Annotated in this window: 42 protein-coding genes, 1 pseudogene and 1 riboswitch (1 of these 44 running past the window's edge); of the genes and pseudogenes, 12 read left to right on the top strand and 31 right to left on the bottom strand. The window is 35.3% G+C overall.

Annotation, left to right across the window (positions count from 1 at the left end; genetic code table 11):
- Positions 1–479 precede the first annotated feature (479 nt).
- From CRO45_RS16245 to CRO45_RS16230, 4 genes are all read left to right on the top strand, one after another.
- A complete protein-coding gene (locus CRO45_RS16245; protein ID WP_097150670.1) occupies positions 480–1136 on the top strand; it encodes a helix-turn-helix transcriptional regulator in 657 nt (218 codons plus the stop codon).
- Between the two features lie 88 nt (positions 1137–1224).
- Positions 1225–1611: a RidA family protein gene (locus CRO45_RS16240; protein ID WP_097150669.1), complete on the top strand. Its 387-nt coding sequence runs from the start codon at positions 1225–1227 to the stop codon at positions 1609–1611.
- On the top strand, positions 1611–2723 hold the full coding sequence (locus tag CRO45_RS16235; protein WP_097150679.1) for a threonine synthase: 1113 nt from the start codon (positions 1611–1613) through the stop codon (positions 2721–2723). Before CRO45_RS16240 ends, CRO45_RS16235 begins: the two co-directional genes overlap by 1 nt.
- Before the next feature lie 36 nt (positions 2724–2759).
- Positions 2760–3866: a D-TA family PLP-dependent enzyme gene (locus CRO45_RS16230; RefSeq protein ID WP_170949526.1), complete on the top strand. Its 1107-nt coding sequence runs from the start codon at positions 2760–2762 to the stop codon at positions 3864–3866.
- Positions 3867–3976: 110 nt separating this feature from the next.
- On the opposite strand, the pseudogene CRO45_RS16225 reads toward CRO45_RS16230, so the two are convergent.
- From CRO45_RS16225 to CRO45_RS16180, 10 genes and pseudogenes are all read right to left on the bottom strand, one after another.
- A pseudogene (locus CRO45_RS16225) lies at positions 3977–5005 on the bottom strand (MFS transporter); the annotation flags it as partial.
- Between the two features lie 366 nt (positions 5006–5371).
- Positions 5372–6223: a MurR/RpiR family transcriptional regulator gene (locus tag CRO45_RS16220; RefSeq protein WP_097150668.1), complete on the bottom strand. Its 852-nt coding sequence runs from the start codon at positions 6221–6223 to the stop codon at positions 5372–5374.
- 189 nt (positions 6224–6412) lie between these two features.
- Positions 6413–8701 (bottom strand): helicase C-terminal domain-containing protein, encoded by a 2289-nt coding sequence (locus tag CRO45_RS16215; RefSeq protein WP_097150667.1) that lies wholly within the window; start codon positions 8699–8701, stop codon positions 6413–6415.
- A gap of 133 nt (positions 8702–8834) precedes the next feature.
- Positions 8835–9191, bottom strand: a complete 357-nt coding sequence (locus CRO45_RS16210) for a YybH family protein (RefSeq protein WP_097150666.1) — start codon at positions 9189–9191, stop codon at positions 8835–8837.
- Positions 9192–9218: 27 nt separating this feature from the next.
- Positions 9219–10271, bottom strand: a complete 1053-nt coding sequence (locus CRO45_RS16205) for a zinc-dependent alcohol dehydrogenase family protein (RefSeq protein WP_097150665.1) — start codon at positions 10269–10271, stop codon at positions 9219–9221.
- A gap of 58 nt (positions 10272–10329) precedes the next feature.
- On the bottom strand, positions 10330–11823 hold the full coding sequence (locus tag CRO45_RS16200) for an aldehyde dehydrogenase family protein (RefSeq protein ID WP_212613435.1): 1494 nt from the start codon (positions 11821–11823) through the stop codon (positions 10330–10332).
- A 187-nt stretch (positions 11824–12010) separates the two neighbouring features.
- Complete coding sequence (locus CRO45_RS16195) at positions 12011–12418, bottom strand: Zn-ribbon domain-containing OB-fold protein (RefSeq protein ID WP_097150663.1); 408 nt, start codon at positions 12416–12418, stop codon at positions 12011–12013.
- Positions 12415–13584 (bottom strand): thiolase C-terminal domain-containing protein, encoded by a 1170-nt coding sequence (locus tag CRO45_RS16190; RefSeq protein ID WP_097150662.1) that lies wholly within the window; start codon positions 13582–13584, stop codon positions 12415–12417. The genes CRO45_RS16195 and CRO45_RS16190 overlap by 4 nt, the downstream gene beginning before the upstream one ends.
- Before the next feature lie 107 nt (positions 13585–13691).
- Positions 13692–15260 (bottom strand): AMP-binding protein, encoded by a 1569-nt coding sequence (locus CRO45_RS16185; RefSeq protein WP_097150661.1) that lies wholly within the window; start codon positions 15258–15260, stop codon positions 13692–13694.
- Between the two features lie 11 nt (positions 15261–15271).
- Complete coding sequence (locus CRO45_RS16180) at positions 15272–16858, bottom strand: AMP-binding protein (RefSeq protein WP_170949525.1); 1587 nt, start codon at positions 16856–16858, stop codon at positions 15272–15274.
- Positions 16859–17051: 193 nt separating this feature from the next.
- On the opposite strand from CRO45_RS16180, the gene CRO45_RS16175 reads away from it, so the two are divergent.
- Positions 17052–17636: a TetR/AcrR family transcriptional regulator gene (locus CRO45_RS16175; protein WP_097150659.1), complete on the top strand. Its 585-nt coding sequence runs from the start codon at positions 17052–17054 to the stop codon at positions 17634–17636.
- A gap of 58 nt (positions 17637–17694) precedes the next feature.
- Here the strand turns inward: CRO45_RS16175 and CRO45_RS16170 are convergent, their stop codons facing one another.
- Positions 17695–18945, bottom strand: a complete 1251-nt coding sequence (locus CRO45_RS16170) for an MFS transporter (RefSeq protein ID WP_097150658.1) — start codon at positions 18943–18945, stop codon at positions 17695–17697.
- 228 nt (positions 18946–19173) lie between these two features.
- Positions 19174–19911: a glucosamine-6-phosphate deaminase gene (gene nagB, locus CRO45_RS16165; RefSeq protein ID WP_097150657.1), complete on the bottom strand. Its 738-nt coding sequence runs from the start codon at positions 19909–19911 to the stop codon at positions 19174–19176.
- 364 nt (positions 19912–20275) lie between these two features.
- On the opposite strand from nagB, the gene CRO45_RS16160 reads away from it, so the two are divergent.
- Positions 20276–20914: a hypothetical protein gene (locus CRO45_RS16160; RefSeq protein WP_097150656.1), complete on the top strand. Its 639-nt coding sequence runs from the start codon at positions 20276–20278 to the stop codon at positions 20912–20914.
- Positions 20915–20970: 56 nt separating this feature from the next.
- Here CRO45_RS16160 and CRO45_RS16155 read toward each other — a convergent pair whose 3' ends face one another.
- The 6 genes from CRO45_RS16155 to CRO45_RS16130 form a co-directional block, all read right to left on the bottom strand.
- Positions 20971–21714: an ABC transporter permease gene (locus tag CRO45_RS16155; RefSeq protein ID WP_097150655.1), complete on the bottom strand. Its 744-nt coding sequence runs from the start codon at positions 21712–21714 to the stop codon at positions 20971–20973.
- A 14-nt stretch (positions 21715–21728) separates the two neighbouring features.
- Positions 21729–22448, bottom strand: coding sequence for an ABC transporter ATP-binding protein (locus tag CRO45_RS16150; protein WP_097150654.1), 720 nt, complete (start codon positions 22446–22448; stop codon positions 21729–21731).
- A 1148-nt stretch (positions 22449–23596) separates the two neighbouring features.
- Positions 23597–24811, bottom strand: coding sequence for a sensor histidine kinase (locus tag CRO45_RS16145; protein WP_235864622.1), 1215 nt, complete (start codon positions 24809–24811; stop codon positions 23597–23599).
- Positions 24812–24914: 103 nt separating this feature from the next.
- Positions 24915–25643 carry a response regulator transcription factor gene (locus CRO45_RS16140; protein WP_097150652.1) on the bottom strand — a complete coding sequence of 243 codons (729 nt, stop codon included), beginning with the start codon at positions 25641–25643 and terminating at the stop codon, positions 24915–24917.
- Positions 25644–25792: 149 nt separating this feature from the next.
- Entirely contained in the window at positions 25793–27139 is a 1347-nt protein-coding gene (locus CRO45_RS16135; RefSeq protein WP_097150651.1) for a GntP family permease, read from the bottom strand.
- A 13-nt stretch (positions 27140–27152) separates the two neighbouring features.
- Complete coding sequence (locus CRO45_RS16130) at positions 27153–28280, bottom strand: glycerate kinase (protein WP_097150650.1); 1128 nt, start codon at positions 28278–28280, stop codon at positions 27153–27155.
- Between the two features lie 125 nt (positions 28281–28405).
- Between CRO45_RS16130 and CRO45_RS16125 the strand changes: the two genes are divergently transcribed.
- Together CRO45_RS16125 and CRO45_RS16120 are read left to right on the top strand one after the other, a co-directional pair.
- Entirely contained in the window at positions 28406–29479 is a 1074-nt protein-coding gene (locus CRO45_RS16125) for a CdaR family transcriptional regulator (protein WP_097150649.1), read from the top strand.
- Positions 29480–29656: 177 nt separating this feature from the next.
- Entirely contained in the window at positions 29657–30637 is a 981-nt protein-coding gene (locus CRO45_RS16120) for a diaminopimelate dehydrogenase (protein ID WP_097150648.1), read from the top strand.
- Between the two features lie 104 nt (positions 30638–30741).
- Here CRO45_RS16120 and CRO45_RS16115 read toward each other — a convergent pair whose 3' ends face one another.
- A complete protein-coding gene (locus tag CRO45_RS16115; protein ID WP_097150647.1) occupies positions 30742–31998 on the bottom strand; it encodes a cation:dicarboxylate symporter family transporter in 1257 nt (418 codons plus the stop codon).
- Between the two features lie 135 nt (positions 31999–32133).
- A riboswitch (cyclic di-AMP (ydaO/yuaA leader) is annotated at positions 32134–32282 on the bottom strand.
- A 552-nt stretch (positions 32283–32834) separates the two neighbouring features.
- Here CRO45_RS16115 and CRO45_RS16110 point away from each other — a divergent pair.
- The 4 genes from CRO45_RS16110 to CRO45_RS16095 all read left to right on the top strand — a co-directional run bounded on the left by CRO45_RS16110 (position 32835) and on the right by CRO45_RS16095 (position 42486).
- Positions 32835–35531 (top strand): PD-(D/E)XK nuclease family protein, encoded by a 2697-nt coding sequence (locus CRO45_RS16110; RefSeq protein WP_170949524.1) that lies wholly within the window; start codon positions 32835–32837, stop codon positions 35529–35531.
- A 6-nt stretch (positions 35532–35537) separates the two neighbouring features.
- Entirely contained in the window at positions 35538–38771 is a 3234-nt protein-coding gene (locus tag CRO45_RS16105; RefSeq protein ID WP_097150645.1) for a UvrD-helicase domain-containing protein, read from the top strand.
- A 274-nt stretch (positions 38772–39045) separates the two neighbouring features.
- Positions 39046–40299: an amidohydrolase family protein gene (locus CRO45_RS16100; RefSeq protein ID WP_097150644.1), complete on the top strand. Its 1254-nt coding sequence runs from the start codon at positions 39046–39048 to the stop codon at positions 40297–40299.
- A 213-nt stretch (positions 40300–40512) separates the two neighbouring features.
- Positions 40513–42486 (top strand): methyl-accepting chemotaxis protein, encoded by a 1974-nt coding sequence (locus CRO45_RS16095; protein WP_097150643.1) that lies wholly within the window; start codon positions 40513–40515, stop codon positions 42484–42486.
- Positions 42487–42618: 132 nt separating this feature from the next.
- Here the strand turns inward: CRO45_RS16095 and CRO45_RS16090 are convergent, their stop codons facing one another.
- From CRO45_RS16090 to CRO45_RS16035, 12 genes are all read right to left on the bottom strand, one after another.
- Positions 42619–43440, bottom strand: coding sequence for a cobalamin-binding protein (locus CRO45_RS16090; protein ID WP_097150642.1), 822 nt, complete (start codon positions 43438–43440; stop codon positions 42619–42621).
- Positions 43441–43478: 38 nt separating this feature from the next.
- Positions 43479–43907: a bifunctional adenosylcobinamide kinase/adenosylcobinamide-phosphate guanylyltransferase gene (locus CRO45_RS16085; RefSeq protein WP_097150641.1), complete on the bottom strand. Its 429-nt coding sequence runs from the start codon at positions 43905–43907 to the stop codon at positions 43479–43481.
- Positions 43862–44479, bottom strand: coding sequence for a histidine phosphatase family protein (locus CRO45_RS16080; protein ID WP_170949523.1), 618 nt, complete (start codon positions 44477–44479; stop codon positions 43862–43864). Before CRO45_RS16080 ends, CRO45_RS16085 begins: the two co-directional genes overlap by 46 nt.
- Entirely contained in the window at positions 44449–45207 is a 759-nt protein-coding gene (gene cobS, locus CRO45_RS16075; RefSeq protein ID WP_097150677.1) for an adenosylcobinamide-GDP ribazoletransferase, read from the bottom strand. Before cobS ends, CRO45_RS16080 begins: the two co-directional genes overlap by 31 nt.
- Positions 45204–45755, bottom strand: a complete 552-nt coding sequence (locus CRO45_RS16070) for a bifunctional adenosylcobinamide kinase/adenosylcobinamide-phosphate guanylyltransferase (protein WP_170949522.1) — start codon at positions 45753–45755, stop codon at positions 45204–45206. The genes cobS and CRO45_RS16070 overlap by 4 nt, the downstream gene beginning before the upstream one ends.
- On the bottom strand, positions 45752–46840 hold the full coding sequence (gene cobD, locus CRO45_RS16065) for a threonine-phosphate decarboxylase CobD (RefSeq protein ID WP_235864621.1): 1089 nt from the start codon (positions 46838–46840) through the stop codon (positions 45752–45754). The genes CRO45_RS16070 and cobD overlap by 4 nt, the downstream gene beginning before the upstream one ends.
- Positions 46841–46855: 15 nt before the next feature.
- On the bottom strand, positions 46856–47836 hold the full coding sequence (gene cbiB, locus CRO45_RS16060) for an adenosylcobinamide-phosphate synthase CbiB (RefSeq protein WP_097150637.1): 981 nt from the start codon (positions 47834–47836) through the stop codon (positions 46856–46858).
- Positions 47837–47863: 27 nt separating this feature from the next.
- A complete protein-coding gene (locus CRO45_RS16055) occupies positions 47864–49378 on the bottom strand; it encodes a cobyric acid synthase (RefSeq protein ID WP_097150636.1) in 1515 nt (504 codons plus the stop codon).
- Positions 49379–49430: 52 nt separating this feature from the next.
- Entirely contained in the window at positions 49431–49982 is a 552-nt protein-coding gene (locus tag CRO45_RS16050; RefSeq protein ID WP_097150635.1) for a cob(I)yrinic acid a,c-diamide adenosyltransferase, read from the bottom strand.
- Positions 49983–50072: 90 nt separating this feature from the next.
- Positions 50073–51116: a nicotinate-nucleotide--dimethylbenzimidazole phosphoribosyltransferase gene (gene cobT / locus CRO45_RS16045; protein ID WP_097150634.1), complete on the bottom strand. Its 1044-nt coding sequence runs from the start codon at positions 51114–51116 to the stop codon at positions 50073–50075.
- Positions 51109–52500, bottom strand: a complete 1392-nt coding sequence (locus tag CRO45_RS16040; protein WP_097150633.1) for a cobyrinate a,c-diamide synthase — start codon at positions 52498–52500, stop codon at positions 51109–51111. Before CRO45_RS16040 ends, cobT begins: the two co-directional genes overlap by 8 nt.
- Before the next feature lie 89 nt (positions 52501–52589).
- Positions 52590–52693: the final stretch of an adenosylcobinamide amidohydrolase gene (locus CRO45_RS16035; RefSeq protein WP_097150632.1), read on the bottom strand. It continues 1378 nt past the right edge of the window; only the last 104 of its 1482 coding nucleotides appear in the window; its start codon lies beyond the right edge, outside the window; it ends in the stop codon at positions 52590–52592.

The following is a 52693-nucleotide window of genomic DNA, read 5'->3' as shown; positions in this document are numbered from 1 at the left end:
TTTAAGTGCGCTTAAAAAAGGAAATTGAGATGTTGAATGCTTAATGAATTTCCAATTTTGATGTTTTTCTAGGTTGACATTTCACCACTGTGCTTTTTATGAAATAACATCTTAGCAACCCTTTAGTAATACAAATTTATAAGTTCTTTAACCTAGAAACTCACCAATGAATTGAGCAAAATGAAACTATTAATTTATGTAGTAATCAACCCCTTTCTTAATTTTGAAATACATGTGACAAATATAGTGGGTTTAAATGTTATATAATTTTTTATATGTCTGGGTCTTTTACAGTGGTGTAAATCTAGAAACCTATTACATTACAAATAATAGGTTTTTATAATACTATGCTGTAAGTTAGATCGATTATGATTAATGAGGGTTTTTATTGGCATAGAAAAAATTATTGGTTTATCGTATAAATTTTTATATAATAAAATAAGATAATAAAAAATTTTCTTTCTAGAAAGGAAAAATGTATGGATTCTATCGTACAACAGTACATTCCAATGGCAGATGTTATAGCAAAAACATTTGGATCAGATGTTGAGGTTGTTATTCACGATTTAACAATTCCACAAAACTCTGTCGTGTACACAGTTAACAATCATGTAACCGGCAGACAAGTTGGTCAAAGCTTTAATCACTTAATTACAGATGTATTACTTTCACAAAATTTCACAAATGATTATTCAGCAAATTATTATTTTCATACAGATGATGGCAGGTTGATTAAATCTTCTACTGTATTAATTCGTGATCATGATAAAAAAGTGAAGGGTGCTCTATGTATTAATGTTGATACAACGAAGATTACACAAAGTATTAATTACCTAACTAGTCTATTACCCCAGGTACCAAATAATGGACCAGATCCTACTCCACAATTTGAAGATACAAGTAAAATGGACCATATCAATGAAATCGCCAATGATTTAATTGATAAAACCATTGGAAATAAATCTGTCGACTCGCTAAGAAGAGAAGAAAAGATAGAAATGATTCGATTTATGGAACAAAAAGGGATTTTCCTTATTCGTGGCACTATCGAACGGGTAGCTGAAAAACTAAAAATTTCTAAAGTGACGGTTTATAGTTACATTGATGAAATAAAAGAGAAATACAATAAAGGATAGGTTTTAAATCTGTCCTATTTTTTTCAATCAAGCATATATTTTTTTATATATAATATAGAATTATTTATACAAAGAGGAGAAAATTTTAATGAAATTTATAACAATTGATGGGGCTAAGCCGAATGGCGGTCATTACTCACCAGCAACAGAAAAAGGGAATTTCGTCTTTATTTCAGGACAACTCCCTATTAACCCTTTTACAGGTAAAAAATGCCAAGGTGATATTGTGGCACAGACAAAACAAGTATTAGCAAATTTAAACACTGTATTAGAAAACGCAGGAACTTCAAAAGAGAGTATTATGAAAGTTACTCTATTTATCTCTGATATTTCTCATTGGGATACTGTAAATGAAGTGTATAAACAATATTTTGGTGATCATAAACCTGCTCGTTCAATTGTCCCAACGAAAGAATTACATTTTGGATTTGAAATTGAACTTGAAGCGATCGCATACAAAGATGAAAAGGAATGATGGTCATGAACTATATTTGCGTTGAATGTAAATCAACATTTCCTTTAGAAAGCCATAAATGGAAATGTGACTGTGGTGGGCTATTAAACTTAGAATATGAAAAAAAACTTATCGATTTTAACATAACTTCATCTTCTCGTAACCACTCACTTTGGAAATACATTGATGCATTGCCTTTTAATGAAGAAGATGTTTGGCAGGATGTAACTATGGGTGAAGGTGATACTCCACTTATAAAACTTGCTGAAAACCTTTATGCAAAAGCGGAATATTACATGCCAACTTTGTCTTTTAAAGACCGTGGAGTTGCTGTACTGATTGCCATGGCTAAAAAACTTGGAATTGACCGAGTTGTTGCTGATAGTAGTGGTAACGCAGGCTCGTCCATTGCAGCATTTGGAGCAAGAGCAGGCATCCAATGTGACATTTTCGTAGCTGATTCAACTTCTGATAAAAAAATTAAACAAATTGAAGCACATGGTGCAGTGATTCATAAGATCCCAGGAACTAGAGAAGATGTTGCAAATGCCGCGATTGCTATGGTTGAAGAGACAAATCTATTTTATGCGAGTCATATTTATAACCCACTTTTTTGGGAAGGTACTAAAACATATGTTTATGAAATCTATGAGCAGATGGATGGACAGTTACCTGAGGCGTTTATCATTCCAGTTGGTAATGGAACGTTATTAATGGGCGCTTACATTGCACTACAAGAACTATTAGAAAATGGACAAATTGATAAAATGCCTAAAATTTTAGCTGTTCAGGCTACAGCTTGCGCTCCAATTCAAAAAGCATTTGTTGATGGATCGACTGTGGTAGACTCTGTTGAAAACAAAGGTACTTTAGCTGAAGGGATTGCGATTGCAGCACCAGCAAGGGGTGCAGAGATCCTAAAAGCAGTACGTGCTACTGATGGTGACATTATTACAATCACAGATGAAGAAACGTCGGAAGCAAGAAAAGAATTGGCGCGAAAAGGAGTCTATGTCGAAATCACAGCTGCAGTGAATTACGCAGCATATTCACGCTACATAGAGAAATATCCTGATTTAAAAAATCAAAAAGTAGTATTGCCACTTTGTGGAGCGGGGATTAAGAGTAACTAATGAATTTAGTCTATTAATAGTAAGGAGAGATTGATAGTGAAAGTAAAAGATTTAGATACACCTAGCTTAATAATTGATCGTGAAATTATGATGGATAACATTCAATATATGCAATCCTTTGCAAATAAACAGAATGTGGCTCTTCGTCCGCATACAAAAACTCATAAAATGCCTGCCCTTGCTAAGTTACAAGAAGAAGCCGGTGCAAAAGGAATTACTGTCGCTAAAGTTGGCGAAGCAGAAGTAATGGCTGAACATGGACTAGATGATATTTTCATTGCAAACCAAGTCGTTGGAGAACAAAAACTGAACCGTATTAAAAAATTGGCGGAAACGATTGATATTTCTTTCGGTGTGGATAATATCGAACAAATTGAAATGATTGAAAAGGTATTTAGCGATAGCGATAAACCTGCACAAGTATTGATTGAGATTGAAGTTGGTGAAAATCGTTCAGGTGTTATTGAAGAGGAAGATTATATTAACTTAGTGAAGTATATAATGAACTGCTCTCATGTTAACCTAAAAGGGATCTTCTCCCACGATGGAAATACGTACAAAGCAAAAGACGTAGAGCATTGTCGTGAACTCTATAATTACGCGCAAAGTCGTACACTCCATTTTGCGAGATTGGCAGAGGAGCTAGGATGTAAGCTTGAAACTGTTAGTATCGGTTCAACTCCTCCATTCATGTTTGGATTTGACGTAATGGAAGGAGTTACTGAGCTTCGTGTTGGAACTTATATTCTTATGGATGTATCTCAAGGAAATGCCATTGGAACTTACGACAAATGCGCTGCAACTGTTCTAACAACAGTTATTAGCAAGCCTACTTCTGAACGTGTCATTACCGATGTCGGGGCAAAAGGTTTAACAATGCAATCTCGTAGTGAAGGAATTTGTGCTACGAAAGGTGTTGGTACATTAAAAGGTTTCGATCAAGTGCATATTAGTCAAATGTATGATGAGCACGCAATTATTTATAATGAAAAATTTAGAAATGAAGTGAAAATCGGTGATAAGGTTGAAGTCATCCCAAATCACATTTGTCCAGTATGTAACCTATATGATGTTGCTTACCTAGTTTCTGGAGATGATGTTGTGGAGGAGCTTCCAATATTAGCTCGTGGAAAACTACAATAAAATTTTAGGATCGAGAATGAAAATTCTCGATCCTTTCATTATTACAATATTACCTTGGTCGTACAATGTACTCGTCAATTAGATATATCACATTAAAAACTACTTTTATTCTATGAAACTAACTCTGTTTTTCTTAATCTGAGGGTAAAGACAAACATTGCAAGTAATACGATGCTAGCAGCACTTAAATAAACGATAAGATAGTTAAAAGTAACTGCGATAATGCCAAAAACCATTGATCCTAATGCAATTCCACTATCAAACAATGTGAAGAAAGTTGAGGTTGCATATGCACTTCTTGCCAGACTTGTAGCCTGTACACTTAAGGTTTGAAAGCTTGTAACAAGCGTACTATATCCCGCACCAATCAATAATGCTGAAATTAAAAATAGAATCGGACCTTCCATAAAACCTAGCATTACTAATCCTCCACTAAAAAGAAGAAAGGATGGAATAATAACATATTTCGGCCCTACTGTATCATAAAATCTCCCTGTTAATGGACGTATAGCAATCATAATTGCCGCAAATAAAATATAAAAATAACCAGTTACTGTTAACAAACCTTTTTGTTCCGAATAAATGGAAATAAACGATAAGACACTTGAATATGAAAAAGAGACAAACATACCTAACAAAGCAACTGGCAATGCCTTCATCTCTATTAAATCTGATAATGAAAATTTTAAACTTCTTTCTCCTTCAAGTTCAATATTTGATAATTTTATGGGTAATGCTAACAGAGCCCCTATTGTTAATAGAATCGCTAAAATAATAAACAGTAAATCAAAATTAGCAAGTTGTACTACTGTAATTCCAATAAAAGGACCAATAACGATTCCTAAATTTACAGAAATAGAGAAATAACCTAACCCTGTTCCTTTTCTACTCTCAGGTACAATATCTGCCGCAATTGAATTTGCTGCAGTTGTTACAACGCTAAACCAAATACCTTGAAAAAATCTCAGTATTAGAAGTAACAGAAAAGGTTTAACGACAATATATAAAATTGTACATAATAAAAAAAATAGTAGACTTACAATTAACATTTTCTTTTTCCCGAAGTAATCTAGCAACTTACCACAAAAAGGCCGAACAATAATAGCAGAAATAAAAAAAATCGTTACTAACAAACTAGAGTCGCTATCACTTCGTCCTTACACTCCAAACACATAAAGTGGGAGCGTTGCAATTAATCCATGATAGGCAATAAAAATAGATATATTCATAAAGAACAAACTACTAAAATATTTTGTGAAAATACGATTACCTGCCACCACTTAAAATCACCTCTTTCAATAGTAGCGCTAGTTTCTTTATGATAAATATATGTAAAGTTCACGAATAACTAGCCTGCTTGTAGTTTTCATTCAACACTCTTTGTCTTCATATTTTACGAGTGAGTAGATTTAACAACAACAGCCTTGTTTCTCTATATGAAACAAAGCTGTATTTATAAAATTAAAGTCCTATTTCAAATCATTTTTATTTTTAATAAAAATCTTTCACTTTTGGAATATTGTATCAATGGCTTCACGGGTTCTATCTAAATATTCAACAGATTGTTCATAGTTCATTGAGGCTAATCCAGTGTATAAAATATCGATAATATTTAATTGAGCAATACGTGAAGCAGTAGCACTACTTCGAATACTTTCTTCTTGAGATGAAGCGAACAAATTAATATCTGCCATTTTTTGAATAGAATTATTTCCAAAACTAGTTAGGGAGATTATTTTTGCATTGTTTTGTTTCGCTATTTTAATAGTATCCATTATTTCTTTCGTTTCCCCAGAATACGAGATTGCTAAAACTGTGTCGTTTGCGGTTAAGTGAACTGCAGAGGTGAGTTGAGAATGACTATCCCATAATGCATCACACCATCGATTAATTCGCTTACATTTTTGCTCAAAATCTAATGCAACAATAGCCGAAGCACCGACGCCAATAGCCAAAATCCTTCTAGAATGATTAAGTAAATTGACTGCTTTCTCCACTTCACGAACATCCAATACGGACAACGTATCCTCGATTGAAAGAAGGTTATTATGTGATACAAAATTGGTGATTTCTAAAATACTTAATTTTGTTGATAAGTCTTTATATCGATCAATTTCAAATTTTTTATTATATACAGAAGCTGATATGCTTAATTTCAAATCTCGAAAACCTTTAAATTGTAAAGATCTACACATTCTAATAATCGTTGGTTCACTCGTATTACATTCTTTAGCTAATTTTGCAATTGGCATCGTTAAAACTTTTTCATAGTTTTCGATTATGTATTGAGCAACCTTTTGTTCGGAAGGTTTTAAAGTTGAAATACCTTGTCTTATCTTTTCCATTCCATCATTCAATATATAGTCACCCTCTTTAATCTGTATTCAATTTGTAGTTTAACTACAATTTTATATAACTAATATGTAATTAAAATACATTTAATTCAATACTGGAGGTAAATAAAATTTTATGAATATCCAATTAATATTAAGCGCAAAAAGTGGTCAGTTCCTTTTATAGAACTAACCACTTCCAAAACCCTTACATTACCTTCCTATTACTTCAAAATCTCTCCACTCATCCGGCAAAAGTCGTTGATATTTAGGTGTAAGGAATCGATCATCTACTAAAACGATTACACCAGTATCAGTTTCAGATCGTATTAATCTTCCACCAGCTTGAAGCACTTTGTTCATTCCAGGATAGGTATACGCGTAATCATAGCCACTTTTTCCTGTTGATTGGAAATAATCTTTCATAATGTCACGTTCGAGACATAGCTGTGGTAGGCCAACACCAACAACGATAACACCATTTAAACGGTTTCCTATTAAATCTACACCTTCAGAGAAAATCCCGCCTAATACAGCAAAACCAATGAATGTATCCGCGCTCTCTTCCTTAAATTCTTCTAAAAACTGTTCCCTTTCCTCCTCATCCATATTGCTAGTTTGGATAATTGAACGAACATTTGGATAGGCGGTTGTGAAATCTTCATAAACAGTTTTCATATATTGATAGGATGGAAAGAAGATTAAAAAGTTACCTTGCCGTTCATTAATGAGTTTTGACAACATTTCAATTAATTGATTTTTTGTATGTTCCCTCGCACGATATCGAGTGGAAATTGGTTGAATGTATACTTCTGTTTGTTCCTTCGAAAAAGGTGATGGTATTGCTAATGTATAATCTTCTTTTGGGTCACCTAGCATATTCATGAAATACTCTAACGGTAGAAGCGTTGCCGAGAAATAAACCGTTGCTCTAAACCTTTTACGTATTTGCTGCAATAAATGGGAAGGATCCAAACAAAACATTTTTAGATGAACATCATTATTATCTGTTTCAACAAAGGTTACATAGCGTTCATCATATAATTTTGAAATTCGTACAAAACTCGTAGCAGCATAATAAGTATCTAATAACAATTGTTGATCTTCTAATTTCGTCGATTGTAATAACTCGATTTCTGCACATTGAGTGAACTCATCCAGTAAGTCGATTAGATCCTCTTGTAATTCCTTCATAACAAGGTGCCCACTCTCTGAACACCTTTTCTTTATTTCAATAAAATATTTATTAAGTTTCGTTGCAGAATTAGAAACTTGTGTGCCTTTATATTCACGTTTCAATGTAAGAAAAGGTTTTTTTGTAAGTTCTGCCGAAAACATTTCTCTAGCTCGATCTACGAGATTATGTGCCTCGTCAATTAATAAGACAGAATTTCTTTTATGTTCATCAAAAAAACGCTTTAAAGAAACTTTCGGATCAAAAATATAGTTATAGTCACAAATAATAGCATCCGCCACATAGGCTACATCTAAAGAAAATTCAAATGGACATAACGTATGCTTTCTTGCATATTCCTCAATCGTCGTTCTGTTAATAAAAGACTCATTCGATAAAATATCTAAAACAGCATCGTTCACCCGGTCATAATATCCATTTGCAAACTCACAGTAATCCTTTTGACAAAGTGTTTTTTCCTTAAAGCACACTTTATCCTTTGCGGTAATTGTAACTGCGTTAAAAACGAGACCTTCATTTTTCAATTGAGAAAAAGCATCCTCAGCATTTTGTCTTGTAATAGTTTTTGCTGTTAGGTAAAACATTCGGTCGAGCTTTCCTTCTCCAAGCGCTTTAACAGTAGGAAAAATACTAGAAATAGTTTTTCCAATTCCGGTAGGTGCATTGGCAAAGAGATTTGCTTCTTCTGAGATTGTTTGATAGATTGCACCCGCAAATTTCCGTTGCCCTTGTCGATAGTTTTTAAAGGGAAATTGCAATTCGGATATACTCTTGTCTCTCTGTAAACGATGTTCATGCATTAAAGATGCGTAATGGGAATAACTTTCTATTAGCTCATTTACAAATTGCTCTAGTTCGCTAAATCTATAACGCTTAAGGAATTTTTTTTGCTCATCTGTCACAATATTTATGTACGTAAGTTGAACACACATTTCCTTTCGATTTGTATCTTTTGCGTAAATATAAGCATACACCTTTGCTTGAGCCCAATGAACAGGAGTAGTGTCTTCTTCTATACTTGTTAAATCCCTTGAAGTAGATTTTATTTCATCAATCCAAACTTCATTTTCCCTAAATAATAAACCGTCACATCGACCTTCAATTATGTAGTTTAACTTTTCATATTCAATCTCTGTCTTAAGGAAAACTTCTTTTTGATCTGTCTCTTCATACGTACTTTGAATAGCTTTATGCGCTTTTGTTCCTTCGGTCATGGTCGTCGCCGTTCGGAATCGATTATCAATACTTCCGCTACTATATACATATTCAACTAAATTTCGGACAGAGAGCTTTATTTCGGGTAGCATGTTATCACCTATTTTTATGATCTGTTAGCATAACTGTACAAGGTTTGTATCTATTAGGCAAAGGAATTGTGGCATAACACATGTCGTTATTGAACGGTTAAAACAAGTCCTGTTATTAAATAAGCCAACTACTCTACAAATTGAATAGTTGGCATGAAATGTTATAAATTTTTCTTGGACGTACGATGTACTCATCAATGAGTCCATTTTTAAAAGTTGCACAGCCAATACACTCTAGTTTTATATCACCTAGATATGCATCATACTCCATTGAATTTGCATTTAGTTTAATAACCTCTGCACGAATTTTTGTACTTTCTAGAGCTGTCTTAAAACCTTCCCTCAAAGCTTCCCTACCTGTCACAACTAAATCTGGCGCATCGATTGTACGAGCTGCACCATCATCAACTCGACAGTTTTCTGTGAATAATTTTGACATACCGTCATAATCACCCTTATTTAAAAGAGCAACATATTGTTCTAGTAACATAGTTTTCTCCTCACTTCTATGAGTTTGTTACCATCTATTTACTACTGTTATACCCGGTGTCTTAAATTCACTCATATCAACAAGAATATCAGCTGCTTCTTCGATACTCACTGTTTTTGTAATCATTTTTTCTGGCTGAATGATTCCACTTTCCACCATACGCATTAAATCTGGGAATCTTGAAACTGGCATATTCGAAGAACCAACAAGCTGTAATTCTTTTAATACAATTAAATCAACAGGAAGAGATACATAACCCTTTTCTTCAGCCGTTGTTAATCCCAATTGTAAATGGCGTCCACGTTTACGTAAGCTCAAAATAGAGTTTCGGCAAGTAGTTGCAATACCAAGGGCATCAACTGATACGTGTACGCCACCTCCCGTGATTTCCATTATCTCTTGTACTGCATCTTTTTCACGACCGTTAATCGTAACGTGCGCGCCAAATTCACTTGCCAATTGTAATGCTTCATCATTGATGTCGACTGCAATTACTTTTGCACCAATCGCATTAGCAATATGAACTAAGCAAAGTCCAAGTCCACCACTTCCATGAACAGCAACCCACTCACCTGGTTGTACTTTCACTTGATCAACTAAACCATGGAAAGCAGTCATAAAGCGGCACCCTAAGGCAGCTCCTACTTCAAAGCTTACGTTGTCTGGTAAGTGAACTACATTTCGGTCAGCATCAGGTACTGATACGTATTCTCCGTATCCTCCCCAATAAGTTGATCCTGCTACACTACCGTTATCACAAATGTTTGAGTGCCCTGTCAAGCAATATTCACACGTTCCTTCGCCATGAGCGTGTGGAACAACAACGCGATCACCAACTTTAAACTTTGTAACCTTAGAACCTACTTCTTCAACTACTCCTGAAAACTCATGGCCAAATACATGAGGGAGTTCAATATTTAATCCGTTCCAATCCCAATCGCCCATCATAAAGTGCCAGTCACTACGGCAAATTCCATTTGCTTTAATTTTTAAGACAATTCCTGTTTCTGATAGCTCAGGTTTTGGTACTTCCTTAACTTCCATTTTGTTTCCATACTCAGTTAATACTAATGCTTTCATTCAAATTCCTCCAAACATTTAATTTTTGGAAACTAATTGCATGAAATATGTCTATAAATTAATCAATATTAACCCAAATATTTTTAATTTCTGTATATGCATCAATAGAAGCTAGACCATTTTCGCGACCTAAACCACTTTGTTTATAACCACCAAATGGAGAGTGCGGCTCTGTAATATTATAAGTGTTAATCCACACGTTTCCAGTTTTCAACGCATGGGCTACTTTATGTGCTTTACTTAGGTTAGTTGTACAGATTCCTCCACCTAAGCCGTATTCTGTATCATTTGCTAATTGAATTACTTCATCTACGTCAGAGAATGGAATTCCTGATACAACAGGTCCAAAAATCTCTTCACGGGCAATTCTCATAGAATTATTTACGTTTGCTAATACTGTTGGACGAACAAAATGGCCATTTGCTAAATCCCCTTCGTTTGCTTCTCCACCGATGATTAGTTCAGCCCCTTCTTGCTGACCAATATCGATATAATTTAAAACGCGCTCTTTTTGCTTGGCATTTACGACTGGTCCAATTACTGTTGATGGATCAAATCCATTTCCAACTTTATAATTTTTCGAATACTCAGCTAAATCACTTAAAAACTTATCGTAAATTTTATCTTCGATGAACAAACGTGATCCTGCAAAACAAACTTGACCTGTATTCCAGAACACAGCATTTGCAGCATTTTGCAACGCTAATTCATAGTCTGCATCCGCAAAAATAATGTGTGCTGATTTACCGCCTAATTCAAGCGTTACTTTTTTAATGTTACTTGCGCTATTTTGTAAAATTCGTTTTCCAACTGCAGTAGATCCAGTAAATGCAATTTTGTCTACATCAGGGTGTGTCGCAATTGCTTCACCTGCTGTTGGTCCATAACCAGTTACGATATTTACAACACCATCAGGGAAGCCAGCTTCTTGAATTAGCTCTCCTACTCTTAGTAAGCTTAATGGTGTTTCTTCGGATGGTTTAATTACAACTGTATTACCAACTGCTAGTGGTGCAGATAGTTTCATAATGGCATTCATAAATGGAGCGTTCCATGGAACGATAGCACCACAAACACCAAGTGGTTCACGACGTGTATAGTTGAAGATATTACCTGGCTGGCTTGATGGAATTGTTTCACCAGTTAAACGTGTCGTCCAACCTGCATAGTAACGGAAATTATCAGCTGCTGCCTTTGCAAAATTCAATGTTGTTGATAAAGGCTGACCATAATCGAGTGTATCTAAGTGAGCAAGCTCTTCTCCGTTTTCTTCAAATAAATCAGCTAACTTTAATAATAGTTTTGCCCGTTCATTCGGTTTCATTTTTGGCCATGGACCAGATTCAAATGCCTTGCGAGCAGCTGCCACAGCTACGTCAACATCTTGTTTATCCGCCTCTGGTACTGTTGTAAGTAAAGAACCATCTGCAGGATTTCTAACTTCTGTACGTTTTCCTGATTGTGCCTCAACCCATTCCCCACCAATAAACATTTTTAACGGTTTAGAGATAAACTTCGCTGCGTTAGAATTTAATTCAATTACTGTTTGCATCTTCATTTCCCCCATCCAAAATAGTTTTTTCACATTACGTGTTTAATATATTCTATTAATCTAATAACCAAATTATTATTAATTTCATACTAAAATATTATTTTCTACTCTATTTTTATTCGTATAAAACTAGATTAGAATCTACTAAAATTCCTTCTATCCCTTACAGAATACGAATATCACCGACTTATATAGGTTCAAATACAGGAACTAAAAAACCTTTTTCCCAATCTTGAAATAGTACTTTGACTTGTAATCCACACTTGATGGAATCATGATTGCAGTTTACGATATTTGTCATCATTGTCGGACCTTCTTCAAGTTGTACTACCGCGAGAATATAAGGTGCCTCTTTTTGATATGCAGGTAGAATTGGTCGATGAACTATCGTATAAGTAACAACTTTTGCAAAACCACTTGATTCGATCCATCCAACTTCACGGCTACTACAATTTGTACACATCAAGCGTGGATAAAATTGAACATGTTCACACTCTTTACATTGTTGGACTAAAAGTTTTTCTTGTTGACATGCATCCCAAAAGATTTGGGTTTCAATAGTTGGTGTAGGTAAAATTTTTAATGCTTCCATCATGACACCTCACGCCCTATTATTAAAGTGGTATGACTGGACATAATGCCACCTTGTCCATGGACTAGTGCAGTTTGAGCATTTTTCACTTGCCTTTCACCTGCTTGATCTCGTAATTGTTTTACCGCTTCGGTTAAAGCAAACATCGAACCAGGATGACCTGGATGGCAATGGGATAATAACCCACCATGTGTGTTAATAGGGAGCGCACCGCCTAATTCAATTGCCCCACTATCAACAAAGGCACCACCTTCACCCTTTTCACAAAAACCTAGATCTTCTAGTTCCACTAGAACTGTCGGTGTAAAGCAATCATATATTTGAGCAAAGTCCATATCTTTCGGCCCTAATCCTGCCATTTCATATGCTAGTTTACTAGAATCCGTAGCGCCTGAAGTGGTGAAATCTAAGGCCTGGCTAATATGTTCATGATGATGTCCTTCACCTACACCTAATAGATATATTGGATCTTGCTTAAAGGCCTTTGCACGTTCTGCACTTGTGACGATGACTGCAGCACCACCATCTGATATTAACGAACAATCTAACAAATGAAGGGGATCTGCAATCATTCGTGAATTTATTACATCTTCTACTGATATAAGTTCACGCATTTGTGCAGCCGGATTTAAGCTCGCATGTTTTCGGCATGCCACTGCAATTTTGGCGAACTGTTCAGATGTCGTACCGTACTTTTCCATGTGTGCTCTTGCAATTAGTGCATACAACGCAGGTACTGTTGGTCCATAGATTGATTCAAACTGTGGATGTCCAGTAGAAGCTTGTGAAGTCATCGCTTTTTCTTTAGTTAATCCGCTTCGAAGACTATCCGCTGTGACGATTAAGACCGTGTGGCATAATCCAGCCACAATTGCCGCTGCTGCATGTTCTACTAGTGAAAACGTCGTTCCTCCTCCAGTTAGAACGCTATAACAAAGTTTTGGTTTGATTTGTAAGTATTCTGCCATCGCTTCTGCATGATACAAAATCGGTTCTGCAAATGAATTACAAGTGATTAATCCATCTATATCATTTTTAGTTAGTCCTGCATCATCAAGAGCTTTCAAAGCTGCATCAATTGTTAGCTGCGTAGCTGACATATGCGGTACAATACCAACTTCGGTATCAGCTACACCGATAATCGCTACTTTCCCACGTAAACTTTCCATAATTTTCCTCCCTTCTATTTAAATATCTTTGAACTTTTTTTATCTATATCATTTCTAAAGTTAGCCAATTCTTAGTTAACAGAAGGTCTACTGGCAAAGCTTATGATTTATCTTAAAACTTTGTAACCAACAGTTTCTCGGTCCCACGTATCAGAGGTAATCCCCTCTTGACGCAATTTATATTTTTCAATACGTTGGGATGGTGTTTTTGGAAATTGTTCAACAATCCGAACATACCTTGGTACTGCAAAGTGTGGTAATCGCTCTTCGCAAAACTTTAATAGCTCAATTGGGTCAATTTGTGCATTTTGTTGTAATTGAATAACTGCAAGGACTTCTTCTTCTGATAACTCCGAAGGTACACCAACAATCGCACTTTCATGGATAGCAGGATGATCGTTCAGCACACGTTCTACTTCAAATGAAGAAATATTTTCACCACGTCTACGTACTACATCCTTTGTACGATCAACAAAGTAAAAATAACCATCTTCATCCTTCATACCGCGGTCTCCAGTATGGAACCACAAATCTCGAAAAGCTTTTACCGTTTCATCTGGCATACCGAAATATTCTGAGAACATAATGGATGGTTCTTTTGGTCTTACAACAATTTCACCAGGAACATTCGGTGGACATTCATTTCCATTTTCATCATGTATTTGTACATCAAATATTGGAATTACCTTTCCACAAGATCCTTTACGGAATGATTCTGCACGATTCGCTAAACAAATCCCTACTTCAGTAGAGCCGTAAGCTTCTGTCACTTCAATATTGAATCGTTCTTTAAATTCATCGTAAATTTCTGGTGGACAAGGAGCACCTTGAATCATACGTACTGGATTATCAGCATCGTCGGACTTCTTCGGTTGCTTTAACAAAATCGTAATAAGCGTCCCCATATATGTGAATGTCGTAATTCCTTCATTACGACAAATATCCCAAAAACGTGAGGCGGAAAATTTATTATGCATGACAACATCACTACCAGCGATTAATGCTGCTAAAATCGTTGAATAACGTGCATTCACATGATAAAGGGGAAAAACTGAAAATAATCGGTCATTTTCTGTGTAGTTCATAACATCTATACAAGATTTCGATAAGGCAAAGTTGGCACGGTGACTTAATACAGCACCTTTTGATGGCCCTGTAGTTCCAGAAGTGAATAAAATTAATGAAGGATCGGTTGGCTTCACTTCTACCACTACTTCATCAGAACTTGCATTTTCAAATAGAGCATTGAAAGATTTAGTACCATCAACCTTTTCTCCAACGACGATCACCTCTTGCAATGTGTGCAGTTGGTGTTGAATTTTAATAATTCTGTCCAAAAATTCATCTTTAACAATTAATACTCTACATTCTGCTTGGTTTAAAATGTAGGCAAGGAGATCTCCCCGTAAACCTGTATTTATAGGTACCTCTATTGCACCGAGCCGAGCAATTCCAAGCCATGAATATAAATATTCCGGTGAACTAAGTAGCATCACCGCGCAACGATCGCCCTTTTGAATTCCGATGTCAATTAGCAAATTCGCAACTTTATTGCCACCTTCATGAAATTCTCTAAAACTCACATCCGCTGATTCAAAACGAATAAAACTACGATCATTGAATCGTTTTGCCTGTGCTTTTACTACTTCGCCAAATGTCTCAATTCCGTTATACATAGTATCCCCGCCTATCTTCGCACTTGATAATTTACTGTTTGCCGGTCCCAAGTATCAGCTGTAACCCCTTCATTTCGCAGTTTGTACTTTTCAATACGTTGGGATGGAGTTCGTGGAAACTCATTAACAACTCGAATATAACGAGGGACAGCAAAATGAGCTAAATGATTCTCACAATAATTTAAAAGTTCAACAGGATCGAGTTGTACATGATCCTTTAAAACAATAACAGCCATCACTTCCTCTTCTGACAGTTCGGAAGGCACACCTATAATCGCACACTCTGCTACTTTCGGATGGCGATTAATTACACTTTCAACTTCGTAAGATGAAATATTTTCACCTTTTCTTCGAACAACATCTTTTTTACGGTCCGCAAAGTACAAGTAGCCTTCCTCGTCTATATAGCCTACATCCCCTGTATGGAACCATAAGTTTTCCCAAGCTTTTACCGTTGCTTCTGCATTGCCATAATATCCACTAAACATAACTCCACTTTTTCTAGGTCGGACCACGATTTCACCTAACACACCAGTTGGTACTGAATAACCTTCTTCGTCATGAATTTCTACTTCGTAGATTGATACTTCTTTTCCACATGCACCAACTTTAAAGTTATTTGGTGGATTAGCTGCAGCAGTTCCTAACTCTGTAGAGCCATACACCTCAGCAATTGAAACGCCAAATCGTTTCGTAAATTTTTCATATAACCCTGATGGTGTTGGCGCTCCATATATTTTTTTCACCTGATGATTTCTATCATCTTCACTCTCAGGTTGTTTCATGAGAATTGTTAACATGGAACCCATAAAGTTAAATGCTGTAATGCCTTCCGACCGGCAAATATCCCAAAAACGAGAGGCAGAAAACCGATTATGTAGTACGACTCTCGCTCCAGCGATTAATCCTACTAACACAGTTGTATAACGTGCATTAACATGGAATAGTGGAAACATAGAGTATAAACAATCTGATTCATCGTAATCCATTAGTTCACAAGCAGTATTAGCTACACTAAAATTTGCACTATGACTTAATACAACTCCTTTTGAAGGACCTGTTGTACCAGAAGTAAATAAGATGACGGCGGGATCTTGGGGTGTAATGGATGGAAACACAAGGTTGTTACTTTTGTTATTTAGTAGAGCTTCAAACGACAACCATTCAAATTGAGATGACGGTGGTTGTATATAATCACCGACTACAATGACATATTGAAGAGTTTCAAGTTGATTTTGAATGAATAATAATCGTTCTATCCATTCAGTGGATATAATAATTCCTTTACATTTTGACTGATTCAAAATGTGAGCAAATAAGTCACCTTTATAAGCTGTATTTACAGGTACTTCAATGACACCAAGTTTTGATAGACCGACCCATGAGTACATAAATTGTTCACAGTTCGGTAACATGACTGCACATGTATCACCTTTAGAAAAGCCAAGTGATGATAAAGAAGATGCTAATTTAGTAGATTGATCATTAAGTTGTTTATAAGTTAATTCATTAGTTTCAAATTTTATAAATGGTCGATCTCCTTCCATCTGAGAACGGAATTCAATGATGGCTGGAAACGTTTCAACTCCAAGGTACATAAACACCCTCCTCATCAAAAATAGTTTCTTTCTACCATTCTTATAAGTTAATAATTTTTCGTATTTTTACTATATTCGCAATAGTAAACACATACAATCATTAATATAATTAAAATTGATGGATATCGTACAAAAGAAAGTTTTCTGTTGGATAAATAAATAAAAAGTTACATAAGGGGATGTGTAGAAGGAAATGAAAAACGTTTCGGACAAGCGTATGAGGCGAACAAAAACTTTGTTTCATGAAACCTTATTAGCACTTTTACAAGAAAAAGAATTCTCTTCAATTTCCATTTCAGAAATCGTTAGAAAAGCCGATGTGAATCGAAGTACATTCTATTTTCATTACGAAAAAAAAGAGGATTTATTAGAGGAACTAGTTCAAACTACTTTAGAGAAAATGATTATTGCATTTCGAAAACCTCACATCTCATACCAAGAGATGTATATAACTGAAATTTCAACCATCCCTCTATTTGAGCACTTCTTAGAAAATAAAGTATTCTATAAAACAATGCTATCAAATAGTGTACCAATCCATTTACAAGATCGAATGATTGAAGTCATGGAAAATCATTATCAACTGATCGATTTCTATATCCCCCAACAACGTGATGACATAGACTACCAGTTGTTCATATCGTATCGTGTACATGGTTTAATTGGTTTTATCATTAATTGGATTAAGAATGGTTTTCATTATTCTGTAGAATTTATGTCAGAGCAATTAGTAAAAATAGTTACAACTAATACGCAGAAATTATATATTAAAAATTAAAAGAGTAGAAGACTAGCCAAAACTAGAGCTAGTCTTCTACTCTTTTTATACCTAATCCTTATTTGACGTCCTTTTCTAATTGAGATTTTTCCTTAAGAGCCATTACACCAAGCAAGCCAATAAAAGAAAAAATAACTGGAATGATAAAACCATAAGAATAGCCTTCAATAACGCTTCCTGTATTCACTTGAAATTGATCTAAAATCTTACCAAAAATACTAGGAAGCAAAATTGCGCTTAAGAACCCACCTGTATTTGCAAAACCTGATACAAGTCCCGATTCTTTTACCGGAAAAGTTTGTCGAACAGCAGCAAAAGTTAAGGCATTTGCTCCATAGGAAAGACCAATCATAAAGAACAGAATGAGTAACAAAAATAACGGCGGACTACCACTAAAAATTAGAAAAGTTGACCACATGCAAAGCAAAGTAACATGCACAAAAATATACGGTCGTTTAATCATCCCTAATCGACTTGCAATCCAACCAGCTAAAGGAGCACCAATCAACGCTCCAATTAACCCAAGCATGATGAGCTGGCTCGCAGCAGTTCGGGACATGCCATACATATTCATGGCATAAGGGACTCCCCATGAGCTAATAAAACCGACATACGTCCCTACAATTCCAAAGTGACAAAAAAATAAAGCCCAAGCTTGTCGTTTAGTAAAGATCCTTTTTAACAAAGCCCAAGTTTTTTCATGTGGTACGTCATTTTGTTGTCGAACTCTTTCTTTTTTTGGACCATTTAATAAGACAAAATATAGAAGAATACCACATAGGCAAAGTACTGTACCTGATATAAAGAATGAAGTTCTCCAGCCAAGGTAGTCAATTAATAAGGCATAAGGAACTGAGGCCAATAGGTACCCGAGGCTTCCTGTCATCGCCGCAATCCCAATTAGTCTTGTAAATTCCTTTGCAGTAAACCAGTGACTTAAAATAAGAATCATATTTACCCAAATGGTCGCGTCTCCTGTACCAGCAAGAACTCTTGCAAAAAACAAAACAACTTCAGATGTACTTACACTATAAATGATAGTTCCAACACCTGTTAAAATGGAACCAATAATAAGAAAAAAGTTTGGACCAAAACGGTCAGCCATCATCCCCATTGGAATTTGTAAACCAGTGTATACAAAAAATTGAATACTTGTTAATAATCCAATTGTCGTTGCAGTAATATTAAAATCCAACATCATCTGTTCAGTAATCAAACCCGGAGCCGTTCGTTGGCTCGACATTAACAAATAAATAAACAATACTAATGTAAAAACAACCCAACGATAACGGTTATTTTGTTTGTTCAAATAGGATCTACTCCTGCCAACTAGTTTACTTATATATATGTATTTCGGAAAAATTCGGGACCTTGTTTCTAAAAATTTCTGTTGTAATTTGGACAAGGTCTTAAACTTTTATTAAAGCAATATAAGCTAGTACAAACGGCTATAATATGTCTTCCAAATCTATTTTCTAGTACTTCCTGCGGACAAAAAAGTGGTCACCCTCAAACGAGGATGACCACTTTTTTATTACTATTCAAGGTTTTCTAGCTTACTGCAAGCAGCTTCATCAGCAATAACTGTTACTTTACTATGTTTGTGTAAAACAGAAGCTGGGAACTCTTCACTTACTTCACCATTCAACAAGCGATTTAGCGTGTCAGCTTTTTGCTCGCCTGATATAAGCATTAGTATTTCACTACTCTCCATAATTGTTCCAATTCCCATTGTGATTGCTTGTGTTGGCACTTCATCTATAGAATTGAAAAACCTCGAGTTTGCTTCGCGTGTGGATTCATCTAATGTAACAATATGTGTTCGACTTGTAAAAGGTGTACCCGGCTCATTAAATCCGATATGTCCATTCACTCCGATTCCTAAAACTTGAAGGTCAATTTTACCTGCTTCAGAAATTTTATTTTCATACTCTTGGCACTCTGCTTCTAAATCTTCTGCATTTCCGTTTGGCAGGTGAATTTGATTTTTAGGAATATCAATATGATCTAACAAGTGTTTATTCATAAAGTAATGATAGCTGTTAGGGTCAGTAGGTTCGATATTTGTATATTCATCTAAATTGAAAGTTGTCACATTTTTAAATGATACGTTTCCCTTTTTATTTTCGTCCACTAAAAGGCGGTACAATCCTTCTGGTGTTGAACCTGTAGCTAATCCAATGACAGGCGCATCCAGTTGCTTCAACTTTTCTAATATATAAGAACTTGCAGTTTTACTCATCTCTTCATAATCTTTTACTCGTATAATTTCCATTAACTCATTCCTTTTACAAATTAGTCTCTTACAGTATAATTGGATATTTTCGTCCTAATCAATAAAAAAGTAACTAATATCTTACTAATGTTCAATATAAGCAAAGTTTACAAATAATTCCACAAAAAGTCGAGTTTGTTTATAACAGTTCATTTGTACCAACTCAATCAGTCTCTAAAGTATTATTTTTAAGATTGATGAACCCTAGATTTTAGTTATATCTCACTAACTTCCTTTCGAAAAAACTACACCTTTCTTCCAGTTCATTCCTAATAATTTGGAAGGTATCATTAATTAGAGAGTTTTTTGAAGTGAGTGGTTTTCTAAAACAAACTACTCGAAACTATTTAGGAGGTTTATTTTTTTGAAAAAGAAATATTTATCATCGTTATTTTATGCATCTATGTTATTACTTGTTTTAGCAGGATGCAGTTCATCTAATGAAACAAAAGCTGAAGATCCAAAAGAAGACCAAACTGAAGTGGCAACTGACACTGAGAAAGATGATGCTGAAGGGTCTTCTGAAGAAAAAGAAGAAGAAGAGGCATATGATGATTCCGATTTAGTTGAAGCTGTTGAAACTTCACCTGTGTATCCAGAAGTCAATTTCCAAAATATTAACTGGTTCTGGGGAAGTCCGGATCGTCAATCAACTGGTGGTATTTGGGTTTATACATCAGAAACGATTCCATCTGGATATGAGAGTACTGTTGACTGGGAAACAAAAGATTTATTACTAGTTCAAATAAATGACCCTAAATATATTGACCATAGTATGGAATTCAAAGCATTACAAAAAATTGATGACGATGTAGTCAAAATCGTTGTAAGTCTTAAACCTGATGACACGAAAACTGATAAAGAAGTTGCAAGAAGATATGCATCTGTAGATAAAGATGAGTTAGTGGGCAAAAAGTTCCTTGTTGAAACTGTTGAGGGTGACAAAGTCGATGTTGGTCTGAACGTGAAAACAAGTGAAATTTCAGGTAGTGAAGAAGAATAAATAAAAACTAAAAGTGATCAAACCAGGTACAGGGTTGATCACTTTTTTTGTTGAATTCAATCTGTCCATTTAAAATACTTCATACCTATAATTGCTGAAACAATTAATACCCCTGTCAATATACCTATATCAACTAATGCGTCTGCCGTAAATAGAGTACCGTTCCAACCATCTCTTAAAACATTGACTACATAAGTCAAAGGTACGATATAAGAAACATTTTGTAAAATTTCAGGAAAAGCTTCTAGTGGAATCGTCGCACCTGATAAAAACATCATTGGGTACATGGCTATCATCGCAATACCTAAAGCTGTATTCATTCGTTTTGCTAAACTAGAAACGATAAAACCTATTGAGAAAAATGTCACCGAGCAGAATGTTAATGCTAAGAAAAACTGGAATGCATGGCTTGTTAAATTAGTTGAAAAGCCGAATTTCGCAATAAGAAGTATCTCAATTGCACCAATGTAGATTGCAAAGAAACCTTTAATAATCGTTGCAGTAAAGATTGCACGCTGGTTAAGTGGTGTCCCTTTTAGTCGTTTATAAACACCCTTCTCTCTGTCAATAACGATTTGAAGACCCATGGAGAAAAATGCTGTTGTAAAGATGATAATGGCAATCATGCTCGGAATATATGCCTGGAAATAATCTAATCCACCATCATACGAACTACCCTGAAACATTATCGCAAAGACAACAAAACTTACAGCTGGTACGATAAATGTAAATAGCAAAGCTAACGTTTCTCTAAAAAACAATTTCATTTCCATTTTTGTATGAGTTAAAATTGATTGCATTATGATTTCCCCCTTTAATTTCCTACCGCATATTGTAAATAAACGTCTTCTAACGTCGCATTATCATTTCCTAGGGAATGAATTAAGCTCTTTGGCACATCACATGAAATGAGCTTCCCTTTTTTAATAATTGCAATTCGATCACAATGTTTTTGAGCTTCATCCATATAGTGAGTTGAAAGGATGATTGTCTTCCCTTCCGCTCGATATCGGTTAATACAACCCCAAAGCTCTAGTCTTGCTTGCGGATCCAAACCTGTTGTTGGTTCATCTAAGAAAATTATGTCTGGATCATTTATTAACGCTAGTGCTAGCGATGTTCGTTGTTGCCAACCACCAGATAGATTCTTTACGAATTTATTTAAATATGGTCTTAGGCCAAGAGTTTCGATTATTTCATTTACGTCTCTCTTTTTCTCATAGTAGGAACTAAATAACTCCAGTGCTTCTTTCACTTTAATACGATCATATAATGCTGTTTGTTGAAGCTGAATGCCGATTCGTTGTTTTATTTGGTCTGAGGAATTTGTAATATCCATCCCTAGAACAGTCACTGTACCAGTATCTGGTTTGCGAAGCCCCATCATAATTTCTAATGTCGTTGATTTCCCCGCTCCATTTGCACCGATAATTCCAAGCACCTCTCCGCGCTTTACTTGTAATGAAATGCCATCAACAGCTTTTACCTTGCCATAACTTTTTTCAATATTATTTATTTCAATTACATAGCTCATCGTAACGACTCCTTTATCTGTTTGCTTATTCATATCTCTATACTACAAAGGGAGTCTTAACTTAATCTTAAGTGAACCATATTTTACTATTAAGATTGGGGGGCTTGAAATTTGTTTTTTGTTCACGGTTATGGTGTTGCAACCTTGCTCTCAGCATAACTTTTAGTATTCAGCTACTGTTGAGCGCCTGCGGAATGTAAAATTTTTTTCTTTATAAGGGGTGTAAAAGACATTTCTTAATGGATTTCTTTACCTTTTGTCTTTTAGAAGGGCTATTAAAGACATTTCTCTGGGATTCTCTACCTTTTGTCCTTTAGAGCGGCTATAAAAGACATTTCTCTGGGTTTTTCTCCACCTTTTGTCCTTTAGAGGGGCTATTAAAGACATTTCTCTGGGTATTCTCTCTACCATTTGTCCTTTAGAGGGGCTATTAAAGACATTTCTCTGGGATTCTCGCTACCATTTGTCCTTTAGAGGGGCTATTAAAGACATTTCTGATACGATCTCCCCTTCTTTTGTCTATTAACTCAGTCATAATAGTCATTTCGAATGAAATCACACATCCTTTTGTCCATTAAACTAGTCATAATGGACATTTCGTATGGAATCACACATCCTTTTGTCCATTAAACTAGTCATAATGGACATTTCGTATGGAATCACACATCCTTTTGTCCATTAACCCAGTCATAATGGACATTTCGATTGAAATCACACATCCTTTTGTCCATTAAACTAGTCATAATGGACATTTCGAATGGAATCCCACATCTTTTTGTCCATTAACCCAGCCATTATAGACATTTCGATTGAAATCACACATCCTTTTGTCCATTAACTCATCCATAATGGACAATTCTTATAGAATCTCACACCCTTTTGTCCATTAAACCAGTCATAATGGCCATTTTGAATGAAATCACACACCCTTTTGACCATTAACTCATCCTTAATGGACATTTCGATTGAAATCACACATCTTTTTGTCCATTAACTCAACCATAATGGACATTTCGAATGGAATCCCACATCCTTTTGTCCATTAACCTATCTAGTGCTCCTCACAGACATCCCCAGCAGCATAATTTATCCTAATTAATAAAAAGATGCCTCGAAAGCTATACTTTCAAGGCATCCCTTACTAGGTTTTATGTGAGCGGTAACTCTATGATAAAATTCGTGCTTCCCCGCAACGGTTTCGTATCTACATAAACAAGACCATTATGCTTTTCTATAATTTTCTTTGTAATGGCTAAACCTAATCCAGTTCCACCATCATTCATCCTACTTTTATCTCCCCTAACAAAGGGATCGAACAGTGTATCCGCAATGTCCTCATGAATACCTGATCCATTATCACCAATTTCAATCGTCAAGTGATTCTTTGACACTTTCAAACTTATATACACAGTGGTTTGTTCAGGATTGTACTTAATCGTATTCTCTAAAATGTTCGAAATGGCCCGATAAAGTAACTTCTGATCGAACGAAAATACTACTCTTTCAGAAGGTATTTCAATACTAAGCTCCATTTCTTTCTCATCAAATTGTTCATAATACTCCACAACAACCTGCCGTAAAAATTCGCATAAATCCTTTTCCTGTTTATTAATTTGGGAGTCTGGATTATCCAATTTCGAGAAGACAAACAACTCATCAATTAAGTCTGTAACTCTAATAGACTTATCATATATATATTTCAGATAACGTTGCTTCTGCTCCTCATCTTGTACAAAGCCGTCATATAGTGCTTTTGAATAGCCTTGAATCGTCGTCATAGGAGTTTTTAAATCATGAGACAAATCTGCAAGCATCCTTTTTTTACTTTCCTCTAATCGTTCCTTTTCCTCGCTTTTAACTTTTAATTCTTCCGCTACTCTTCTTAAATCTTCATTTAATTCTTTATATCGCAGTGATGCTTTCATAACAAAAGGAAGAATGGCTCCCCCAAAAACAGGCGGCAAAAAACTAACGATTAAAACTAGATTATCAGGAAAAATCGTCTTATAAATAAGAATTAAGCTAAGTACTGCATAACTACCACATAGCCAATATAACCATTTCCATTGTAAACGCACCATCAAAAACGAAAAAACAAACACGATATATAAATATAATGGATTATAAAAATAAGAAAGAATGAGCGTTATGACCAGTTCAATTACAATAAAAAGAATGATAAACCTCGAACTCCAAAAAATCTGTCTATAAACAATAACAAAAATGAATAATAACAATAAACCCGGATAAAGGGTTTCTGTAGGTTCACTTAACATGAAAAATAGCGGAATACACATATTCGCTAGATAAATATAAGGAAAAATACCTTCTTCCTTTGGAAATAATGGATTAAGTTTATTCAAATTCATCCCCTCAATGTTTGGCCTTTATAGTGATAGAGTAATAGCTCAATCTTAAATTAACCTTAACTACATCTTATTTTTCTGATTAAGTGCTCAGATTGGCCTAAATCTTTGGGATTTGCTTTTCAAATTTATAACCCAGACCTCTAACTGTTTTAATGTACTCTGGCTTTTTTGGATTTGCTTCAATCTTTTCTCTAATTTTAGAGATATGTACGTTTATAGTGTTATCCTCTTCGCCACCGATATAATAATCGTCCCATGCGTTCTCGAAAATCTGTTGCTTTGTATATACTCTTCCTGGTGTGCTCATTAAAAGGTCGAGTATTTTATATTCAATTTTTGTAAGTTGAATGACAACACCGTTTCGTATAATGGAAAATGTTGCTTCATCGAGCGTTAAATCACCTACGACTTTTATTACGGTTTGACTTACTTCCTCTAGTTGCTTATCAATCGTTGAAAAGTTATAGCTACGTCTTATAAGAGCTTGCACTCTTGCAACAACCTCAAGGGGATCAAAAGGTTTTTGTATATAATCATCTGCACCAATTTCAAGCCCGAAAATTTTGTCCTGATTCTCTTGTTTAGCCGAAATGATTATAATCGGAATGTGCATCGATTCTCTTACTTTTCTAATAAGCTGATAACCATCAATAATTGGAATCATAAGATCGACAAGCATTAAATCGATATTCCCCTTTGAAATATACATCAACGCATCCATACCATCGCTTGCTTGAATAATGTTGAATCCGCCTTTTTCCAAATATATACTTAATAATTCTGCAATCTCTGGCTGATCATCTACAATTAATATATTTCTCTTCAACAGACCCACTCCCCTTTTGATAGCCCCTTTGTTCCATTTATTGTTTCTAGTAGTATATCAATAATAAAAGTGTCTTCCCAGCAATTTTCCATTGGTAAAATAAAAAAGCATACTCGCCAATATTGCGAAGTATGCCTTATATGAAATCTTTATACAAAAATCATCCATAAAATCATAGTAAATACAATTGTCGTTAACCCTTGAAGTAACGTTGCCATCGTTTGCGCTTTGTATGCTTGCGTTACTTCCATTCCACTATATTGTGTAACAACCCAGAAGAAGCTGTCGTTCACGTGTGAAACTGTCATTGCTCCAGCTCCAACAGCCATTACAACTAATGCAAGTGGAATTGCACCTTCAATTCCAGCAGTTACTAACATCGGTGCTACTAATGTAGATGTAATAACTAGGGCTGTAGTTGAAGAACCTTGTGCTGTTTTAAGTGCAGCAGCAATAATGAATGGTACGAGTAAGAATAATGATCCTTGCGCTAACGAACCTAGATCCATTTGTTGCAACATTTCTCCAACGCCTGTTTCTTTAATAATCGTACCGAATGAACCACCCGCCGCTGTAATTAAAAGAATCGGTGCTGCATCTTTTAAACTATCGCCAATCCAACCAGTTAATGTTTCCTCGTTTAACTTTGGAAGTAATGGGAATGCTGCAACAACACCTAATAATAACGCAACAATTGGACTTCCTAAGAAGCGTAAAATCATATTAAATGTTGATTCAGGATCACCTACTAATGCTGCAATGGATCCAATTCCTATTAAAACAATTGGAAGTACAATTGGTAAGAATGCATTAAATGTGGATGGCATTTTACCAAAGTTTTTAACTACCTCATCATAATCTATTGTTTCTTCATCATCTAATGGAACTCTAATTTTTGAAGCAACTTTAACAGACCATAAATACCCGACAAACGTTGCTGGAATAGCAACAATCAAACCTATTACTATTACTGTCCCTAAGTAATCTGTAGCACCAATATTCCCAGCTGCTGCGATTGGCCCTGGAGTTGGAGGAACAAGTACATGTGTCGCATATAAACCAGTTGCTAATGCAACACCCATTGAAGCAATTGTTACTTTCGCACGTTTTGCTAGTGATTTTTGTAAGCTAGATAAAATAATGAAAGCTGAATCACAAAATACAGGTATTGACACGATGTAGCCAATAATTGACATCGCTAATTGAGGATGTTTTGGCCCAACTATTCGGAGAACAACTTCTGCCATACGAAAAGCTGCACCAGAGCGTTCTAAAATAACACCTATCATTGTCCCTGCTACAATGACAATACCAATACTCGTCATTAGACTTCCGAAACCAGTATTAATATTCTTAACTACATCTAATAACGGCATTCCACTTGCAATTCCAACAAAGAATGAACTTAGTAGTAATGCTAAAAATGGATGTACCTTCAATTTTGCAGTAGCAAATACTACTAACAACACCCCAATTAATATGATTAAAAACAACATCCCTTTCTCCCCCTTAATCTATTAGATTTTTGATAGTTTGGTATGCTTTTTGAGATAAATATTTCGATGCTTCCTTCATTGCCATCTCGGTAGATATAGATTGATCGACTACTGAGATAATTTTATGAAAGTGCTGAGCTAGTATCTCTTCATCTTGTTCATCAATACTGCCAGAAATTAATATAGTTGGAATCTCAAATTGCCTTGCACAATGTAAAACGCCCATAGGTGCTTTTCCATGCAATGTTTGACTATCTGATTTTCCTTCCCCAGTAATAATGAGCTCTGCATCTTGTATTTTCTCGTTATAATTCATGACATCTAAAACTAATTCAATTCCTTGATGGAACTTCCCATCAAGAAATGCAATTAGTGCACCACCCATGCCACCGGCAGCACCAGCACCTTGATAATCATGTAAACGAATTCCTTTTTCTACTTCGACCACATTTGCCCAATGTGTTAGTGCTTGGTCAAAGAATTCAACTTCGTCAGCCTTGACACCTTTTTGAGGACCAAAAACGGCTGTTGCCCCATTAACACCAACTAATGGATTATTTACGTCACAAGCGATGGCAATCGTTGAATCATTTAATCTTGTGTCCCAGTTTGAGAAATCTAATGTTTTTACTTCGTATAGCCCATCAATCGAGTTTTGTACACCACGTCCATTTTCATCTAACAATCGCAATCCTAGAGCTCTTAACATCCCCACTCCACCATCATTAGTTGCACTTCCACCAATACAAATGATAAAATCTCTAAAACCTTGATCTAATGCAATTTGAATAAGTTGGCCAGTTCCATAAGTGGATGCTTTTCTAGGATTCCTTTCATTGTTATGTAACAGTGTTATACCAGAGGCTGAAGCCATTTCAATGACACAAGTAGACTTATTTCCAAGAACACCAAAGGAAGCTTCTATTTCACGCCCAAGAGGATCAAGAACATTCGCTTTTACATATTGACCGCTTGTTGCTAACACTAGTGCATCCATTGTTCCTTCTCCGCCATCTGCAACAGGTAGCAGAATCGTCTCTATCTCTTGGTTTACTTGCTTTATTCCTTGTTCGATCGCTTGTGCTGCTTCTAGAGCAGTTAAAGTCCCTTTGAATGAATCTGGACTAATTACTATTTTCATCTTCATCCTCCTTTTCGATTAAGCGCTTACATAAATTATAATGGCGATGCATGGAAAATAGCATTATAATAAATGTATAAATTAACTGTACTAGTACAGACTCTTTTTTATACGGGGTGTATAAATTGTTATCAATTAAATTAGCAGAAGAAATTGTTCATCAAACGATGATGAGGCTACATCATAATATCAACGTCATAAGTAACGATGGGGTCATCTTAGCTTCAGGGGATAAAGAGCGGGTCGATTCCATTCATGAAGGTGCTATTCAAGTAGCGAAAACCGGTCGACCACTTTACATAGATGAGAATCTTGCGAAAGAATTTTATAATTGTAAACCTGGCATTAACTTACCAATTAAGTATCATGAAAAAATCATTGGGGTAATTGGAATTACTGGAGATCCAAATGAGCTAAAAGAAATTGCAAATTTAGTACAGCTAACTACCGAAATGATGGTACATCAAGTAATAACAGAAAGTAAAAGTGAATGGCGGAGGAAAAATGGTGACTTTATTTTCAAAGCACTAATTGAAAATGTTTTAATTGATAGTTCCGTTCAAGAACGAATTCAAAAACTCCCTTTTCCTTTAGATGGACCTTATTTAATAATACTAATTAAACAAATGAAAGATGCAACTTCAAATACTTTAACTCTAAATATAGAAAACATTCTTTATAGGCAACCAGCTCTATTTGGTCAATTGAATTTAAATGAATATTATCTTCTCTTATGTGGGAGTACTGTAAAAAATTCAAAAGAAATTCTAAAACAGATCATTAAATTTCAAAAAAAATTTGATATCCATATAGGCGTTGGTCCTATAGTTGATAATTTAGAAGAATTACCTTATGCATTTACGAGTGCCAAAACTGCACTTACATTCTCAGATAAATATCAACACACAACATATTTTGAAGATGTAGAAATTTTTACGTTATTCAAAGGTAGGAAAAGTTATGAAATTAATAAGTTTATAACGAAAGTTCAAGGGTTAACTGAAAAATTAACTGAAACTTTAACATCGTACTTTGAAAGCAATTTACAGTTAAACATTTGCTCTGAAAAGTTAGGTATTCACAGACATACGTTAACTTATCGACTAAACAAAATTCATGAGATTACCGGGTATAATCCACAAACTTTTGAAGATGCATTTGTTCTTAAGCTAGCATTAACTTTATGTAAACAACGGTAGATTCTATCTATAAGTTTTCGATAATTCCTAACCTGAAAAACATAGTGGAAGAATAGTTAATGGTTGTTTCTGTACACAATAAAGGTTTAAAATTATAATGGAATGGTATTTTTAATCATTCGCTTGAATTTTGATTCATTTCTTAACAAAATAATCCGTAAATAAGGAGAAGCTAATATGAATAAAAAGATAAAAATAGGAATTGTAGGCTACGGTAATTTAGGTAAAGGTGCTATCGAAGCTATTAAACAAACTCAAGATATGGAATTAGTGGCAGTATTCACTAGAAGAGATCCAAAAGATTTAAATATTAATGATGTAAAAACATTACATATATCTGAAGCAAGTGATTATAAAAATGAAATTGATGTAATGATTCTTTGCGGAGGATCCGCAACAGATTTACCAGAACAAACTCCATACTTCGCAAGTATGTTTAATACTGTAGATAGTTATGATACGCATGCAAAAATTCCAGAGTTTTACGCATCTGTGAATGAAGCAGCAACAAAAAATAATACAACTTCAATTATTTCTGTTGGTTGGGATCCAGGTTTATTCTCCATTAATCGTGTATTAGCAGATGCAATTTTACCAAATGGTGAAAACTATACATTCTGGGGTAAAGGACTTAGCCAAGGGCACTCAGATGCAGTTCGCCGTGTTGAGGGTGTTAAAAATGGAGTTCAATATACAATTCCATCTGAAGCAGCAATGGACAAAGTTCGTAGCGGAGAAAACCCTGAACTAGCAACAGCTGATAAACATAACCGCGTTTGCTATATTGTTGCTGAAGAAGGCGCTGATAAAGCGAAAATTGAAAATGAAATTAAAACAATGCCAAACTACTTCGCTGATTATGATACAGAAGTACATTTTATCACTGAAGAAGAATTAAAACGTGATCACTCTAAAGCGCCACATGGTGGATTTGTAATTCGTGGTGGCAATACAGGTGCTGGTAACAAACAAATTTATGAATTCTCACTAAAACTTGACAGCAATCCGGAATTTACAGCTAGCGTTCTAGTTGCATACGCAAGAGCAGCTTATCGCTTAAATCAAGAAAAACAATTCGGAGCAAAGTCTGTGTTTGATGTAGCACCTGGGTATATTTCACCTAAAACAGCTGAGGAACTTAGAAGAGATTATTTATAGGATGATTAGGAAACAACCTCTACATTTGGGGTTGTTTCTTTTATTATTAGACATAAAAAGACCTTCAACATATGTTGAAGGTCTAATTTATAGTTAAATTAATATTAAGCTTTTTGTGTGTTATCCACTTCTTGGGGATGGAATTCGCCTTCCCATTTAGCTACTACAAGAGCTGCTAAAGAGTTACCCACTACGTTAACTGCCGTACGTCCCATATCTAGGATACGGTCAATACCAACTATGAACATTAAGCCTTCTGCTGGTAATCCCATCGTACCGAATGTTGCTAATAATACAACGAAGGATACTCCAGGTACACCTGCCATACCTTTTGAAGTTACCATTAAAACTAACATTAACATAATTTGTTGGCCGATGCTTAAGTGAATTCCGTACATCTGAGCAACGAACATTGCAGCAATTGCTTGGTATAATACAGATCCATCTAGGTTAAATGAATAACCTGTTGGAATAACGAACGTTGAAATATGTTTTGGTGCCCCAACTTGTTGCATCTTGTCCATAATTCTTGGTAGAACTGTTTCAGAACTTGATGTTGAGAACGCCAGAATTAGTTCTTCTTTAATTACTTTAATTAATTTAAAGATGCTGTATCCAATAATTTTTGCCATAATCCCTAAAACTACGATAACAAAGAAAATCATCGTTCCATATACAGTTAATGCTAATTTTCCTAATGGAATTAATGAAGCAAATCCATATTTAGAAATAGTAACACCAATTAATGCAAATACACCAATCGGAGCGTATTTCATAAATAAGTTCGTTATCCAGAACATAGCGCCTGCTAAACCTTCGAAGAAGGATAGTGCAACTTTTCCTTTTTCACCAATCGCTGCAATACCTAATCCGATTACAACCGCAAAGAATATAATTGCTAACATATCGCCCTCTACCATTGCTTGGAATGGATTCGTAGGTACGATGTGTAAAAGTGTATCTACAATAGATTTTCCTTCTTGTTGCTCATTAGTGTCAACATAACCAGAAATATCAGTTTTATCTAATTCATTCATGTTTAAGCCAGTTCCAGGATGGAAAAGATTAGCTGAAACTAAACCAATAATAATCGCAATACCTGTCATACCAATAAAGTATGTTAATGATTTACCACCTAGTTTACCTACTGCTTTTAAATCACCAACACCAGCAATAGCTACAACAATACTAGAGAGTACAATTGGTACTACAATTAGTTTAATTAATCGTAAGAAAAGATCACCGAATGGTTGTAAGAAACTTTGTGCCTGCTCACTACCATAGAAGATCCCGCCGACAGCGATCCCTAAAATAAGACCAATAAAAATTTGAGTTGCCAAACTTAACTTAAATTTTTTCATAAAAATTACCCCACCTTCTAAAAAATTTTTTTGCACGATTAAATGCAGGTAAGGGAAACAAGTAGATGAATGAAATCTATTAATTTAATGAACACAAATTTATGGCTTGTACCATTTACTAAATAATCCTCTCATACTGTTTCCTCTAAACGCTTACGAGGTTAGCTTTCAGGTTAGGACTTCGGAAACGAAAAGCCCCTTCTTTTCAGAACTCACCTATAACGGAAAATACCGTAAAAAAATTGGGTCCCCCGTTCTAAAAATAGATTAAGCGTAAAAATGTATAGATTTATAGTATCACCAAAATACTATTTGTGTAAATATTTTTTTATTTCCAATTTGCATCAATATATAATTTTAAGATAATAAACACTTATCACAATTATTAGAATATTGTTTTAATTAAGCGCTGCTTAAGTCTTATATAACTGGGTTTTTAAACCAACTTAAGCATAACAGCTAGAAATATACCACAATAATTCTTATATCAATAAAATATCATTCATGTTTCGTTATTCGTATTCATTATTCAAATATAACGATTGGCAATATTCTAAAATAATTTCACTGAATTTAATGTTGATTTTCCCACCCACCATATCACAAATATTTTCAATACATTCAATCTACTCAAACCTTTACTCTTTTTTCCGATTACTTTTCAAAATTAGATACTCCTTTTTAAGTTTGTGCAAATTAAGCTATACTATCAGTTTTTTAAAACTGAAATGAAATGAAAATATTTGGAGGTATCTGTATAAAATGAGATAATTTTTCTAGAAACAATTAATACAATTTGATTTATTTTTAGTTCTAACAAGTGTGGAGGTATGAAAATGGAAATTATTTTGGGTTATTGGCTAGATTCAAAAATTTATCCAGATGAGTTGCATGGAGAGACTGCAAGTGTTGGCAAAGTATTTACAGGCTTTCATGGACTAGTTAATATTCTCGAAATGCAATTTGGCCTTAGTTTCCCTGAAATTGCTGACAGTATTCGTATTGCAGAATGGCAAGCGACTATTACAAAAGTTGATAATGGTCAAAAGCCTTATTCTAATTCGTTTAAAACTGATTCTTGGAATACTGCACGGGAGCTAAAAAACAGACGCGATGAACTCGTGCTTGCAGGCTGGAACCCAAAAATTCAACGTGGTGGTGGAAAATGGATTGAGGCGATTGCAGAAATAGAAATAGCAAATATTGAGCATAGTCATGGATTTGCAGATCGAGTTTGTTCTTTATTTAAATTACTAAAGCAACAATTTTTACCCCTTTCTATTAATAAAATTACAATCATTGACGAAGATGAATCACTTTGGGAAAACTGGGTAATAGAAATGATAGAACTACTTAAGTTAAATGGCGTTACGATTGAAAAAATGCCGTTACAGCCTCTAGATCTCCCTACCCCACCAGTAACAGATTTACAAAAGATTAAAGCTGCTTTATATGACTCAAAAATAGATGTAAGTAATTTAGAATTAACAAATGACGGCTCATTCATCATTCTTCGATCAGAGCAAGAATGGGATGCAGCAGATTTTTTAATAAGCTGGCTACAACAACATGGTGACGACAATACAGTGCTCATCAACAATTCAAACAACCTTTTATTAACTGAACTATTCCACAGACGTGGCCTACCTACAACAGAAATACAAAACTATTCGAAATGGCGCTCTGCACTTCAGGTATTACCACTTACGATTGAAACTTATTGGAAGCCAGCTCGAGTAGACCGAATGATGGAATTATTAACATTACCTATATCTCCTATTCCACGAAGACTTTGTACTAAGTTAGCAAATTCATTAGCCCAAGAGCCTGGAATTGGTGGTGAGAAATGGAACGATGCAATAGATAATGCTGTTACAGAAATTGAAGAACTATGGATTGCAGAAGGTCTAAATCAAATACAGGTAAAGAAACGAATAGCAGATTTACAAGAAAAAATTGATTTGTGGATTAATCACGAGTATTACGACCCTGTAGAAGGAATCCCATGTGAAATAATCGAAAAGATTTGTCGAAAAATAGGTAGCTGGGCGTTTGCTCGAAATAATTTTGAACCAAATTCAATTTTTGCCCAAATCTACACCATTACAAACGAATTAATTCTTGGACTTCGTACATTAAATATTGAAAATATCAATCAGCTACAACTTGCAAATATTTTAGATTCTATTTTAGGAGCTGGTTCAAAGCTCGATGGCTATATAGCTGAATCAGCATCTTGGACTTCAGTTCAGCATCCCGGTGCCATTTGGGGACAAGCCAATACAGTTCTTTGGTGGGATTTTACGGATCATTCATCTACAAACCTTCATAAATGGTCTGATTCTGAACGTCATTTTTTACAGTTACACGATATTCTCTTATCGGCACCTGAACAAATTCGTCGTCGCGAGAATTTATCGTGGCATAATGCACTTCGATTTGCAAAAGAGAAAGTAATCTTGTTTTTGCCTTCTAAAGTTCGTGGTGAAGATGTAAAAGCACATCCACTATTAGATGAAATTCGTTTCGCATTATCAAAATTAAATACGGAGGAACATCAGCTTACGATTTATGCAGAAGAGCTTCGAAAAAACGAGAATGTAAAAATGATCGATATCACATTTAAACGTCACCCAATAACAACCCAACCTATTCCTGGATCAATACGTCAATGGACTATACCAAAACAAAAAGTAAAGTTAAGGGACAAGGAATCTGCGACAAGTTTTGAAAGCGTACTAAGTTGTACACTGCAATGGACTCTAAGATACGGTGCTAACATCCGATCTAGTAATGCCCTCTCCCTACCAAACGAATCTGTTATGCTTGGGAACCTTGGACATGCTATTTTAGAACGATTAATTAAAGAAAACAAATTTACTAATAATATAGATATTCAGCAGGTTACTGGTGAAATCTTTGATAATTTAGTTCCCAAAATGGCCGCTATGTTGCTATTACCTGAAAATCAATCGCTACTTCGAAAAGTGCGTCGTGATTTACAAAAATCAATGCATCAATTTGCAACATTTCTTGAAAACACTGGAGTATCGATTACTGAAACAGAAGGAATCTACAGTAAACAATGGAAGGACAATATAAATTTTGAAGGTAGACTTGATTTAATTGGCAAAACCACAAGTGGAAGAACAATGTTATTCGATGCTAAATGGTCTAGACGTCCATCAAACTACAAAACTAGATTGCAAGAAGGTTCTATTCAGCTAGCTTTATACCACTGGCTTTTGTCAACGTCTGAAGAGGATTTTATACCAGTTGCATACTTCATGTTACAGTCCGGCGATTTCTTTGCAGTGGCAGATGAAGATATTCCGCCACAATATCATGTTGAAAGCTTTTCGATGAATGAAACTTTACAAACAGTTCGAACTGAAATTACTAAAGTAACTAATTCATTAATTAATGGTGTTGCCGTTGCAACTGGGATTGAGGAAGAGGGCGCCGAAGAATCAATCTTTAAACCAGTGTGTAGATTTTGTGAATATCAAAATTTATGTGGTGTTGGGAGGTAAGCATGAATGTCAGGTAATTTAAAAATTATTAGTGCTGGTGCAGGAGCTGGTAAAACAACTCGCCTATCAAAAGAAATCATCGATGTTATTCAAAATGATATTGCACCTGAAAAAATTGTCGCTACGACTTTTACGAAAAAAGCCGCTGAGGAATTAATCGAACGCATACGATTGGAATTACTTAAAAGTGGTAAAACGGAAGAAGCTTCACGTATTTTAGACGGTTATGTCGGTACGATGAATAGCGTCTTTGGTCGGATCATAAAAGAGTTCGCATTAGATATCGGACTTTCTCCTATTCAAAACCTATTAGAAGAAAACGAGTCCATGTCACTCTTTAATTCTATTGCATATCAAGCTATTCAAAAATACGAGCTTCAAAATTACGAGTCATTGCAACGTTTGCAACTAATTGATAAAGATAATTCTTGGAACAAATATGTTTTGGACGTATTAAAGCTTGCTCGTGAAAACGGATTATCCACTAACGATGTAAAAGCATGTGCAAAATACTCTTGGGATGCAATGCAGGAGTGGCTACCAGAACCAACTTGTAATAGTGAAGAACAAACAAAAAATCTTATTGTCGCACTTAAAAATGCAAGTAAAACTTTACCAGGTAACGATAAAACAAAAACAACACAAAAAGTTGTCGATGAAATTTTAACGATGCTATCACAAATTGAACGGAATGGTTATTTATCTTGGGATCAATGGGCAAAGGCTTCTAAACTCAAACCCGCTAAGGCTAGTTTAAATGAAGTTGCGCCACTTCATAACGCTGCAAGTATTCATCCTTCTCACCCACAATTACATTCCGACTTAAAAGAGGTCATTGAAGCTGTATTTTACTGTGCTGCAGAAGCGATGGAACTTTATGAACAAGAAAAGAATTTACGTGGTCTAATCGATTTTACAGATCAAGAATATTTAGCCTTAAGATTACTTGAAGATGATGATTATATACACGCACTGAAAGAAAGAATTGAAGCAGTTTTTGTTGATGAATTCCAGGATTCAAGTCCATTACAAATCGCACTAAACATGAAGTTACGTGAAATAGCTAAAAGTGCTACATGGGTGGGCGATGTGAAACAAGCTATTTACGGTTTTCGTGGTACAGACCCAGATTTAATGAAAATAGCAATGAATTGCATCCAAGGAATTGAACAAGACATTTTAGGTGATTCCTATCGTTCTCGTCAGTCGCTTGTCGAATTTGTAAATGAATTATTTGTTCCTGTATTTGAAGTAACAGGGTTAACAAAAGAGCTAGTCGCTTTAAATCCAAAAAGGGAAGATCTTAAGGAACAACAATTAGCATTGGAATCTTGGACATTTAGTGAATCCAAAAACGTAAAAGATGATGCAGCTTCGTTAGCCCATGGAGTTTGTCAAATCATTCAACAAAAGGAATCCTATATAGTTGTCGACAAAGAAACAAGGGAACAGCGAACTTTAAAACCTAACGACATTGCTATACTCTGTCGCTCAAACGACGAATGTACTGTCATTGCTAATGCCCTTTCAAAATTAGGTATTTCTGCAACAATTGGTGGAAGTGGCTTAATGGCAACAGTAGAAGTTATTTACGCCCTAGCAACGCTCCGTTATCTCATCGATGAAAGAGATACTTTAGCCCTCGCGCAAATTCTCCATTTCTCTTCAGAAGAGTGGCAAAATGGAGAATGGTTAGAAGCTTGGCTAAACGTTGAAAATCCGAAAGAAATTGTAAAAGACAATCCAATCATTACTCAATTAGATAAAGTACGAACTAAAATTTTTGAAATGAGTCCATCAGAAATATTGGATCTCGCCATTGTCACAGCAAAGGTGGATGAACAATTGTTACGATGGGGTAATGGGAATCAACGTCTTGCAAATATTGATAATTTACGTGCCTTAGTACAGCAATACGAACACGGTGCAGAATCAAATGGATATGCTGCAACAGCTAGTGGATTATTGTTTTATTTAAAAGAAATTGAAAATGACAAGGAACGAAACAGAGTTGCAGAGTCAAACAATGAAAATGCCGTGAAAATATTAACATATCACCGCGCAAAAGGATTAGAATGGCCATTTGTCATTCTTTACTCGCTCAATAAATCAGCAATTAGTAGTAGTAAGCCTTCGGTATTTGATCGGGTTTTAGCGGTAAGTACGGAATCCTTTAATGTAGAAAAGCCTTTACAAGGACGCAAGTTATTCTTCTGGCCATGGCCATATGGTGGACAGTCAAAGGATGTTGGGTTTGATTCCCTTGTACAACAAACTTTCCAGCTAAATTTGCGCAATAAGCAGCTCCTTGAGGAAAGTCAACGTTTACTCTACGTTGGTATGACTCGTGCTCGCGACTATTTAGTTCTTGCAACACGTGATTTCTCAAAAGCAACATGGTTAAATGAACTCACAAATAGAGATGGTCAACAAATCATCTCCTCCATTTATAAAACAGAGGATGATTTAGGCGAGATTATTGTAAATGGAAGAGTATTTTCAATGAAACATCGTAGTTTATCCGTACCTGACGAAATTCAAGTAACTAATGATAATTTGGAACAAACAATTTATATCGGAGAAAGTATAGAAAAAACAAATTTCCTGCCAGCGACATTTAGACCAAGTATGACAACATTTGCCGAGCATTTAGAAGAAAATATTTTAAAGGAAGAAATAAATGTAAAGATTGAATCTATTGGAACACGCTTGCCTATTACGGGTAGTCCTGAAATGGACATTCTCGGATCGTTGGTTCACTCATTTTTAGCAGCTGATCATTCAGTATTAAATGAAGAAAAGCGTCATCAACTAGCACAAACTATTCTACAAAACTTTAATGTATTTGCACTTACACCCGAAGCACTAGTAGAAGCTTCCAATCGATTAAATGATTTTATTGAGGCAAATTATCCTTCGAGGGTAGGTATCTATAAAGAATTTCCTATTCATTTGAAAATTGGTAAACAAAAGGCTTCAGGCTTCATCGATTGTTTAATTGAGTTACCAGAAGGATGGGTAATTATAGATCATAAGACGTTTCCGGGTAGTGAAGAGCTTTGGACAAGCCGCGCCTATTCACATTTACCACAACTCCAAATCTATACCCAAGCGTTAATTGAAGTATCTAACAAACCTGTACTAGAAGCTTGGATTCATATGCCTGTAGTTGGTAAGATGGTGCAATTTAAAAATAGCGATTTACAGATTAACAGTAATCAACAACTACTATTGTTCTAGAATTGAATACACTAATTTTATCTCCCTCCTGACATATGTCCGGGGGGATTTATTTATTATTCTTTGCAAAATAAAAATTTACCTCCTATCTCACATTGGAGCCTTCCTTTTAACCTTCTAGTTGAAAAATGATATAATTATTATTTGATAGAAAATATCAATTAATGCCTACAATCACTATTAAATTTTGATTGTTCATTACTCATGTTGTCATTAATTAATGGCAACACTGAATTCAAACAATATTTTCTTGATGATAAGGAGCAAGGTATTTATGAAAAAATTTATTAACGCAACTATTTATGGAAATCCAGAAGCACATGAAATTTTAGTAGAAAATAATCAATTTAAAGCTATCGGTAATAATCTAGGGGATGCTGATGAAGTTATGGATTTAGAAGGCCGTTTAGTATTGCCACCATATGTTGATCCTCATTTACATTTAGATTATATTTTCTCCGGTCTAGGTGAAGGAAATGCAAACGTTTCTGGTACATTATTCGAAGGTATTCAACGTTGGAGTGATAATAAAAAGTCATTAACGGAAGAATTAGTTCGTGAACGTGCGATTAAAGGAATTCAAAAAGAAGTAAGTAAAGGTGTTCAATTTATTCGAACTCATGTAGATATTACAGATCCAAATTTAACAGGTATGAAAGCATTAGTTAAACTACGTGAAGAATTGAAAGATATTGTTACGTTACAATTGGTTGCCTTTCCTCAAGAAGGATTTTTCCGCTATAAAGGTGCAGAACAACTAATGGAAGAAGCACTAAAAATGGGGGCGGATGTTGCAGGTGGTATCCCACACTTCGAAATTTCATATGAACACGGTGTTGAATCATTAAGAAGAATTGTTGATATGGCAATTAAATATAACGTCATGATTGACATTCACTGTGACGAAAACGACGACCCAAATAGCCGATTCCTAGAAGTATTAAATGCCCTTGTCATGGAAAAAGACTATGGCGAATATACAACAGCAAGTCATACAACTAGCTTTGGTTCTGTAGAAAATAGTTATGCTAACAAAATGTTAGGTCTATTTAGAGAGTCAAAAATTAACTTTATTTCTTGTCCAACTGAAAACGCCCACTTACAAGGTCGTGGCGACACATATCCAAAACGTCGTGGATTAACACGAGTGAAAGAGCTATTAAATAACGGAAACAATGTCGCATTTGCTCAAGACTCCATTGCAGATTACTGGTATCCATTAGGAAATGGAAACATGATGAACATCTTAGATAACGGGATCCATTTAGCACACTATACTCACATCGATGAAATTAATAAGGCGCTTGATCTAATTACATTTAACGGTGCAAACATTATGCGAGTAAACGATCACTATGGTATTGAAGCTGGAAAACCAGCGAACTTTATCATACTAGATGCAAAAGATGCCTATGAAGCTATTCGTGAGCGTGCAGAAGTACTTGTATCAATTCGTAATGGTAAGTATCTATTTAAACGTGAACCACGAAGAAATGAAATTGAAATTGATTTCTTGAAACAATCGTAAACCTACAATAAATTAAAAATCGCTCCCTTCAATCTATAATCTGAAGGGAGCGATTTTTTTACTTCTTGTCATTCACTTTCCAACAAAGAAATTTATGAACATTTTTTACATAAACTAAATTTTCTTATTTTAATAATTCAATTCCCACTGACTAGATGAATTATAGATGATAGAATTATTTAGTATTTTAATCAAAACAGCGGTGGTGACAACTTGAAAATTTCAAAATCTATTAAAGCTAAGTTATTTGTTTCATTATTATTAATTTCTAGTATTCCATTACTATTAATAAGTTCGGTACTATACACTATGACGAATAATGGTTTTAATAATGTTCTTCTTAACAATCAATCCTCTACAAAGGATACGATTATTACTCAATTAGATAGCCTTTCTCATAATTTACTCAATCTTACTAGCTCCTATGCTGCAAATTCAGAATTATTAAATGCGGTCCAAAGCGAAGACCGGTTAGATTTAGAAAGTACAGTTGCTCCAATTTTTGAAAGATTACAGGATGAGCATCAACTAGATGTATTTGAGTTTGGTAGTACTGATGGAAAGGTCATATTAAGAGGCCATAATCCTGAAAAGTATGGAGACGATAAAAGTGACATTTCTGCTATTCAAGCAGCACTAGAAGGTGAAAGTATAACAGGTTTTGAATTTGGCAATAGTGGTTTAACTGTTCGTGCCTTTGTTCCTTTAATAGTAAACAATAAAGTCATAGGAACATTACAAACAGGGCTAAATACTGAAGTTATTCAATCTGTTACGGACTCTTTTGCTGGAGTCCAATTGAATATAATGAATGAAGAAGGAAAAATTTTAGTCGCTTCTGATAAAGACATAATAGGTAATCTATTTGAAGAGCAATCTATTTTAAATAAAGTACTCAATGGTGAAGAAGCAACACATGAAAATGGAAATATGTTAGAATCCTATATTCCTTTAAATGACCCGACGAACACAGAAGTTATTGGGATGATTCAACTCGTACAAGATGTAAGTACAGTAAAAAATATTAATAAGAACATTGCTCTTTATTTATTAATAATAGGAATTACCACATTAATAGTCGCTATTATTATTGCCTTTACATTGAGCAGAAGTTTCTCCAACCCAATAAAACAATTAACTACTATGATGGGTGAATTATCGAAAGGAAATCTATCAAATAAACTTCATGGTAAGAAAAGAAAGGATGAATTTGGTCTATTATCAAACTCTGTGATGGAAACACAGTCGAATATAAGAGATATGATTCAAAGAATTTCTGAATTATCACGAACTATAAACAATCAAGCCATATCTATGAAACAGTCTAGTAAAGAGATTAATATTAGTAGTAATCAAGTTGCTTCGACTATGGAAGAGTTGGCTGCAGGATCAGAACAACAAGCAACATCATCCTCTGAAATTGCAGAAAAAATGAACCATTTTACAACCCAAATTATCAATGCAAATAAAAATGGTTCCCAAGTTAACGAAGCTTCCCACGAAATTTTACAAATTACTGAAAATGGGAATGAATTGATGAATCATTCAATGGATGAAATGAATAAAACTTATGAAATTGTTAAGGTCGCAATTCAAAAAGTCGAAAGTTTAGACCGCAGTTCGAATGAAATTGCAAAACTCATTCAAATCGTTCAAGTGGTATCTGAACAAACAAACCTATTAGCTTTAAATGCGGCAATTGAAGCTGCAAGAGCAGGTGAACATGGAAAAGGCTTTGCAGTTGTAGCTGATGAGGTCAGAAAACTCTCGGTACAAGTTTCACATTCAATCATCGAAATTACAGACATTGTTCACAACATCCAGAATGAATTAAGTAGTGTTACTAACTACCTAACAAATGGATATGTGCAGTTAGAAGAAGGTTCAAAACAACTAGTAACAACAAAAGAAGCCTTTGGAAATATAAATCAAGCAGTAAAAGAAATGAATAATAATATTCAAAATATCTCAAACACTTTAACTGAAATAACAACAAACAGTAAGAAAATCAATATATCGATTGAAAATATTGCAGCAATCTCTCAAGAATCAGCAGCGGGTATTGAAGATACTACAGCATCAGCCCAACAAACGAATGCATCTATCGAACAGATATCACAAAACACAGATTCATTACAAAAACTATCTGAAGAACTAGAGGTCATGGTTGCTAAATTTAAATTATAATTATAGATCAATTGTTCTATAAGATAATGCAATTGTTAAACCTCACATAAATAAAGCGCTCTATGTGTGAACATAGACGCTTTTTTTCATACAATGTAATAGATTAGTAGTAAATGAAAATTCTTTACAAGCTTATCCTTCTTCCGGTAAAAACACATAACTTTTTGAAAGTGGTGAAAAAATAGTTGGGTGAAGAATGTTTGCTAATTTATTTAACCCAAGTAATAATCTTGGTGATGGTCTACAAAACAATGATTCTTCAAGTATGTACAGTTCGTTGTGTTTAATTGCATTCATAGTTTCCGACTGTGGACGTTTAAGAATAACTTTTGGATTAACCCTTTCCTTTTGAACACCAACCCAAACAATACACATCACATCTGGATTTCTTTTTTTAACTTCCTCCCAATCTGTTTGAACACTCACTTGTTCTTTATCCCGAAATATGTTGATACCTCCACATAGCTCACTCAATTCTGTTAACCAATTAGTGGCACCTGGAGTAAAAATAGGCTTCGCCCACCATTCCCAGTAAATAGTTTTCGGATTTTCTATTTGCTTTGAGAACTGATGATAGTTTTCAAGTATTAAGTTGTATTTCTCATACAACCGTTTTGCTTTTTCTTCCGAATTCGTCACCTTACCAACAAATAATAGGCTTTCTCCAACCTCTTTTAATGTCTTAGGGTTAGGTACGATCGTATATGGTATGTTTCTCTTTTCCAGCTCTTCAATGTTACGTTCCATTCCTGGTACAGAAAGAGAAGCTAACACTAAGTCAGGCTTAAGCTTTTCGACTTTGTCCATATCAATATTCAAATCAGGACCTAACCTTGGTAGTGCTTGAACATCCCCTGGCCAATCTGAGAAATCATCCACACCTATTAACGAAGAAGTCAAACCTAAGTAAGCTACTAATTCTGTATTACTTGGGCATATAGATATTAATTTCATATACAAACCTCTTTTCTATTAGTTTGAATACAGTAAATTTATTTTAATCTCCTTGATAAGCCATTCCAGACATAGTCCACTTGTACTGCAAGTTGAGCTGCATCCTGTCCAATCCATCCAGCAATATCTCTAATTCTTCTTTCATCCTTTTCTACAGGTACAATTCCCTTGCCAATATCTAACATTATAAGGACAATTTTGTTATTTCTTTTTTCCTCTTCCTCAATAAGTGTTTGAAAAAGTGCTTTGAATTCTTTTCGAATGTCGTCATTGTTCTCACTCTTCTTTAGACTAGGAGCAATCCATTGTTCCCATCCCTCTAACACTAATGTTGTCCCTTCCAACCACTGTGTTCTCCAATCTTCTACCATATTCCCATTATAGGCAGATACCCAGCTACAAGTTTCGCTTCTTTCCCTTACTATTTTTCTTTTTCCTGAAAAGGCACCACCGATAACGAGTTGCATGCCCATTCCCCCTTATGCTTTACTAATGTTAAATGAATCCCATGTCCGTGTGGAACGGAAAGTTCCCAAAATGCTATAGAGGGTACAAATTTTGAAACAATATAGCGGATAACTCCACCATGGGTCATGATCAAAAATAACTTTTTCTCATTTGGAGTCGATTCAAATGGATGTTGAAGTAAATCTTGAATAAAGGTATCAATTCTAGCTTTGAATGTATCAGCTGACTCTCCATTTGGTATAGAAAGGTTCTCCCAATTATTCAGCCAATCCCGATAAATTTGATTGTCTTTAAGTTCGTTATAAGTTTTTCCTTCCCAGTCTCCAAAATTAATTTCTCTTATTCTTGTATCAACTGAAACCTGTGCTGGAACGTTTAAATAGGCTAAAGTTTCAAGGCAGCGACGTAAATCACTCGTAAAGACGTGGTCAAAACTTAACTCCGCCAACTCCTTTTGCAGTTTTTTTAGCTGAGTTAGTTCGCTCATTAAAACTCCTCGGTCAGTATGCCCTAAATACCTTTTCTCCTTATTCCAATCTGTTACACCATGACGAACGAGAAATAAATCCATGTAATGGCTAGTCCCCATAATTCGCCTCCTTCAATCGCTGCACCTAATAAGTCTCCATTTGTACCTTTAAATGTATGAATTACCCAAGCCCCAAACAATCCAATAAATAATAGGTATACTGGAAGTAAATATAAAAATTCATTAAAGAAAAATAATAGTACAAGTAGTGGGAGTATTGATAATAAACAATCATAACGATTTATATTTTTCTTCCATTCCCATGCCAAACCTTGTTGTTTTGCAGTCGGTAGGAAAACCATTAAAACAACCGTACCAAAACGTGAGAAACACAAAATAAGGATAAAGAAATATATTGGAAGTTCTAATTTTAATAACTCATAAATCAATAATGTTTTCCAAGATAATAAAAACAATAAAGCAATAACCCCAAAGCTTCCTACATGGGAGTCTTTCATAATCTCCCATTTTCTTTCTAGGGGAGCGTTTGAGCCTACCGCATCTGCTACATCCATCCATCCGTCTAAGTGGAGACCTCCAGTAATCAACACCCATAAGGAAATCATAAGTAATGTCATGATAGGTAAAGGAAGGAATGATTCAAGTAACATGGTAGTAATAGTGAGGATGAAGCCAAGAACTGCGCCGACAAGCGGATAACTTCTTATTGCCCATCTACTAGTAGTTTTGTTCCAAGGACATTGAAAGGGAATCGGAATTCGAGTTAGGAATTGAACAGCAAGTAAAAAACCAAAAACTAATTGCTTCACAACCATTTAGCTCCCTTCCAATAGGTAGGAATTCCTGCCTGAACCTCAACAACAATATCCGATTGCTCAATAATCCTTTGATGTATTCGCTGTAAAGAGTACATATATGTAAATACAGAATCATAAGAAGTTGGAATCCCTACATTTACATCATTTGAAACAATCATAAGATGAAATTGTTTTTCACGTGCAAGACTTAACAAGTTAAAAATAACTTTTTCTAATTTTTCCAAACTATAATTTAGTTCAAACATGACATTACTTAACCAAATTGTTAAACAGTCTAGTAAAATAACATCCTCTTTATTGCAGTTTGCAAGAATACGTTCAATGTCAAAAGGCTCTTCAACTGTTTTCCATACATCTCCTCTATCTTGCTGGTGAATTCGAATTCGTTCCACCATTTCATCGTCACTTTTTTTAGCAGTAGCTATGTAATAAAGTAAGCTTCTTTCTCTTCCCTTCACTTTGTTGTGTAAGGAAAGAGCAGTTTGTTCAGCGAAATAACTCTTACCTGATCTCGCACCACCAGAAATAAATAGAATCATAATCCATTTCTCCATTTCCGAAGAACATCTAATAACTGCTCGTTTTCTTCTTTTGACCTAATAGCAATCCGTAAAAATTCACCCTTTAAGCCTTTAAAATTATGAGTATGTCGTGTTAAAATTCCGTGCTCTAATAAAAAATAAAAAAGCTCTTCTGTTCGATTCGGATGCTTCTTATCTCTTAAAAGGTAAAAGTTGACTTGTGAAGGGGTAGTATAAAAATCCAATTCAGCTAACATTTCATACACAGACTTGGATTGTTCATAAAGCCAAGCTCTTGTATCTTCAATAAAAGCTCTATCTTCTAGTAGTTTTGGAACAACAGCATCTACTAATGAGTTAACGCTCCATGGAATTTGTTCGTTTTTTAATACATTAATAATGCTAGGTCGAGCCAGTATATATCCGATTCTTAGGCCAGGGATCGTATATAATTTTGTTAAGGAACGCAATAATATTAAATTAGGATAAGAAGCTAACCAAGTTGAAAGATTCGTAGTAGGCGGTAGTAGAAAATCGACAAAAGCTTCATCCACCACTATAAATGTCTCCGTTTTTTTTCCTTCTTCTAAAAGTAATTGCAGATCTTCTTCAGCAACCACCGTTCCAGTTGGGTTATTCGGGCGACAAAGAAAGAGAACATCCTTTTCCTTAAGTTTTTCGCTAATTAATGTTATTTGTAAATTAAAATCATTTTCTTGTTCATAAAAAATATCTTCCACATCTATATGGTAGTGTTTGCACGCTCGTTCATATTCCGAGAAGGTAGGATGAACTATCATCGTTTTCTTATTTTCAAAGTATTTTGCAACCAAAAATATCGCTTCGGCTCCTCCATTTGTTAGTAGAACATTATCTTGCTCTACCCCTTCGTGATTGGCTATTGTTAGGATGCTATTCGAATATGAAGGGTCTGGATAACGAGTAATCTTCTCATAATTGTCGTCTAATGTAGCCTTTAACCAAGAAGGAGGGCCTAAAGGGTTTAAATTTGCACTAAAATCAAGTAATTTTCTCTCCATATTAATATTTAAAAGTTGTTTTATCTTTTCTGGCTGTCCACCATGATTTGGCCACTTCATCATTTCACCTCATATAAGCTACCTATTCAAAAGGAGGATGCATAAACCTATTACTAAAAATACAATCCAACCTCCATGCATATATATAATTGTCTTTTTTATATCAAAGCGTACTAATTCTCTTAAGGGGTCTCCAAGGTAAGCCCTTTTTGACTTAATTCCTCGATAATAATTAACTCCACCTAACCGAATTCCCAATAAGCCAGCGATCATAGACTCTGACCATCCGCTGTTTGGACTAGGGTGTTTCCGCGCATCCCTCCATGTTACTTTCCATCCATTTCTCTTCTTTGAGCCTTTAATGACAAAGGATGAAAGCCAAATCGAAATTGCTGTAATTCTTGCAGGAACCCAATTTACGATATCATCAAGTTTCGCAGAAGCCCACCCAAATTCAATATATCTATCATTTTTATACCCAACCATGGAATCTAGCGTATTAATGGCTCGGTACACCATCGCGAGCGGTGCCCCACCTATCATTGCCCAAAATAATGGTGCTGTTATGCCATCGACTGTATTCTCAGCAACTGTTTCTACAGTTCCTCTAACGATTTCACTTTCTGACAAGTTTTCCGTATCACGTCCTACAATCATACTAAGCATTCGTCTAGCTTCGATCAAATTACCATCCATTAATGGAGATAAAACATCTTTAGCAGCAGACGATAGACCTTTTACTGCAATAGTCGATGAAATTAAATAGATTTGAAGGATTGCACAAACAACTGGGTGAATTTGATACACAATATATAGAATAGATATAGTTAAGAGAAATACCGTTAACAAAACTGTTACGGTAAGACCAACTCCCTTTCCTTTTCTATGCTTTCCTTTATTCCATTTCTTTTCTAAAAATGAGATAAGCTTGCCCATTTGGACGACTGGATGTGGGATCCACTTAGGTTCACCTATCCACAAATCTAATAGAATTGCAGCAACTAAGATCGTACAAAATATGACGGCTGGATCATATAATAAACCCAAACTAAACAACATTATTTTTTATCCTTTTCCTTCGTTTCTTTATGATTTCTCTCTACTTGCAAAGAAATTGGTCATCAGTTTATGAATTCGGTCTATTTGAATATTTTCTCGAACTACCTGGGCTAATAAATCAAAGCTTGCTTCCCTCTTTTGAGCAAAAGAGGCTCGATTTCGTATCGGCTCCAAACCTTTTTTTATCCTTAACTCATTAAGTAACGTCTCTCGAAATAAGTCATTATGAAAAATTCCGTGTAAGTAAGTTCCAAAAATATGCTTATCTCTCGTTATTACCCCTTCATTTCGATTGGGAAGCTGAATAAAATGGCTACACTCCTTTTCAAAGTAAGATTCGCCCATATGAATCTCGTACCCCGAAACTGGGATATTCTCTTCCCCGAATCTTGCTATTCCTTTTGAATGAACAGTTGTTTTAGTTTGAGTCATCTTCGTCTTCAATGGAATGAGCCCTAATCCATCAACCTTCGTATGTAATGATTCAATCTGGTAATCATCCTCAATACTATTCCCTAACATTTGGTATCCACCACATATTCCGACAATTACGGTGTCTTTCTCAACCAAATCCATTATTCTGTTTGCAAGCCCAGATTTGTGAAGAAACATCATATCTTCAATCGTATTTTTACTACCAGGTAAGATGAGTAAATCAGGTTCACCTAAATCATTTACGCTATTAACAAAACGAACGTGACAATCACTTTCCTCAAAAAATGGATCTATATCTGTAAAATTAGATATTAATGGATGGCGTATTACAGCAATATCAAGATCCTTTGAAAAATCTAGTTTAGTAGAGTATTGGTTTAATACAACTGAATCCTCTGCCTCAATGGTTAAATTATCGATATATGGAACAACACCTAAAATCGGAATGCCAGTATATTCTTCAAACCAATTTAACCCTGGCTCTAATAGTGAAACATCTCCTCTAAATTTATTTATGATTACACCAATCACTCTTTTTCGATCTTCAGGTTCTAGAAGCTGTAATGTTCCAACTAAACTGGCGAAAACTCCACCCTTTTCTATATCTCCGACTAAAATAACTGGTGCATTTGCAATGTTTGCGACCCTCATATTTACAAGTTCTCGGTCATTTAAGTTAATCTCCGCAGGACTCCCTGCACCTTCAATGACAATACGTTCATAACTAGCGGCCAATCTGTCATAGGAGTCTGTAATTATTTTTAAGCCTTGCTGAAAGAAATCTTGTCGATAATCTCCTGCCTCCATATTTCTATAAGGCTTACCATGTACAACGATCTGTGATTGGTAGTTTCCAGTTGGCTTAATTAGAATGGGGTTCATGTCTGTTGTCGCAATAATACCTGCCGCCTCGGCTTGAACTCCTTGTGCACGTCCGATTTCTTCCCCATAAATCGTGATATATGAGTTTAACGACATATTTTGAGATTTAAAAGGAGCTGTTTTAAAACCATCTTGAACGAATATACGGCATAAAGCTGTAACAATAGAACTCTTTCCAGCATCTGAATGAGTACCTTGAATCATTAAAGGAACTGCCTTTCTCATTATGCATTAACTCCTTAATTTTACTTGGTCGTATCAGTCTATCTTGACTACATTAAAACTCTATTCCCTTTACAGCCGGAATGCCCTCATCGTAATAATGTTTTTCCGAGTCAATTACCGAAACAAGATCAGCTACATCTTTAATTTCCTGTTTCGCATTTCTTCCAGTAATGACAAGGTGCACATGGGATGGCTTGTTATGAATTAAATCGATTACTTCGTTTAGTGGCAAAACATCGTCAACAGGGAAGGTATCAATTGCAAGTGCGTTGTTCAACTCATCTAGAATCACTAAATCGTACTCCCCACTCATAACAGCGTCCCTAGCTTGTGGCCATCCGATTTTTAATGCTTCTCTATGTTCCTCGGGGGTTTTTGTCCATGTAAACCCAATTCCAAGCTGTATCATCTCGACCCCTAACTTGTTGAAAGCAATTTGTTCTCCATAGGATCGCTGAGGTGATTTTATAAACTGAAATATTTTGACGTTTAACCCTCTTCCCACTGCTCTTAGCGCTAGTCCTAAAGAAGATGTTGTCTTCCCTTTTCCATCACCTGTATACACAAGTGTTAGTCCTCTATTTTTCGCATTACTTTTTTCCATGTTTACCTCCATTTTTATCCCGGTTCAACTATCCATCAGTCGGGGATTTACAAAATCCCCGACTGATAAAAGTTTCACTCTATGAAATCGTTAGCTTTTTTTAGATATCCCCGCAGAATCAAAACTTGCCATTTCCTTAAGCATCAATGTAGCCGACTGCAAAATTGGAAAGGTAATGGCTGCTCCAGTTCCTTCGCCTAATCTAAGATCTAAATCAAGAATAGGTTTTCTCCCTAATAAATTAAGAGCAATTCTATGCCCTGGTTCAACTGATTGGTGTGTTGCAACCATGTAATCAAAGGCATTAGGAGAAATCTCCTTAGCGAGCAATGCTGCTACTGTACAAATAAATCCATCGATAAGAATTGGTACTCTATTAGTAGCAGCAGCAAGCATTGCACCTGCCATCCCTGCAATCTCAAGTCCTCCTACCTTAACGATAATATCTATAGGATCATGAGGGTTTGGTTTACGTTTTTGAAGGGACTGTTTTATAACTTTTGTTTTATGTATCAAGATTTCTTGTGAGATACCAGTACCAGAACCAACTAGTGTAGCGACATCACTATTACTAAGAACAGCTAAGATCGCACTACTCGCTGTCGTATTTCCAATTCCCATCTCACCAAGTATGAGACACTGGGCTCCTTTTTTGATCATTTCCGAGCCTTGTTCATAACCTACTTCAATTGCCCTTTCAGCCTCTTGACGGGTCATCGCATCTTCCCGATAGAAGTTAGCAGTACCATAACGTATCTTTCTATTTATTAAACTAGTATGTTCAATATCATTCGCAACTCCAATATCGATGATGTTGATGTATGAATCTATTTGTCTACCAAAGACATTAATTCCAGCGCCTCCGTCTAGAAAATTGTGCACCATCTCCTTTGTCACGACTTGCGGGTATGCTGAGACTCCCTCTTCAGTTATGCCATGATCTGCAGCAAAAACAAGAATACCTGCTGGCGAAACACTCGGAAATGCTTCGTTTTTCATTTCAGCTAATTCAATAGCTATTTCCTCTAATCTTCCTAAACTTCCAAGTGGCTTTGCCAATGTATTAATATATTCATAGACTTGTTGCCCCATTTCCTTATTTCTATTTGGAATTGGATAGTTTTTCTCAATCATACGATTTCCCCCTACTTTCTTTGTACTCTACACATTTTTCAATCCAATTCTCTACCATCTCAGAACATGAACCAAAATGAATATGAGTATACCCTGCAACTACATTGTGGATTAAATAGCCTTCATTTTTTAAGCCTTGCAACCCTTCCGTTTGATAGGCAAATGGTAAATTCGCTTCGGTAGATTGATAGGAAGAGTAGTGATATTCATGCCCTTTTGCGGATAGACTTCTTAGTATAAAATTTCCCTTTTGACCACTTATCTCTCTGTAACCCAATGCAGATAAAGTCGGTTGCATATGTATGCTACCTGGGATTACTCCTACCATCGGATACTTCTTTTTCCTTGTCGTTTCGATTGATTCTGTTAAATACATGAATCCTCCACATTCTGCAAGTGTAGGTAAACCATGCTCAATTAAAGTCTTCACTGAACGATTAGCTTTTATATTACCTGCCAGCTCATGAGCAAATTCTTCAGGTAAACAGCCACCTAGATATAGTCCATCTACATCTTCCGGTAACTCTTCATTATCAAGTGGTGAAAAATAAACGATTTTAGCACCCTTTGCTTCTAGCATTTCTAAATTTTCAGGATAATAAAAATTAAAGGCCTTATCCTTCGCAACAGCAATTTTAACGATATGTTCTATTTTTGTATTAACAGACAAATCCTTGTTATTCACTCTTAATGGTTCAGCTGTAGCTAGTTCAAGAAGTTGCTCTATATCAATTGTCTCAACAATTAATTCCCCTAATCGATCAAAAAGCGAATCTAGATCTCCTCTTTCAATAGAAGGTATAAGTCCAAGTTGCCTCTCAGGAATTTCAATATCTATCTCCCTTTTCAAATAACCAATTACAGGAACATGACATTCCTGTTCGATTGATTTTTTGATTAGTTGATAGTGGCCTTCACTCCCAACTTTATTTGCGATAACACCAACAATATTTGGCCCTTCTGAAAACAGTTGAAACCCTTTAACGATAGCTGCTGCACTACGAGCCATACTTTCACAATTGACGACGAGCAAAACTGGACTTTTAGTAATCATACTAATTTCAGCAGTACTACCCTCGTTTGTTTCTGGACTTTTCCCATCAAAAAAACCCATGACTCCTTCAATTACCGAGATGTCTGCACCTTGACTTCCGTTTATATATGTTTCCAAAATACAATCTTGCGTGAGCATCCAACTATCTAAATTACGGGAAACTCTTTTCGTTACAGCTGAATGATATGATGGGTCTATATAATCAGGTCCGCATTTAAAACCTTGAACGATTAGCCCAGCCTGCTTTAAAGCAGCCATAATACCAATGGTAATGGTTGTTTTTCCTACTCCGCTTCCAGTGCCTGCAATTACAATTCGTTTTGTCACTATAACAACTCCACCTTTTTAAGAAAATATAATCAAGGATCACACTACATAATGAAGTACGGATTTGTTTAAAGGTTTATATTAAACAATAACTATTGCCTCCAATTTCCTTCATAAACTCTATGTAAATACTTTTTTATCGCTTTCTTTGTTGCACGATATACGATTTGACCAATTCCTTTTCCAACAGTTGTAC

The sequence above is a fragment of the Ureibacillus acetophenoni genome (assembly GCF_900220965.1).
GTDB classification, from domain to species: Bacteria; Bacillota; Bacilli; order Bacillales_A; family Planococcaceae; genus Ureibacillus; species Ureibacillus acetophenoni.
Note: the sequence above shows the minus strand (reverse complement) of the source record. Positions and strands in the feature narration are given on the sequence as shown.

Coding starts and splice junctions, on each gene's coding strand:
- CRO45_RS16115 (WP_097150647.1), bottom strand. CDS start 31,998: ATGAAAAAATTTAAGTTAAGTTTGGCAACTCAAATTTTTATTGGTCTT.
- CRO45_RS16135 (WP_097150651.1), bottom strand. CDS start 27,139: ATGTTGTTTTTAATCATATTAATTGGGGTGTTGTTAGTAGTATTTGCT.
- CRO45_RS16235 (WP_097150679.1), top strand. CDS start 1,611: ATGGTCATGAACTATATTTGCGTTGAATGTAAATCAACATTTCCTTTA.
- CRO45_RS16080 (WP_170949523.1), bottom strand. CDS start 44,479: ATGGATTTATTTCTCGTTCGTCATGGTGTAACAGATTGGAATAAGGAG.
- CRO45_RS16175 (WP_097150659.1), top strand. CDS start 17,052: ATGAAAAACGTTTCGGACAAGCGTATGAGGCGAACAAAAACTTTGTTT.
- CRO45_RS16100 (WP_097150644.1), top strand. CDS start 39,046: ATGAAAAAATTTATTAACGCAACTATTTATGGAAATCCAGAAGCACAT.
- CRO45_RS16240 (WP_097150669.1), top strand. CDS start 1,225: ATGAAATTTATAACAATTGATGGGGCTAAGCCGAATGGCGGTCATTAC.
- cobT (WP_097150634.1), bottom strand. CDS start 51,116: ATGATTGAGAAAAACTATCCAATTCCAAATAGAAATAAGGAAATGGGG.
- CRO45_RS16070 (WP_170949522.1), bottom strand. CDS start 45,755: ATGATTCTATTTATTTCTGGTGGTGCGAGATCAGGTAAGAGTTATTTC.
- CRO45_RS16195 (WP_097150663.1), bottom strand. CDS start 12,418: ATGATGGAAGCATTAAAAATTTTACCTACACCAACTATTGAAACCCAA.
- CRO45_RS16130 (WP_097150650.1), bottom strand. CDS start 28,280: ATGAAAATAGTAATTAGTCCAGATTCATTCAAAGGGACTTTAACTGCT.
- CRO45_RS16090 (WP_097150642.1), bottom strand. CDS start 43,440: ATGAAATTAATATCTATATGCCCAAGTAATACAGAATTAGTAGCTTAC.
- CRO45_RS16205 (WP_097150665.1), bottom strand. CDS start 10,271: ATGAAAGCATTAGTATTAACTGAGTATGGAAACAAAATGGAAGTTAAG.
- CRO45_RS16245 (WP_097150670.1), top strand. CDS start 480: ATGGATTCTATCGTACAACAGTACATTCCAATGGCAGATGTTATAGCA.
- CRO45_RS16105 (WP_097150645.1), top strand. CDS start 35,538: ATGTCAGGTAATTTAAAAATTATTAGTGCTGGTGCAGGAGCTGGTAAA.
- CRO45_RS16120 (WP_097150648.1), top strand. CDS start 29,657: ATGAATAAAAAGATAAAAATAGGAATTGTAGGCTACGGTAATTTAGGT.
- CRO45_RS16200 (WP_212613435.1), bottom strand. CDS start 11,823: ATGCAAACAGTAATTGAATTAAATTCTAACGCAGCGAAGTTTATCTCT.
- CRO45_RS16085 (WP_097150641.1), bottom strand. CDS start 43,907: ATGCAACTCGTTATCGGTGGTGCCTTTTCAGGAAAAAGAAAAATAGTA.
- CRO45_RS16110 (WP_170949524.1), top strand. CDS start 32,835: ATGGAAATTATTTTGGGTTATTGGCTAGATTCAAAAATTTATCCAGAT.
- CRO45_RS16210 (WP_097150666.1), bottom strand. CDS start 9,191: ATGTTACTAGAACAATATGTTGCTCTTTTAAATAAGGGTGATTATGAC.
- CRO45_RS16185 (WP_097150661.1), bottom strand. CDS start 15,260: ATGTATAACGGAATTGAGACATTTGGCGAAGTAGTAAAAGCACAGGCA.
- cobD (WP_235864621.1), bottom strand. CDS start 46,840: ATGATGAAGTGGCCAAATCATGGTGGACAGCCAGAAAAGATAAAACAA.
- CRO45_RS16215 (WP_097150667.1), bottom strand. CDS start 8,701: ATGCTACCCGAAATAAAGCTCTCTGTCCGAAATTTAGTTGAATATGTA.
- CRO45_RS16180 (WP_170949525.1), bottom strand. CDS start 16,858: ATGTACCTTGGAGTTGAAACGTTTCCAGCCATCATTGAATTCCGTTCT.
- cbiB (WP_097150637.1), bottom strand. CDS start 47,836: ATGTTGTTTAGTTTGGGTTTATTATATGATCCAGCCGTCATATTTTGT.
- CRO45_RS16155 (WP_097150655.1), bottom strand. CDS start 21,714: ATGCAATCAATTTTAACTCATACAAAAATGGAAATGAAATTGTTTTTT.
- CRO45_RS16150 (WP_097150654.1), bottom strand. CDS start 22,448: ATGAGCTATGTAATTGAAATAAATAATATTGAAAAAAGTTATGGCAAG.
- nagB (WP_097150657.1), bottom strand. CDS start 19,911: ATGGAAATTATACGAGTAAAAGATTATGAAGAGATGAGTAAAACTGCA.
- CRO45_RS16050 (WP_097150635.1), bottom strand. CDS start 49,982: ATGGAAAAAAGTAATGCGAAAAATAGAGGACTAACACTTGTGTATACA.
- CRO45_RS16190 (WP_097150662.1), bottom strand. CDS start 13,584: ATGGAAAGTTTACGTGGGAAAGTAGCGATTATCGGTGTAGCTGATACC.
- CRO45_RS16055 (WP_097150636.1), bottom strand. CDS start 49,378: ATGAGAAAGGCAGTTCCTTTAATGATTCAAGGTACTCATTCAGATGCT.